This window comes from Ohtaekwangia koreensis (assembly GCF_900167975.1).
Classification (GTDB): domain Bacteria; phylum Bacteroidota; class Bacteroidia; order Cytophagales; family Cyclobacteriaceae; genus Ohtaekwangia; species Ohtaekwangia koreensis.
In genome coordinates this window covers 1506666-1563697 of record NZ_FUZU01000001.1, presented here as the reverse complement: position 1 = coordinate 1563697, position 57032 = coordinate 1506666, and the positions used below count along the sequence as shown (strand labels likewise).

General features: G+C 38.7%; 66 protein-coding genes and 1 tRNA gene (2 of these 67 cut by a window edge). 36 read left to right on the top strand and 31 right to left on the bottom strand.

Annotated elements, in window-relative coordinates:
• Both B5Y40_RS06720 and B5Y40_RS06715 read right to left on the bottom strand, forming a co-directional pair.
• Positions 1–193: the start of a hypothetical protein gene (locus tag B5Y40_RS06720; protein WP_079685910.1), read on the bottom strand. The gene continues 1109 nt to the left of window position 1, outside the view; 193 of the gene's 1302 nt are visible here — the first part of the coding sequence; the start codon lies at positions 191–193; its stop codon lies off the left edge, out of view.
• Positions 194–614: 421 nt separating this feature from the next.
• On the bottom strand, positions 615–902 hold the full coding sequence (locus B5Y40_RS06715; protein ID WP_079685909.1) for a hypothetical protein: 288 nt from the start codon (positions 900–902) through the stop codon (positions 615–617).
• A gap of 171 nt (positions 903–1073) precedes the next feature.
• Here B5Y40_RS06715 and B5Y40_RS06710 point away from each other — a divergent pair, with 171 nt between their 5' ends.
• The 5 genes from B5Y40_RS06710 (at position 1074) to B5Y40_RS06690 (ending at position 3329) form a co-directional block, all read left to right on the top strand.
• Complete coding sequence (locus B5Y40_RS06710; protein WP_079685908.1) at positions 1074–1412, top strand: hypothetical protein; 339 nt, start codon at positions 1074–1076, stop codon at positions 1410–1412.
• Positions 1413–1415: 3 nt separating this feature from the next.
• Positions 1416–1742 (top strand): hypothetical protein, encoded by a 327-nt coding sequence (locus tag B5Y40_RS06705; protein WP_079685907.1) that lies wholly within the window; start codon positions 1416–1418, stop codon positions 1740–1742.
• Between the two features lie 146 nt (positions 1743–1888).
• Positions 1889–2320 carry a hypothetical protein gene (locus tag B5Y40_RS06700; RefSeq protein WP_143785642.1) on the top strand — a complete coding sequence of 144 codons (432 nt, stop codon included), beginning with the start codon at positions 1889–1891 and terminating at the stop codon, positions 2318–2320.
• Positions 2321–2331: 11 nt separating this feature from the next.
• Positions 2332–2877: a hypothetical protein gene (locus B5Y40_RS06695; protein WP_079685905.1), complete on the top strand. Its 546-nt coding sequence runs from the start codon at positions 2332–2334 to the stop codon at positions 2875–2877.
• 104 nt (positions 2878–2981) lie between these two features.
• Entirely contained in the window at positions 2982–3329 is a 348-nt protein-coding gene (locus B5Y40_RS06690) for an HNH endonuclease signature motif containing protein (RefSeq protein WP_079685904.1), read from the top strand.
• A 5-nt stretch (positions 3330–3334) separates the two neighbouring features.
• Here B5Y40_RS06690 and B5Y40_RS06685 read toward each other — a convergent pair whose 3' ends face one another.
• Positions 3335–4138 carry a putative phage abortive infection protein gene (locus B5Y40_RS06685; protein ID WP_079685903.1) on the bottom strand — a complete coding sequence of 268 codons (804 nt, stop codon included), beginning with the start codon at positions 4136–4138 and terminating at the stop codon, positions 3335–3337.
• Positions 4139–4298: 160 nt separating this feature from the next.
• Between B5Y40_RS06685 and B5Y40_RS06680 the strand changes: the two genes are divergently transcribed.
• The 18 genes from B5Y40_RS06680 to B5Y40_RS06580 all read left to right on the top strand — a co-directional run bounded on the left by B5Y40_RS06680 (position 4299) and on the right by B5Y40_RS06580 (position 23627).
• The gene (locus B5Y40_RS06680) at positions 4299–4640 is read left to right on the top strand and encodes a hypothetical protein (RefSeq protein ID WP_079685902.1); all 342 of its coding nucleotides are present in this window, start codon (positions 4299–4301) and stop codon (positions 4638–4640) included.
• Between the two features lie 470 nt (positions 4641–5110).
• Positions 5111–6817 (top strand): terminase TerL endonuclease subunit, encoded by a 1707-nt coding sequence (locus tag B5Y40_RS06675; protein WP_079685901.1) that lies wholly within the window; start codon positions 5111–5113, stop codon positions 6815–6817.
• Positions 6818–6864: 47 nt separating this feature from the next.
• Positions 6865–8103, top strand: coding sequence for a phage portal protein (locus B5Y40_RS06670; RefSeq protein ID WP_079685900.1), 1239 nt, complete (start codon positions 6865–6867; stop codon positions 8101–8103).
• Positions 8084–8758 (top strand): HK97 family phage prohead protease, encoded by a 675-nt coding sequence (locus B5Y40_RS06665; protein ID WP_079685899.1) that lies wholly within the window; start codon positions 8084–8086, stop codon positions 8756–8758. Before B5Y40_RS06670 ends, B5Y40_RS06665 begins: the two co-directional genes overlap by 20 nt.
• A 69-nt stretch (positions 8759–8827) precedes the next feature.
• Complete coding sequence (locus tag B5Y40_RS06660) at positions 8828–9928, top strand: hypothetical protein (protein ID WP_143785640.1); 1101 nt, start codon at positions 8828–8830, stop codon at positions 9926–9928.
• A gap of 114 nt (positions 9929–10042) precedes the next feature.
• Positions 10043–10573, top strand: a complete 531-nt coding sequence (locus B5Y40_RS06655) for a hypothetical protein (protein ID WP_079685897.1) — start codon at positions 10043–10045, stop codon at positions 10571–10573.
• Between the two features lie 432 nt (positions 10574–11005).
• A complete protein-coding gene (locus tag B5Y40_RS06640) occupies positions 11006–11329 on the top strand; it encodes a head-tail adaptor protein (RefSeq protein ID WP_079685894.1) in 324 nt (107 codons plus the stop codon).
• Between the two features lie 2 nt (positions 11330–11331).
• Positions 11332–11823 carry an HK97-gp10 family putative phage morphogenesis protein gene (locus B5Y40_RS06635; protein ID WP_079685893.1) on the top strand — a complete coding sequence of 164 codons (492 nt, stop codon included), beginning with the start codon at positions 11332–11334 and terminating at the stop codon, positions 11821–11823.
• Between the two features lie 18 nt (positions 11824–11841).
• Complete coding sequence (locus B5Y40_RS06630; protein WP_079685892.1) at positions 11842–12201, top strand: hypothetical protein; 360 nt, start codon at positions 11842–11844, stop codon at positions 12199–12201.
• Between the two features lie 42 nt (positions 12202–12243).
• The gene (locus B5Y40_RS06625; RefSeq protein WP_079685891.1) at positions 12244–12705 is read left to right on the top strand and encodes a hypothetical protein; all 462 of its coding nucleotides are present in this window, start codon (positions 12244–12246) and stop codon (positions 12703–12705) included.
• Positions 12706–12828: 123 nt separating this feature from the next.
• A complete protein-coding gene (locus B5Y40_RS06620; protein ID WP_079685890.1) occupies positions 12829–13134 on the top strand; it encodes a hypothetical protein in 306 nt (101 codons plus the stop codon).
• A 402-nt stretch (positions 13135–13536) separates the two neighbouring features.
• Positions 13537–15600: a phage tail tape measure protein gene (locus B5Y40_RS06610; RefSeq protein ID WP_079685888.1), complete on the top strand. Its 2064-nt coding sequence runs from the start codon at positions 13537–13539 to the stop codon at positions 15598–15600.
• Positions 15601–15603: 3 nt separating this feature from the next.
• On the top strand, positions 15604–17907 hold the full coding sequence (locus B5Y40_RS06605; RefSeq protein ID WP_079685887.1) for a hypothetical protein: 2304 nt from the start codon (positions 15604–15606) through the stop codon (positions 17905–17907).
• Between the two features lie 30 nt (positions 17908–17937).
• Positions 17938–18234: a tail fiber domain-containing protein gene (locus B5Y40_RS06600; protein WP_143785638.1), complete on the top strand. Its 297-nt coding sequence runs from the start codon at positions 17938–17940 to the stop codon at positions 18232–18234.
• Positions 18221–18577 (top strand): hypothetical protein, encoded by a 357-nt coding sequence (locus B5Y40_RS06595; RefSeq protein WP_079685885.1) that lies wholly within the window; start codon positions 18221–18223, stop codon positions 18575–18577. The genes B5Y40_RS06600 and B5Y40_RS06595 overlap by 14 nt, the downstream gene beginning before the upstream one ends.
• Complete coding sequence (locus B5Y40_RS06590) at positions 18561–20678, top strand: beta strand repeat-containing protein (protein WP_079685884.1); 2118 nt, start codon at positions 18561–18563, stop codon at positions 20676–20678. Before B5Y40_RS06595 ends, B5Y40_RS06590 begins: the two co-directional genes overlap by 17 nt.
• A complete protein-coding gene (locus tag B5Y40_RS06585) occupies positions 20678–21670 on the top strand; it encodes a hypothetical protein (protein ID WP_079685883.1) in 993 nt (330 codons plus the stop codon). The genes B5Y40_RS06590 and B5Y40_RS06585 overlap by 1 nt, the downstream gene beginning before the upstream one ends.
• A gap of 28 nt (positions 21671–21698) precedes the next feature.
• Positions 21699–23627, top strand: coding sequence for a hypothetical protein (locus tag B5Y40_RS06580; RefSeq protein WP_079685882.1), 1929 nt, complete (start codon positions 21699–21701; stop codon positions 23625–23627).
• Between the two features lie 685 nt (positions 23628–24312).
• Here the strand turns inward: B5Y40_RS06580 and B5Y40_RS06575 are convergent.
• The 9 genes from B5Y40_RS06575 to B5Y40_RS06535 all read right to left on the bottom strand — a co-directional run bounded on the left by B5Y40_RS06575 (position 24313) and on the right by B5Y40_RS06535 (position 33371).
• On the bottom strand, positions 24313–24873 hold the full coding sequence (locus B5Y40_RS06575; RefSeq protein WP_143785637.1) for a hypothetical protein: 561 nt from the start codon (positions 24871–24873) through the stop codon (positions 24313–24315).
• Positions 24874–24899: 26 nt separating this feature from the next.
• A tRNA-Cys gene (locus B5Y40_RS06570) sits at positions 24900–24970 on the bottom strand.
• 137 nt (positions 24971–25107) lie between these two features.
• Positions 25108–27111 carry a 30S ribosomal protein S1 gene (rpsA, locus tag B5Y40_RS06565; RefSeq protein WP_079685880.1) on the bottom strand — a complete coding sequence of 668 codons (2004 nt, stop codon included), beginning with the start codon at positions 27109–27111 and terminating at the stop codon, positions 25108–25110.
• 224 nt (positions 27112–27335) lie between these two features.
• On the bottom strand, positions 27336–28676 hold the full coding sequence (locus B5Y40_RS06560; RefSeq protein ID WP_159453620.1) for a TolC family protein: 1341 nt from the start codon (positions 28674–28676) through the stop codon (positions 27336–27338).
• A 7-nt stretch (positions 28677–28683) separates the two neighbouring features.
• On the bottom strand, positions 28684–29370 hold the full coding sequence (locus B5Y40_RS06555; protein ID WP_079685878.1) for an ABC transporter ATP-binding protein: 687 nt from the start codon (positions 29368–29370) through the stop codon (positions 28684–28686).
• 195 nt (positions 29371–29565) lie between these two features.
• Positions 29566–29982, bottom strand: a complete 417-nt coding sequence (locus B5Y40_RS06550; protein WP_079685877.1) for an OmpA family protein — start codon at positions 29980–29982, stop codon at positions 29566–29568.
• A gap of 97 nt (positions 29983–30079) precedes the next feature.
• Positions 30080–31654, bottom strand: coding sequence for an ATP-dependent DNA ligase (locus B5Y40_RS06545; protein WP_079685876.1), 1575 nt, complete (start codon positions 31652–31654; stop codon positions 30080–30082).
• 19 nt (positions 31655–31673) lie between these two features.
• Positions 31674–32750, bottom strand: a complete 1077-nt coding sequence (locus B5Y40_RS06540) for a ligase-associated DNA damage response exonuclease (protein ID WP_079685875.1) — start codon at positions 32748–32750, stop codon at positions 31674–31676.
• Between the two features lie 123 nt (positions 32751–32873).
• On the bottom strand, positions 32874–33371 hold the full coding sequence (locus B5Y40_RS06535; protein WP_079685874.1) for a nuclear transport factor 2 family protein: 498 nt from the start codon (positions 33369–33371) through the stop codon (positions 32874–32876).
• A gap of 131 nt (positions 33372–33502) precedes the next feature.
• Here B5Y40_RS06535 and B5Y40_RS06530 point away from each other — a divergent pair, with 131 nt between their 5' ends.
• A complete protein-coding gene (locus tag B5Y40_RS06530; RefSeq protein ID WP_079685873.1) occupies positions 33503–34648 on the top strand; it encodes a tetratricopeptide repeat protein in 1146 nt (381 codons plus the stop codon).
• A 366-nt stretch (positions 34649–35014) separates the two neighbouring features.
• Here the strand turns inward: B5Y40_RS06530 and B5Y40_RS06525 are convergent, their stop codons facing one another.
• The gene (locus B5Y40_RS06525; protein WP_079685872.1) at positions 35015–35566 is read right to left on the bottom strand and encodes a thioredoxin family protein; all 552 of its coding nucleotides are present in this window, start codon (positions 35564–35566) and stop codon (positions 35015–35017) included.
• Between the two features lie 238 nt (positions 35567–35804).
• Between B5Y40_RS06525 and B5Y40_RS29325 the strand changes: the two genes are divergently transcribed.
• The gene (locus B5Y40_RS29325; RefSeq protein ID WP_143785635.1) at positions 35805–36002 is read left to right on the top strand and encodes a hypothetical protein; all 198 of its coding nucleotides are present in this window, start codon (positions 35805–35807) and stop codon (positions 36000–36002) included.
• Here the strand turns inward: B5Y40_RS29325 and B5Y40_RS06515 are convergent.
• From B5Y40_RS06515 to B5Y40_RS06485, 7 genes are all read right to left on the bottom strand, one after another.
• The gene (locus B5Y40_RS06515) at positions 35988–36575 is read right to left on the bottom strand and encodes a hypothetical protein (protein ID WP_079685870.1); all 588 of its coding nucleotides are present in this window, start codon (positions 36573–36575) and stop codon (positions 35988–35990) included. The two genes, B5Y40_RS29325 and B5Y40_RS06515, sit on opposite strands and share 15 nt — an antisense overlap.
• On the bottom strand, positions 36559–37131 hold the full coding sequence (locus B5Y40_RS06510) for a YkgJ family cysteine cluster protein (protein ID WP_079685869.1): 573 nt from the start codon (positions 37129–37131) through the stop codon (positions 36559–36561). Before B5Y40_RS06510 ends, B5Y40_RS06515 begins: the two co-directional genes overlap by 17 nt.
• Positions 37132–37186: 55 nt before the next feature.
• Complete coding sequence (locus tag B5Y40_RS06505; protein WP_079685868.1) at positions 37187–37654, bottom strand: nuclear transport factor 2 family protein; 468 nt, start codon at positions 37652–37654, stop codon at positions 37187–37189.
• Positions 37655–37729: 75 nt separating this feature from the next.
• On the bottom strand, positions 37730–38236 hold the full coding sequence (locus tag B5Y40_RS06500) for a dihydrofolate reductase family protein (RefSeq protein ID WP_079685867.1): 507 nt from the start codon (positions 38234–38236) through the stop codon (positions 37730–37732).
• Between the two features lie 81 nt (positions 38237–38317).
• Positions 38318–38794: a VOC family protein gene (locus tag B5Y40_RS06495; RefSeq protein WP_221408873.1), complete on the bottom strand. Its 477-nt coding sequence runs from the start codon at positions 38792–38794 to the stop codon at positions 38318–38320.
• Between the two features lie 58 nt (positions 38795–38852).
• Positions 38853–39305 (bottom strand): GyrI-like domain-containing protein, encoded by a 453-nt coding sequence (locus tag B5Y40_RS06490; RefSeq protein ID WP_079685866.1) that lies wholly within the window; start codon positions 39303–39305, stop codon positions 38853–38855.
• 86 nt (positions 39306–39391) lie between these two features.
• Positions 39392–39829, bottom strand: a complete 438-nt coding sequence (locus tag B5Y40_RS06485; RefSeq protein WP_159453619.1) for an SRPBCC family protein — start codon at positions 39827–39829, stop codon at positions 39392–39394.
• Between the two features lie 135 nt (positions 39830–39964).
• On the opposite strand from B5Y40_RS06485, the gene B5Y40_RS06480 reads away from it, so the two are divergent.
• The gene (locus B5Y40_RS06480) at positions 39965–40318 is read left to right on the top strand and encodes a DUF4260 domain-containing protein (protein WP_079685864.1); all 354 of its coding nucleotides are present in this window, start codon (positions 39965–39967) and stop codon (positions 40316–40318) included.
• A 98-nt stretch (positions 40319–40416) separates the two neighbouring features.
• Here the strand turns inward: B5Y40_RS06480 and B5Y40_RS06475 are convergent, their stop codons facing one another.
• The 4 genes from B5Y40_RS06475 to B5Y40_RS06460 form a co-directional block, all read right to left on the bottom strand.
• Positions 40417–40830: a hypothetical protein gene (locus tag B5Y40_RS06475; RefSeq protein ID WP_079685863.1), complete on the bottom strand. Its 414-nt coding sequence runs from the start codon at positions 40828–40830 to the stop codon at positions 40417–40419.
• Between the two features lie 29 nt (positions 40831–40859).
• Positions 40860–41963: an alkene reductase gene (locus B5Y40_RS06470; RefSeq protein ID WP_079685862.1), complete on the bottom strand. Its 1104-nt coding sequence runs from the start codon at positions 41961–41963 to the stop codon at positions 40860–40862.
• Positions 41964–42119: 156 nt separating this feature from the next.
• Positions 42120–42404, bottom strand: coding sequence for an ArsR/SmtB family transcription factor (locus tag B5Y40_RS06465; RefSeq protein ID WP_079685861.1), 285 nt, complete (start codon positions 42402–42404; stop codon positions 42120–42122).
• Positions 42405–42505: 101 nt separating this feature from the next.
• Entirely contained in the window at positions 42506–43885 is a 1380-nt protein-coding gene (locus B5Y40_RS06460) for an ATP-binding cassette domain-containing protein (RefSeq protein ID WP_079685860.1), read from the bottom strand.
• Positions 43886–43995: 110 nt separating this feature from the next.
• Here B5Y40_RS06460 and B5Y40_RS06455 point away from each other — a divergent pair, with 110 nt between their 5' ends.
• Both B5Y40_RS06455 and B5Y40_RS06450 read left to right on the top strand, forming a co-directional pair.
• Positions 43996–44208, top strand: coding sequence for a hypothetical protein (locus tag B5Y40_RS06455; protein WP_079685859.1), 213 nt, complete (start codon positions 43996–43998; stop codon positions 44206–44208).
• A gap of 90 nt (positions 44209–44298) precedes the next feature.
• On the top strand, positions 44299–44919 hold the full coding sequence (locus B5Y40_RS06450) for a GyrI-like domain-containing protein (RefSeq protein WP_079685858.1): 621 nt from the start codon (positions 44299–44301) through the stop codon (positions 44917–44919).
• 14 nt (positions 44920–44933) lie between these two features.
• Here the strand turns inward: B5Y40_RS06450 and B5Y40_RS06445 are convergent, their stop codons facing one another.
• Positions 44934–45845 carry an alpha/beta fold hydrolase gene (locus B5Y40_RS06445; protein WP_079685857.1) on the bottom strand — a complete coding sequence of 304 codons (912 nt, stop codon included), beginning with the start codon at positions 45843–45845 and terminating at the stop codon, positions 44934–44936.
• A gap of 2 nt (positions 45846–45847) precedes the next feature.
• Complete coding sequence (locus tag B5Y40_RS06440) at positions 45848–46228, bottom strand: hypothetical protein (protein ID WP_143785633.1); 381 nt, start codon at positions 46226–46228, stop codon at positions 45848–45850.
• Between the two features lie 171 nt (positions 46229–46399).
• On the opposite strand from B5Y40_RS06440, the gene B5Y40_RS06435 reads away from it, so the two are divergent.
• Positions 46400–46807, top strand: coding sequence for a MerR family transcriptional regulator (locus B5Y40_RS06435; RefSeq protein WP_079685855.1), 408 nt, complete (start codon positions 46400–46402; stop codon positions 46805–46807).
• A 55-nt stretch (positions 46808–46862) separates the two neighbouring features.
• On the opposite strand, the gene B5Y40_RS06430 is transcribed toward B5Y40_RS06435, so the two are convergent.
• The 3 genes from B5Y40_RS06430 to miaA form a co-directional block, all read right to left on the bottom strand.
• Positions 46863–47297, bottom strand: a complete 435-nt coding sequence (locus B5Y40_RS06430) for a tellurite resistance TerB family protein (protein WP_079685854.1) — start codon at positions 47295–47297, stop codon at positions 46863–46865.
• A gap of 200 nt (positions 47298–47497) precedes the next feature.
• Complete coding sequence (locus B5Y40_RS06425) at positions 47498–48793, bottom strand: glycosyltransferase family protein (protein WP_079685853.1); 1296 nt, start codon at positions 48791–48793, stop codon at positions 47498–47500.
• A gap of 53 nt (positions 48794–48846) precedes the next feature.
• Positions 48847–49740, bottom strand: coding sequence for a tRNA (adenosine(37)-N6)-dimethylallyltransferase MiaA (gene miaA, locus B5Y40_RS06420; RefSeq protein WP_079685852.1), 894 nt, complete (start codon positions 49738–49740; stop codon positions 48847–48849).
• Here miaA and B5Y40_RS29545 point away from each other — a divergent pair.
• From B5Y40_RS29545 to B5Y40_RS06405, 4 genes are all read left to right on the top strand, one after another.
• The gene (locus tag B5Y40_RS29545) at positions 49729–49902 is read left to right on the top strand and encodes a hypothetical protein (protein WP_159453618.1); all 174 of its coding nucleotides are present in this window, start codon (positions 49729–49731) and stop codon (positions 49900–49902) included. The genes miaA and B5Y40_RS29545 overlap by 12 nt on opposite strands.
• A 117-nt stretch (positions 49903–50019) precedes the next feature.
• Positions 50020–50298, top strand: coding sequence for a hypothetical protein (locus B5Y40_RS06415; RefSeq protein ID WP_079685851.1), 279 nt, complete (start codon positions 50020–50022; stop codon positions 50296–50298).
• Complete coding sequence (locus B5Y40_RS06410; RefSeq protein WP_079685850.1) at positions 50295–51056, top strand: MBL fold metallo-hydrolase; 762 nt, start codon at positions 50295–50297, stop codon at positions 51054–51056. Before B5Y40_RS06415 ends, B5Y40_RS06410 begins: the two co-directional genes overlap by 4 nt.
• 29 nt (positions 51057–51085) lie before the next feature.
• A complete protein-coding gene (locus tag B5Y40_RS06405) occupies positions 51086–52642 on the top strand; it encodes an NFACT RNA binding domain-containing protein (protein ID WP_079685849.1) in 1557 nt (518 codons plus the stop codon).
• Between the two features lie 24 nt (positions 52643–52666).
• On the opposite strand, the gene B5Y40_RS06400 is transcribed toward B5Y40_RS06405, so the two are convergent.
• Together B5Y40_RS06400 and B5Y40_RS06395 are read right to left on the bottom strand one after the other, a co-directional pair.
• A complete protein-coding gene (locus tag B5Y40_RS06400; protein WP_079685848.1) occupies positions 52667–53296 on the bottom strand; it encodes an NUDIX hydrolase in 630 nt (209 codons plus the stop codon).
• 2 nt (positions 53297–53298) lie between these two features.
• Positions 53299–54315 (bottom strand): tetratricopeptide repeat protein, encoded by a 1017-nt coding sequence (locus B5Y40_RS06395; protein ID WP_079685847.1) that lies wholly within the window; start codon positions 54313–54315, stop codon positions 53299–53301.
• 469 nt (positions 54316–54784) lie between these two features.
• Between B5Y40_RS06395 and hisG the strand changes: the two genes are divergently transcribed.
• The 3 genes in view from hisG to hisC are tightly spaced (at most 48 nt apart) and all read left to right on the top strand, a layout consistent with a single transcriptional unit that may run on beyond the window.
• Positions 54785–55645, top strand: a complete 861-nt coding sequence (gene hisG, locus B5Y40_RS06390) for an ATP phosphoribosyltransferase (RefSeq protein ID WP_079685846.1) — start codon at positions 54785–54787, stop codon at positions 55643–55645.
• Positions 55646–55693: 48 nt separating this feature from the next.
• Positions 55694–56983: a histidinol dehydrogenase gene (hisD, locus tag B5Y40_RS06385; RefSeq protein ID WP_079685845.1), complete on the top strand. Its 1290-nt coding sequence runs from the start codon at positions 55694–55696 to the stop codon at positions 56981–56983.
• A 39-nt stretch (positions 56984–57022) separates the two neighbouring features.
• Positions 57023–57032 carry the 5' end (the start) of a histidinol-phosphate transaminase gene (gene hisC, locus B5Y40_RS06380; protein ID WP_079685844.1) on the top strand. The gene runs 1040 nt beyond the window's last position, so only the first 10 of its 1050 coding nucleotides appear in the window; it begins with the start codon at positions 57023–57025; the stop codon falls past the right edge of the window.

The window sequence follows — 57032 nt, the reverse complement described above, 5'->3', positions numbered from 1 at the left end:
TATCAAGTTTTCTCAGAAAATTAGACTTCGATTCTTTGTTACTATCAGCTATACGCTGTACTTCTTTCCTAGTAATAAATCCATGCTTTCTTGTTAAGGACGAACGAGACTTAATCAGTTGAAAAACTTGATACATCCCTTTATCTGAGGAATCAAGATATAGTGACTGATATGGTAGCTTTATTTCGTTCAAATTCTTCTTATGTCAACTCATTTGGGGTCAAAAATACACTATTTAAATTAGATAACCAAAATCAACATTACTAATTTAGTTAGTTTCAAGATCTAACCAGTTTAAAAACAAAAAACCAGAAATGTGATGGTATTTCTGGTTTTTGCTTCAAATGCCTTACAGGGCATTCTATATCCTTCACTTTTGATCTGACCATCACTCACTATATCAAAAGGTTTCTTTATTCTTGTTGTGTATATAAATACGTATGTATTCTAAAAAAAATGAATATAGGAGCAAAAATATTCCAATACATATACACCTATATCACAACACACTCTACTAAGATAAGGCAGAATTGACCACTTGTCAAACTTACCATTCAAGAAAAAAACGGTTTATTTTATAGTCAAAATTTGACAAGTGGAAATCTCATACATGTCTACTTCTCTCCAACGGAACTGATGTGAGCTAATATCTTATATAGCTCCTTCTTACTTGCTTCAAACAGCTCATTTATTTTCGCGTTATATTTAGCATCTACCTCACCATCGTCGACTTTTCCAACCTTAATTAGCTCTTCCAACTCATATTGCCTTCTTATGATTGAATGCAACAGGATATTATTCTCGACAGAATATTTTAACAAATAGGTTTGGGTCAATCCCGGATCAAGCTTATATACTTGATTTGAAAAATCACCCTTTAGAACATCATCTATACTAGTCATAAGTTTATTGGTTTCTATAAAAATGGGTAAAAAAGTTGCCTGTTATCGCAACTTTTTCCATTTAATTACGTATATCACAGCATAACGACAAGAGACGCTCATTTCTATATATAGATATAGGGGTGAGCGTTTCGGCTGAAATGGAGTATATAAAACTTTAATTAAGATTTTATGACAAATAAAAACGAAACCGTGAATGCCGCTGAAAGGAATTCGGCCGCTTCACAAAACGAAAATTCAAATCTTTCAAGTAAACGAAAACAAGAAATTGAAGTAACATTCAAAACAAACAATCAACTTGAAATATCAAAATACCTAAAAGATGGAATTAGAGAACTTAGAATTACTATATCAACCCCACAAGGATCACATATAAACTTACCTCCAACATTCACTATACCTGAAAATATAGTCAGAGAATACGAACAAAATCAAGCCGTAGCTTATTACCTAAACGTTGACTATAAAAAAGACGAATGGAAAATAGCAACTAAACATAACTCAATATAAATTATGATAGAAATAAGATTAGAGTTTCAAAGAGTGTTAATTGATAATAATAATACCATGTTTATGGTAGGCACCAACCCAAATGGAACCCCAGACGAAATATTTTTTCTTGATATGACCAGTCCTTTGGTTAGAATATTCATCAGTAGCGGAAGATCAATACAAGATGTTGTCGGTATATTTCTTAACAACAGAAGTATATCCCGAATGGTATTTGTAGACATGCAAGAACAAGACTCAATTACGTTTTGGCAATCGGTCCAAGACCAAATTATTGATAGAGTATTTGTTACTGGTCATGATGACATTCTTTCAGTAAATATCTCATAGGTTCTCAAAATACAGAAACACGCGACCTACATAGGCTCCGTGTTTTTTCGTTAGCAGTAATTTTTAATTAAAAAAATCTCTAATTAAAATCTCTAGTAAATATACTTTTCAAGAATCATTAAGTATTTATATAAAATAAAATACTTATGACTAGAGAAAACATCATGGCTACGCGTATACGCAAGCAAGCAATCACAGACGATCTAATTACCTTCGAGTGTACAATTGAAGATTACACTCATTTCACTTTATATGTTTCCCAAGATTTACAAAATATCTTTGGAAAGATCGATAAAACACAACATACTCCAGATATATACTTCTCGGTTAGTATTGCACAATTGACAAGACTATCGCGAAAGAATTTCTCCAAAGAAGACAAAGAACGCTATAACATATTGCACAAAGAATATGTAAGAAACCAAAGGAATACCTATTATAGAGAATATTATAAGATAAATTCAGAAAAAAGAACTGAATATAATCGAAAATGGTATCAAGAAAATATTGAGCGTATGCGAGACTACAATCGACAATACCAAAATAATTATTATCATTCAACCACAAAGAATAAATAATTATACAGTATATGATGAGCAACACACACAACGAAAGCAGGGAAGAATACTTTCTTCGCATACAGCAAGAAGAAAGAATGTTAATCAAAAATTTATTTAATCAATATAATTTCAATCATTCGCTATTGGTAACGACCGATCCTGCTACTAATGCTGCTTTTGACCTATACTTTATAAGTGCAGATACAAAAAATGTGATTGGAGAATTTAAAAGGAGAAATATACTTTCAAGTAGATATAACAACACTTTCTTAGAACGAATAAAGTTCGAAACTTTATACAAAGCTTACAAAGCAGGTAACTATACACTATTTGTAATAGAATATGACGACTACTATTTCATATTTGATTTACAGTATCAATTTTTCCTGTATGATAATATGCCGGAAGGACTATTCTTCTCTATTCTTAACGCAACAGCTGATATGTATAACTATTCCAAATCAAATAAAGAAAAAGAGATACGTTCATTAGAGCTATACGAGGCTGTTTTCATAATAGACAAAAATAATTTCAACAGGGTAACATACAAAGACTACTTAGATGCAACAAGATAAATCAAGGCTACTTAAACAAATCGAGCAAACGAAAGAACGTGTTAACAAACGAAAGGCCGTAACACTATACCGAATCAATAACATTATGTTCAGGCTTGATCCAAATGAAAAACCCGTGGTGGATAAAACGAGAAAATAAACCGATCGATCCTTTTAGTCAAAGGGCAAAATTCCAGCAATTTTATCAGTCAACTAAATGGCAACGAACAAGGCTGATAAAATTGCTGGAATCACCGTTGTGTGAATTGTGTCTGGCTTCCGGCATCACATCCCCTGCATACCACGTTGACCATAAAGTACCTCTTGCAGAAGACTATAGCAAAAGACTGGATTTTGATAACCTTCAATCTCTTGACCATAGTTGTCACTCGAAGAAAACTAAACAAGAAGGTCACAACAAAAAGATGAGAGAGATTGAAGGGTATATGAGCTGGTTAAGTGACTTTAATTGAAAAGTTTATCCTTCTGACCTTCTGAAATCATTAATAAAATGCCTATGGCTACTTATTCCATCTGCATACTCATCTAAAAGCTTAAAATATTCAGCGTTGCGATACATTTGTTTCAATTCTCTATCATCAGAAAGTGAAGCCTGATAGTACAATACAAGTCTTTCGGTATCGGTAAACTGATTGTATAATAACCAATAGTAAAATTCTCTATCTTTGATTTCGCCTTTCTCAATAAATTTTAAAATTCCTCTTATGCTTCTGAAATATGGTTCTAAAAATGATTTATGAAAATCCCTGTAGTTCTCTCCAAATAGTATAGCGCACTTAACCTTATCAGTCATTCCACCTAAAGTATTTCGAATACTATTCAAGTAATCAACCAAATATGATCTACCAGCATGTCCCATTCCTAAAGCTATATTTGATATAATAACCTCGTGTAACTCAATTAATGCAAAGAATGTATTTTCAAATTGATCTTTGATGAATGTATCCGATTGCCTAGAAAACTCCTGTCTGGTTAATTGCAACTCCTCCCTGTTTAATTTAAGTTCCTCTCTTTGTGCTTTGAGTTCTTCACGTTGTAATAAGATAGTATATATAATACCCGCAAAGGCAAGACCGCTAAATAAAGCGTTGACCGCACCGAACATATCACCGAATTGTCCACGTTCCGTCCAATTCTCCTTGTATAGCAAAACGCATATCCAACACACTAACCAAAGAGCAACAACAATCTTGACAAGTATTATTGGAGTTCTCTTGTCATTTATATCTAGTCCAAGAAACTTAGTATTCTTTTCATTCATCGCTTATACAATTTTCAGGAAGATAAATATTTTTCGTCAACGGGGGGAAATATATTTTAAAATATAGTTTCCTAGCCAAATCACAGCCCCAATCTTTTCGGTAGATACGGCAAGTTTTCAATTACCTGGTACTCCCCTACTATTCACAGTATTTATATACATGGATGACAAGCAAGTAAAAAACATCAAATCAGGAGTTATAAAGCTCCTAAAAAAAAAGAAGCAGTACGACAAAGAAACCGATGACATGCTGATTGATAGTTTAATCTTCAACCTGAAATTAATTGAAGATTCAAAAGCAGATATACTCACTCGTGGAACTATGGTGAATATTGGCAAAGAAGTACCATACTATCAAGTTAACTTCTCAGTAGGAGTATTTCATAATGCTGTAAAATCAATCAATCAAATTTTGAAACAATTAGGAATTGAAAAAGCACGGGCATCAAATGAATTGGAGCAAGACCCCATGCAAGCATTCAACGAGTTTATGAACAATTAAATTGAGGCTCTGTATAAAGAAGGTTAAGCCTAAAAGAACTTCAACTAATTTACAAATCGGTTCGAGGGCATAGGATACGGCTGATGCATATCGCTTGATTTTTTTTAATGTTTTTCGTTTCAAGATGCATAATCTTGTAAATCCGCACCTAACGAAATTGTTGGTGCTGTATTATTAATGTACAAAAAATAATCGAAATTCCAAAATATTCCCCTAAATATGATTTCTCCCAATCAAATATGAAGCTAACAGCAGCGCAGCTTGTATAAGATGATATAGTACCTTGACAAACTTCCGTAGTGTCTTGTCTTTAAACTTTATATAGGCCATTAGCTTTTTTTTACAAATCTCTGTGTTTTCAATATTCCACCTATGCAAAGTTATTCACAAAGTACCAACAATTTAATTGTGAATATATCTATCGGGTTTCTACCTCATTTTTATTTCAATAGAGAAAGTATTTATCTGTAATGGCAGACGAATACATTAACAATCACATACAGAAACTCCAATACTATATTGATAGCGTTACAGGAGGTACTGCTATAACAGGTCATTTCGAACGTAAAGCGGTAGAACGATTTAATAGATTCAAATACAAATATGACTATAGGGAGAATGAATTAAAACGAATACTAAAGTTCTTCAGCCTCATCAATATACCTTTCAAAAACGAAACAAAGCAAATACAACTAGCACCATGGCAAGTCTTTCTTATTGCGTCATGTTATTGCTTATACTATAAAGACACAGACGAGAGAGTGACTAAAGAAGCTGTTATAAGTAGTGCAGGTAAGCAAGGTAAAAGCACTTTAATTGTTACTCTTGCCTTGCTCGAAGTACTAGCAGATCAGGAGCTAAACGCTACCGTTGCAATCATCAGTCCAACGACTAAGCAGAGTAAACTTATACTGGATTATTCAAAGCAAATTATTGAAAGCAGTCCTGCGATTACAAAACTTTTTAACATCACACACTCAACAGTATACAACAAGCAACCAAAGAGCACCAATAGTATTTTGGTATTGACGAACGAGACTGAAAAAATTCAAGGGACTAACTTATCTGCTTCCATTTTGGATGAAATATTTCTCTATAATGATCTTGATATTAGATATGTAGCAAAGAGAAAATCAGGTGCTAGAAAGAATCCGATTCAATATAGTATCGGAACGGTTAGTTCAAAAGACACAAAAGGATTTTCAGACTTGTACCAACCATGTATTAAGATATTGGATGGGGATGTCGAAGACGACGAAATGTTCATCTATATATTTCAACAGGATGACGAAAAAGAATTATCACAACCTGAATTGTGGAGAAAGTCAAATCCCTCAATAGAACTAATGGGTAACATAGAAGACCTGAAGAAAGAATATAATAAAACAAAAGTATACCCTTCCAACCTTGCGACCTTCAAAACAGAAACGCTCAACTACTGGAAAGAAGTAGGACTTGAATGCCCATTCATCGACAACGAAGTACTTAACAATAGTATACGAGATAATCACCTTGTCCCTCTAGGTTCTAAATGTTGGATTGGTGTTGACCTTTCAAGCAACGTTGACTTGACATCCATAGCATTACTTGCCGAAGTTGATGACAAATTTTACTGTAAGACAATCAATATAATGCCAAATGCTGAGAGGAATTTCATCAAAGGAAATGAAATTGACCTAAGTAGGTTATTCGTAACAGACCTCCAAGACTTTATTATGTATGACTATAATTATAGTGCATCAACTGAATGTGTGATCAGGTGTCAAACTCCTGTATTGGATGAATTACTAGTTGAAGAAATTTTGATTGACCTTTCGAATAAGTACAAAGTACAGGGCATATACTATGATAGGTATAACAGTAAACAGATTATGCATCGTCTTTCGAATAAGGGTCTGAATGTTATTCCCATAGCTCAAAATATCGGAACGCTTTCGCAACCGTTAAAATATCTCGAACGAAAGATAATATCGGGTGAATACTTTATTGAAAAGAACTTATGTACCAAATGGCAAGCAGGGAATATCAATCTGTACACATCTTTCAAAAATGATATACAGTTGCAGAAGAACAAGAAAGGACATTCGATTGACGCATGGATTGCGCAAAATATAGCGATGGCTGGCTATTGGCTGGATAACTTTGATAAAATGAATGCTCTTTTAGACAATTGGTAACCGATAAGTATTTATTAGCACGGGAGAGAATTAGCACCCGTTTGTTAATGAATATATTTCAAAGATTATTTCCAGTTGCTAAAGATATAAAGAGTATAGTCGTACCAGATCGCAACGAGTTTCTAAAAAACAAACAACTCCAAGCGTTCAATATTGGTACTGGTAATTTCGACTTAAACAAGGCTGAATTGATCAGCACCGTCTATACGTGTATAAGTATTCTTGCCTCCAACATGAGTCGATTGCCTGTGGTTATCTATAACGAAAACGGCAACAACAAGACAATTAACAAACAGCATTATTATTATAGTTCGTTAAGATACCAACCTCAATCTATATACAGTTACCAAAATTGGATGTCTCTGGTTGTCGCACAACTATTCTTTATGGGAAATTCCTATGGAATAATCAACGGGAAAGAATTACTATTAGTTAATCCTGATGACGTGAGTATATCAATTGTCGGTGGGAATATGTGGTATTTGATTGAAGGATTTGAAAAGCCTTTTAGACATAGTGAAATTTTACACTTCAAGTTATTGTCTAAAGATGGTGTATATGGATTGAATCCTATTCAAAGTTTAAAAAGTGAAATCAACCTGCAGTATAAATCTGAAAAGACAACAGATACATTATTTACTAACAATACTTTCTCAACAAAATACTTTGAGGTTGATTTTGAAACAGCGCTAAGCACTACGAAAGCTAAGAAAGATGAATACTTAGAAAAAATTCAAGGTGAATTAGCGGGATATTCGAATGCTGGACAAATGTTAGTTGTTCCTCCGATGTATAGATTAAAGGAGTTGAAAATAAATCCAAGTGATCTAAACTTCTTGGAAATTGCAGGATATACCGAGAGTTCAATCGCTGCGCTATTTGGTATACCTATATTTTTATTAGGTAAGAGTAATTCAAATTATACCAACTTCGAACAACAGACTTTGAATTTCAAAAATCAAGTACTTGGCAGTATATGCAATATTATACGTTGCGAGTTGGAAGCAAAGTTACTTTCAATCCAAGAAAGAATAAACGGAGCCACAATTGAATTTGACTTCAAACCGCTAATGGATACAGACATGACCACACGTGCGAACGTAGCAAAGACATTAAACAACATGGGCGCTCTGTCTCCAAATGAAGTAAGAAAGGAATTTAATTTAGAAAGAATCGACAACCCCGAAATGGATAAGTATTATGCGCAAGTACAGTATCAGCCATTAGGTACACCAGCAAATAATTTTAATACAACAACTAATAATAATGAAACTCAAAGCAATTAAAGAAAAAAGATATATAGTCTCTAAAGACAAAAACATTCGTGCGGAACAAAACGAAGACGGCAAGAGATATATTGAAGGATATGCTGCTACTTTCAACAACGAGTCAAAATTACTTTATGAATATCATAACGGTCGAATGATCGAATTCACAGAGATCATTTTACCTGGTGCCTTCGATGACGTACTGGCCTCTCCTAACCTGAATGTAATACATACTATCGACCATGACAGAAGTAAGATGTTAGCGCGTACAACAAGCGGCACTTTACAGTTATCGGTTGATGATACAGGACTAAAGTATAGATTCGAAGTACCTAACACTACATTAGGTAATGATCTGTATGAAATGGTTAGTCGAGGTGATTACTACGAGTCTTCATTTGTATTTACTGTTGATGATGAAGGCGAAATATGGGAGAAAAAAGGCGACCAGATTCTGCGAACTATATCTAAAGTTAGTGGTCTGTATGATACTTCAACTGTAGTAGACGGTGCTTACGCCAACACCCCGGTAACTATTGCTCGAAATCTTTCCGATCTAATTGATTCAGAAGAATTGAAATCAGAAGTAAAAGAAGAAACTAGAGACGCTGAAAAAGAAAAGATTGATAACGAAATTTTCTTTTTAGAGAATGAAATTTCGTTCATCGAATAGTATTTATAATAAATAATTTTAGCCGGTTACGCACTTCCGGCAAAACAAAAAAGTAGCAATCAAAATGAAGTGATTAAAAATTTAATAGAAAAACGTGCTAAGGCTCTTAACGATTTAAAAGAGTTGAACGCAAAAGAAACAATCGATGCTCAAGAAAGAGCAAAGATAGATACCTTAAAAAAAGAAGTCGCTGACTTCAACACAAGAATTGCAGATTTGCAATTTCAGGATGAGCAAGAAAGACAGGAAGCAAAACAAGCTTTCAATAAAAATGATAAGAAAGATACAAACCTCGTAACTGAATTCCGTTCTTTCCTTTCAGGTGAAAGAGGCGGTGAAAAATTTGTACTCCCTTTTGAAGAATTGGAAAAGCGTGCGACTGTAACAACTAGCACAAATTCACAATTCAAATTTACTGATTCCCATGCTGGTCTATCTATTAACGATAGCGATCTTGTATTACCTGCACTTGGAGTAAAGACATGGTACTTTGATTCAGGTGTAATTGATTTTCCTTCAATCTCTCAGATCGTTGGTACATTCGGAACTGAAGACAATTCAGTATCTGACCAGACTTTAACAAGTGCTAAAAAGACTTTGACACCTACTTTCGTAAGTGCTTCAATTGAAGTATCAAAAGTATTCTTGAATTCTTCTAAGCCTGAGAATATTCAAAACTTAATGGACGAATTAAAGTACGCTGTTGACAAGGCTCTTGAAAAAAGAACTATCGACACTTTCAGCACTTTGTCTCCTATCGTATCTGGTGCAACTGGCGTGTCTACAACATTCCACAACGCATCTATTCAAATGGAAGCTGCCCTTGTTGGTGCTCCATCAGGGTATATATTCTCAACTAGCGGAACTGCAAGAGCTAAGAATAGCAAAAAAGATTCTGGTTCTGGTGAATTTGTTTGGAAAGATGGAATCGTAAACGGCTATGCTGCTAAGAGATCAACACTTCAAACTAACGCTAACCATGGCTACTTGATTACTGCCGGTGCAGTTGCTCAAGCATATTGGGGTGAAGGTGTTGCAATTGAAATGATTACCGATGCTACCCTTGCAAGAAAAGGAAACGTATTGCTCATCGCTTCAGCGATGGCTGACGGTAGCTACCTAGATGCAAACAAGATCGCAGTAATCAAAAATGTTAACTTATTGTCTTAATACTTCGGTCATATTTTTTATTTATTTAAGTTAGTTTTATTTTCTAAAGGCTCGGCAACTACCGAGCCTTTTTATTTGTCTTTGAAAAGTATTTATAGGTAAACATAGATACTGATGTATATCTCGAAGACTAAAACATATAGCAATCTCATTTCACTAACAGAAGTCAAGCAAGATTTAAAGATTCACGAAAGTGACGATTCTTCAAATGCAGAACTCCAAAGACTAATAAAAGTAGCTTTGACAGAAGCAGAAAAATTCACTTCAATAGATATAGTTCCAACGGTTAACACTCTTGAAGACTATTGTATATATGGCTGTTGGTACGAATTACCAGAACCAAGCATAAATATAATTGGCATAAGTGCATTCACAGAGAGCAATATAATGACAGTTTTGACTGGATATAGTCTATATAAATTCAACAATTTTACGCACTTAAAATTCAACAATTCTTTGAACGCTCATAAGTTAATGATTGAATATAGTGCTGGATATTCAACGTTACCTGATGATATTAAACATGCCATCAAGTTGAAAATCGGAGAATACTTTGACGTTGAAAAAAATGGATATATACCGACCAACTTGCAAAAGTCAAAATCTTTTGAACGCTTACTATCACCTTATATACTAATTGCTTAATGAATGAGAAAGATTATAAAAAATTATAAAAGTAGTATTCTAGGCTTAGCATTTGTACTCGTTGGTATTTACCTATTAGTCCTATCAATCACGTTTGACTATTGGATAATTGGTAGTTTAATAATTGGTGGTCTAATGCTATTATATAGTGGTGATAAATTTATAGAGAGGCTTGAAAAAATACTTTTTGGCAAAATCTTATTTAAGAATAAGGAGGAACAACAGTAATGAAGAGTATCACATCTATCCTCCTAATGACATTCGAAAAGGAATTTACGAAACTTCATAATGCAATCGGATGGCTAATTACTTCAACGATTTGGCTAACAACAAATATTGAAAAGATAAATAACCTATTGACTGCATTACTTACGCTTTGCTCAATCATTTGGGTTGTTGTCAAAATCATCTTAGCAATAAAAAATAAAAGAAATGATTCAGACCAATAAGCTAACCGAATTATTAAAGGTAAAAGAACTTTATACTGTAAGTGCCACTACTTACGGTGAGCCAATTGAAAGTTACAAAACGGTTGCAACTATATATGCAACTATAACCAATCAACGTGGTAATATTTCTTTCAACAGTCTACCGGGAAATGTATATTCTGATTCAATTTCCTTCTACATGAGGTATTTCCCTGCATGTAAAAAAGGAACAAGAATTGAATACAATTGCCAAGACTATGAAGTGATAAATTTCACTCATGTACAACGCAATCAAGCAACAATAATAGAATGTATAGGGATTAAATAACTATGGGAAATCAAATCAAATTCGAGATACTTGGCATTAAAGAAGTACAAAAAATGCTTGCCGACATTCCTAAAGAATTCACGGACAAAATTCAATTCGATTTGAATAAAGCCGCTGGTAAAATAGTGCAAAAAGAACTACAGCAAAGTGTACCAGTTGGCAATAACGATAAGTCAAGTAAAAACAAAGCAGAAAACAATACTATAGTTACTAAGTCAGAAAGTAAATCGGGGGTATATGTCGGCTTAAATAAACGTGCTTGGTATATCAAATTGATTGAGCGTGGCACAAAAGTACGTCAAACAAAAGGGCGTGGAAAGTATAGAAAGAAAGCAAATAGAGGTACTATAAATAGAAAACCATTCATCGAATCTGCTTATGATCGTGCAGCACCAAAGGCAGTAAAATACCTATCAGATAACTATCTGAAATTATTAAACAAGGCAATCAGAAAGCAAGTGAGAAAGGTCATAAACGCAACTAAGAAAAAGTAAAGAGTATTTATAAAGTAAATGAATAAAACACTTCAAAATTTAATATACGGTGCTTTAAAAAATGCCTTGTCCGGGACGACAATTGACGTATACTTTCTATATCTGCCAAATGAAGACTTATTGAAGAAAGTCACCTGTGTATATGAGATTAACAACACGGACAATCTGAATACTTTTGAAAGTAAAGAGGCGATTAAAACATACACGTTAAGAATCAAAATTAACGCTCCAACCACTACTGGTTTTTCCAATTATTCCGATAGGATAAAGTCACAGATATATTCTATTGGAAATATGGTAACGCTTATAGATGAAGAAACATTCTTTGACAACGAGTTGAATATTTTCACAGAGTATCTACAATTTGAAGTAAAGTAAGTATTTATAAGTAAATAATATTATTCAAAACATAAAAACAGATTGACTAGCACAGACGTAAGATATTTCGAATCAGGATTTCTTGTAATTACTACAGGAACAACTGGTTCAGCACTTTTAGGTTTAACAGATATAAGCCTAAACTATACTGTTGAGACCGAAGAACTTTTGGTTTTTGACAATAACTTTTCAAAATTAATCGCCCCTACCTTTAAAAGTTGGACTGCTTCTGCAGGTGGTGTATTCACAAGATTAAGTGGTGATACTACTCACCCACAATCTGGCGAAACTAAAGTTACTGGTGGTTACGGAGCTGACCAAATTTTGGAACTTGTGAAGACTAGACGTACCGACTTGAAAATGATAATGAAGTTAGCAACCGGTATATATCAAACTGGTAATTGCTTATTGACTTCATTTGAAGTTACTTCAAGTGCGGGGCAACCGTTGACTTTTACCTTAGAAATTACAGGTACTTCCGACTTAACAAAATCAACCACTTAATATATATAGTGATTGGTTATTAAAATGGCAAAATAACTTTTAAAGATTTTTAGAATTGGGGGCGACAACGTGAGTTTACTTGCCATTTAACACGTATCGCATTCCAATTCTATTTTTATTTTTATGCACTACATTAAATTTAAAGAACAAGAATTACCTATAGCAATTGACTTTGCAGTAATAAAAAATACTTCAGCTAAATTAAAAATAACTCTGCAAGAATTTGAAACAGCTATTAACGACATGGAAAAAACAGAAGTTATAGCGTTCGAAGCTCTTAAAAGAGGTCATAAACTTGAGAATATACCATTCAATATCAAAGAAACAGACGTTGAAGATATACTTTCAGAGGAGCAAAATTATGCTAATTTCCTTCACATCTTCACACAATCAGTTTTGAAAATGTTCACACCTTCAAAAAAAAATTAAACAGTAATCAGCCTGTACTTTCTCAAGAAGAAAAGGAGATAATTTATAGTTATGATTATCTCCTTTCCTTGTTTGTTAATTTCTTCAATTATAGTGTTGAGCAATTCGACTTGCTTACTCCCGTTCAAGCGAGTTTAATACTTGATCAACGAGAGAGTATACAACACGATCATTACCGTTTTTTACAAAATGAATTTAGGTTGAATAACTATTTTACTGTTGTCACTACTCAAGGGAGTAAGCAGATAAAAAGACCTAGTGACTTATATAGGTTTCCAGAAGAAGAAGAAATAAAGAGAAAAGTTGAAATAAAATCTATTATAGATAATAAAGCTGATGACAAGTTCTTGCGTGCATTATTGAACATCAACTAAGTATTTATAGTCAAAGTACTATAGATACATGGCTAAAGGTGGACAAATTTTACAAACATTACTTTTCAATATTGAGAGCAACACAGCCGATTTAAAGAAAGGGTTAAGCGAAGCACAAAATCAGATTTCAACTTTCGGAAAAGGCATTTCCAAAATCGGTGATTATCTAAAAGGAGCATTTGCGGCAACTGCAATTATAGGTGCTGCAAAAGAAGTATTTGCTTTCTCTCAAGAAATTGGAAAGGCAACAGAAGCCGTCAAATCACTTACTGGTTATATAGGTAAAGATTTGGTTGACGCAACTGCGAAAGCAAAAAGTATATCAGATACATTCGATATACCTTTCGAAAAATTACTGGGAAGTGCTAGAGCCGTTTCAAAAGAATTTGGTATATCTATACCTGATGCTTTGGATAAAATCCGTGATGGTTATGCACTCACAGGATCAGAAGAATTCCTTGATATACTTAAAGAATATCCGGCACAATTTGCAAGCATGGGTAGTACTGCTGATGACTTCTTCAAAATCGCAACTCAATCAATTAATGAAGGTATATATTCTGATAAAGGTGTTGATGCTGTTAAAGAATTTGGTTTGCGTATTCGTGAATTGACACCGGCAACAGATAATGCCCTGGCTGCAATTGGACTTTCAGGTACACAGATACAAAAGGAAATTGCAAACGGTACGTTAACCACATTTGAAGCACTTCAAAAAGTAAGTAAACGCTTATCGCAATTTAGTGATGATAGTCAGGAAGTAGGTATGGTACTCGCTGACGTGTTCGGTGGTGCCGGTGAAGATGCAGGGGTAAAATTTGTAAAATCTCTTGGTGATGCTTCAATTAAATTTCAAGATTTAGTCGCTGGTGCGAACGATAGTCAACAAGCACAAATCAGATTAGCACAAGCAAACGAAGAATTAAATAAAACATGGGTTGAAATGTTTGGAGAGTCTTCAACGACTTTCAATAACATTAAAGCGAATGCATTAGAGATCGCAAGTAAATCTATAGTTGCAATTAAAAAAGCAGTAGTCGATACAATAAATTTTTTTATTGAACTATATAATGAATCATTATTATTCAGGGCAATAATTCAAAATTTAGTCTTCCAATTCAAAACATTATGGGAAGTAATTAAATTAGTTGGATCATTACTATTGAACACTTTTAGTAATGCAGGAGCGATCATAAAAGCAATCTTTACTGGTAACTTCGCTGCTATACCAGAACTATATGCAAATGCAATCAAACAAGTTGTTGAAGACACAAAGCTATTTGCAAGCAATATAGGTGAGAATTTAAAAGATGGTGTACAGGCAGTACTTACGAAAGATAAAATCAAACTTATCACGGAAGACGAAGCAACTACACAAGGTCAAGCCGTTGGTAAAGCATTTCAGAAAGGTATATCTAATGTCACACAAACTTTTACACCTGATGAGAATAAACTATCAATTCAAAAGGGACAAAATAAAGGACTTCAAGCGATCAAAATTCCTATCAGTCTTGATACTACACAAATCAGTAAGGATGTTGAAAAACTTGATGAACAATCGAAGAATTTAAAAATAACATGGCAAACGCTTGGTGACCAAATTGACGAAACACTAAACGATGTCTTTGTAAGTGCTATTGGCAACGCTGCTGACAGTTTAGGCAATTTAATAACCGGTCAAGAAACCGATTTTAAATCTTTAGTTACATCTGTTTTACAGGGCTTAAACAAAATCGTACAAGGTCTCTTTGCGCAAGCTATAGCAGGTATGATCGCGGGTGAGTCAACCAAAGGTATAATCGGGTTGGCAACTGCTGCAATCGGTCTTGGTGCCTTAACTGCTATGTGGCAATCTAACGTCCCAAAATTCGCTAACGGTGGTATATCAGGTGGTGGTATAGCTATGGTTGGTGAAAGAGGACGTGAATTAATTAATCTACCAAGTGGTAGTAGAGTATCAAGCAATTTTCAAACAGAAAAAATGTTAGGTGGTAACACGCCTCAAGCTATACAAGTATATGGCATGGTGCGCGGTGAGGATATATATTTTTCAAATCAAGAAGTCGAAAGACGCAGAGGTAAATCAATATAAAATATGGCATACGGTTTAAAATATTTTTCAAAAATAAGAGACTTAGACGACAAGATATTTACCATCAATCTTAAACAAGACAGCTATTCAGGGCAAGTATATGAGATTGAAAAATATCCTATCAATCCTTTATCTCTTACATATAGAGCAAGTAGTAAAGAAGACGACCTTAGCGTACACGGAAGTGAAGTTAATTTTACATTCTATAGTGACGGTACTAATTATGACGATTTATTCACATCTGAAATAAGAGACTGGAAAGTCGAAGTAACACAACAACAACAAACAGTAATTTCAGAGTCTATAGACTTAACAACTTTCGATCTTAACGGTAGTGGTCAAGATTGGGTTGATGATGCACCCTATATAAAGAGTGATATAACCGTTTTCTTAGGGTCTCCTACTCCAACTAAACGCGCTTACTATCCATTAGTATTATCATCTGGTAGTACTGTTGACGTTGACGTAAAATTTACTTACGACCAAACATCATTTTCAAATACTTGGAGTGTAACATATACTGTTGGTTTGATGAATGCTGCCTTGAATACTATAATTAATAGTAAGAGTATAGTTGCCTCATATCCGACAACTGCGAGCACGGCTACGGTTACTTTAACAGCGACAACACAAAATGCAGCGTATATATATGTCCATGCTCTTGTTGATTACGTAAGTACTTCAACTAATACTGGTACAGTAAGGTGCGAATTATTGGTGCCTTCAACCCAAGAATTTGAAGAAATACTTTATTGGAGTGGCTGGCTACAACCGGATAACCTAACAAGAAAATTTGTCAATCCCGCATACTATATTAATCTGAATGCTACTGACGGGTTAGCGGAATTGAAAGATATTCCCTACCCTGTTGAAGCTATTACCGGCACAACAGGCGAAACAACAGTTCCACAAATTGAAATTTTAAAGACTATATTATCGCAAACAGGACTTGAACTAGATATACTTTCGCAAGTTAATTACCGAACAAATACAGTAAGTGGAAGTGATAGCCTATTTTCAAATGTATATGCAAATCAAAACAGATATGTTAAAAATGAACGAAACGGGAAACGTACCTATTTGAATTGTTACGATGCACTATCCTATATTTTAGAAGCGTACAACGCGCGTATATCGCAAGTAGAAAATAAGTGGTCTATAATTCAAAAATTTGAAATATTTACTCCATTAACTACATTCAATTGGAATGATTTGTCCTATACACGTGAAAATAGAGATAGGACAATAAATATTGATAGTTATAGAAGTAAATTCGATAGTGATGAGTTATCAAAAATTCGTCCGATCAAGCAAATAAATCTAACATTCTTTAATAAAAACGTTGGAGAAAGCGTTGTTCCAAATGGGAATTTCCTTGCTGGTATATCTGGATGGAATAATACACCTTTCGGTACAGGCGAATACGAATTGTTTGAATGGTCATCAGGTAATACTTCCTTATATACTAAGGTCGATACGAGTTATAGTTACGATCCTTCATACGGTCGATTTATTGTTGAAAGCGATCCAATAACTTTGGAAGCCCTTTCAACAGGAAGTACATTAAATGTATCATTTGATTTCAATCTATTTAATTATAGTCATGATTTACCCTCATGGCAGGGTCAACGATATGTATATGCATGGTTGAAATCAGGATCAACAGTAATTGCAAGCAGTACGGCAACTGCAAATCCATATTACTATAGTTCAGAGAGTCAATTTACCTTCACAACAAGTCTCCCGTTTAGTGTTACAGGCGATTACACATTAGCGTTGCTTATTACCTTAGAAAATAATGGCTGGAATAGTGCTGAAATCTATTGGGATAATATAACGGCAGTCCAAGAATATCCGCAGACCATCACGTATGATAAATATTATAACGCTATTGCAGCGGGTCAACAATTTGGAATCCAAGAAGTTGACAAAGAGCTATATTTTTCACAAGGTATTCAACAAAATGACGTGGGTAATTTGAAATATAATCCAACTGGACTAACCACAACATGGAGTAACAACGACAGTAGTGTCCTGAATGAATCACATCAACATCTATACGCATACGAAAAATTGAAGTTCTCAAGGTTCTTTAAAAACTATTTGAAAATAACTTTAAAGGCGGGTACTGAAATCAATTTCAATAGTGTAATTGAATTCGATGGTAAAAACTATATGATTTCTGGATATACTTATAATATCCAAATGAAAGACTTGTCGATTCAACTAATCGAATTACTTACCGATGATTTCACGTTGAATTTTACACAAAAAACTTTACTCTCGGTTGATGGTGAGGTTGGCTAATAATTGAAACTTAAAAAAGTATTTATAGGCATGGATAACAGACTAATTGAAAAAATACAAAATTATAAAATCGATAGAATAAATAAATTGATACCTCTTGTTTATAGTTTAAAAAACGCAAACAAAAGAGAGATAGGACTAATTGCACAAGAAGTTCAAAAAGTTGAACCGCTATTGGTTAGTACTGGAAGCAACGGCATTCTCGTAATTGATTACGAACAATTAACCGTTGTCTTACTGTCATATATTCAGCAAATGGATGACCGACTAACAGCAATTGAAAATAACTTGAAGCAAGAAAAAGCAAAGAAGAATGCAAAACTATAACATATCAAAATGTGCTGACTTGCCTTTGTCGATCAAGAGAGGCGATACTTTCTATTTAAATTTTATCGTTAAGTATAATGATGAAGCAGTTGACTTATCATCATACACAATTGCAAAAATGCAAGCAAGAGAAAACGAGTATAGCAGTCCGGTACTGACATACAGTTCAAGCGGTGGCACTATAGATATATCTTATCTTAATGCTGGACAAATAATAATCAACGGCATTACTGATGATGTGCCGACAGGACAATACTATTACGATATAGAATTGTCAAACGATAACTTTATTGAGACCGTTGTAAGCGGCAAATTGATAATAGACGATGATTATACAAGATAATGGATGCTATGAAAGATATTCAATTGAAATAATAAATTCAGGAGACACAGCAACAGCAAGTGCTGGTCAAAGCATTTGGAATATTCAAAATATAGGGAGTGGTGTTGGTATATACTCGGGCAAAACCGGACACACAGCACTTTTCAAAACATTAGTAGCAGGTAGCAATATAGATATAACTAGTACTGACAACACTATCGTGATTTCTTCAAGCGGTGGTACTTCAAGTAACATTAATGCAGCCAACGGACTTACGAAAGTCGGTGATAATATAGTACTAGGTGGTACATTAACTGGCAATACAACTATTGACGGTGATGGTAATCAGTTTGTCATGTTTGGACTTAATATTTTTGATATTGCAGCGGATCAACTTTCAATAGCTGGTGGAACAACGCAAGAAAGTGTTATTACTACAACAGATAATTCGTTAAGTGTACAGGCAAAAGAAAGTATAACTTTAGGTACTACTGATTTTCCATCAAGTTTTATTGTTGATGCGAACACGGAATTAAATGCAGATACTAGTTTTAATATCAACACGCCTTTAGTAAATATTAACGCGCTAAATACAAATGTATCAGGCAACTCGCTGAATATTTATACTACTGGTAATACTATCATTAGTGGTGGTGCTGGATTTCAAGGTGCAAAATACAATCAAAATTATGCTTCAAATTTTGTCCCAAGATCAATACCTGATGTTGGCTTCGTTACTGGTTTCACAAACTATATTATCACAAATAGTAATCAATTCACAATAAGTAATCAACACAAGAATACCAGTATATATTTTACTAATACAGGTACTACATCAGTATATATTCCAGATACTGTTGATAGTGGATTAACATTTACATCTATTCGTACCGCTGGTGCTGGTATTGTAACACATATAGCTACTGGTACATCTAGCTTAAATTCAATTGGAAATAATTATTCAATTGAAGTTGAAAATTGTGCATCTACTTGGCAATATATAGGTGATTCTGAATGGTATGGGTTTGGTGCCCTTGGTGCTCAATCAACAGGAGGTACTTCGTCTTTAACTGCCAATAATGGATTAACAAAAGTTGGTTCTAATGTTAGATTAGGTGGAACATTAACAGGTAATACTTTAATTGATTGTAATAGCAATTATGATTTTTCACTTAATAATGGGCGCTTTATCAATATTAATGCATACAGTGGCATCAGTATATCAGACGGTTATAGTAATAGTATTGTAATTGATGTTAGTGGTATAAATATTGGCAACTTTAATTTACCTGCTACTATATACAGTATGAATGGAGGATCACTTCAAATGACTGATGCATCAGTTTCATTAACATCGAACACAGGCATAACTATAGTTGGGGATACTGTCCAAATCACAGGAGCATCAAATACTTTTCTACAAGCTGGAAATCAAATAAAAACAAATAGCAATTCGGTTGAATTTAATATTGTTACAGACTTTAATATTTATAACTCAACAACTAATAACTTCTTATCTCAATCTGCTGCTGGTACTTCAATCAATTTAGATGAACCTAACGGAGGTGTATTCAGCGTAAATAATTCAGGTACAATATTTTCAATTGACCAATCAGGTAATACACAATTGAATTTAGGTAGTGATGCCACTAACGATATATATAGTAGAAATTCTTTAGGTCTTTTACAACGAATAGCTGCTGGTACTGGTGATACAGTATTAATGATGAATAGTGGTGCAACTACACATATATATTCAAAAATCACAAGTAATAATATCGCAGCTAATGCAGTAACAACAACAGCGATAAATAATAGTGCAGTTACAATTGCAAAACTTGCAAACTCTGCTGGCGGTACACGTATAATTGGTAGATCAGCAAACTCTGCAGGTGTATTGGGTGAAATCGCAGCAACTACAGATGGACAATCATTACGTAGAGTTGGTGGAGTGTTGGGATTTGGAAATGCAAGTACTGTATCATTTACTGTTGGTACATTACCAAGTGCAGCAACAGCCGGACAGATGATATATGTATCTGATGAATCAGGAGGTGCAGTAATTGCCTTCAGCGATGGAAGTAATTGGAGACGTGTAACAGATAGAGCAATAGTATCATAATGAATATAGGTGTAATTCAATCATCAAGAAATTTTCTAAACGCTACCAATTTAAACAAAAAGCCAGTAGCGAATAATATAGTATTGTCAAGTAGTGGCAATACATATTCAGTTAGTTGGGATTATTATGATTTCGATGGCGACCTCGAAGATGCACCTTTACCTATTTCAATTCCTTCATATAGCGGTGTTTTGGCAGTTGATCAAATATTAATTGGTTCCCATACATATAGTCAAATAAATGGTGCTGCTGAAGGCAATTCTTTACATAAATGGTATTCTGCTGATGATATTGATGGTACTAATGAAACGTTAATCGGAACTAGTGCTAATATTACTTTAACTGAAGATGAAGAAAATAAACATATTAAGTATGAAGTAATACCGGTAACAATTGGTGGGACAAGCGGGCTTACTTCAAGTACTAATTATAGTGAAAGCACAGTAACAGTATCGTTAGTTGAAAGAAAGATGTATATATCATTTGGTAGTTCAACATCACCTTTAGTTACTGGCTTTACTGATACTTGGAATCACGCCTATACAGATAATCCTGATCAGACTTATAAATTATTATCATTAAAGCGTAGTGATAATGTAACAACTTCAATTGGACTTGTGATTGATCTAGCTATGAGTGATAATACTTTGGGAGTAACTACAAATAACAATACTGGTATATTTCCTGATGCTGCTATGCGTCAACTTTGGTTTAGTACTGGTACACGTGGCTTCTCTCTTACTGGCTTAACTGATAACACACAATACAATAGTCGTATCCACGCTGGTACAACTAATTCTGGTGTTAATCACGCAATTATGACTTTTGATGGTGAGCAAAAAGAAATTGCTGACTGTAGAAATAATACTTCAACTGCTTTGGAATGGTCGGCAAAATATCCAACTAACGGTAATCTTACTGTACGTATAATTGATGGTACTGGTTTATCACCAATAAATTGCATGGAATTAACGTGGCTTGAACTTCCTTAAAATAACCTTATAATAATTTAATTATGATTTGGCAACAACATATCTATATAACAAAGGGTTCACAATCGATGGTGAAAATAAGATAACTTATGAAGCAGGTAATAATATACAGTTCCGTCTTAATTACTTATTAACAAAATACCGTGCTGTTAGTTGGGAGTTTATAAACTCTGAAACTAAAGAGGTCATTACTACTAGTACAGATAAAGACCCTTTAGTATCATTCTCATTTGCACATGGCACTAAGGGTATAGATGTAAAATTAACTATTGATTTTGGTATACACCGTACTGTCTTTTACAAGAGAAGAAGGGTGGTTATAGTACCAAATACTTCAACTGCTGTTTGGACATTAAGTGATTTATCAAGTGCACCGCAATACAACGGTCATACTATAGTAACAGCAGCAGCCCTTGAACATAGGATTGATGGACAATATTTTGCACCCGGTGACATTATACATATTGCGGGTAATATATCTTCTGAACGTATCAGATGGAATAATTTCAACGGTGCTGCTGGTAATCCTATTATTATAACCACAAATAACACTACACAGAGAACAATCACTAAGAGTAATACAACCGAAGACGATGTAATGCAGATTGGTGATAATTGTAATCACGTTTGGTTTTATGGTAAGAAAGATTCTAACGGAGTTAGAAGTATAAAATTAATCAACGGTGGATTTAGTGCACAACAATTTAATGGTGCTGCAAATGCTTGTAACGATGTAAGAATTTTTGGTATTGAAGTATATCACGCTAAGAGTACCGGTATTAAAATGAAACTTGATACTGTCAATCGTATCACAGGTGGATTTGATGATTGTTGGGTATATGATTGCTTAGTACAGAAGTCCGGTAACGAAGGTTTTTACGAAGGTTATTTCAAATATGATTGGGATTCAACTTTTAATGGTGGTGATTATCATCATGTGATGAAACGTTTGAAAGTTTTTGCTAACGAGGCAAGAGAATGTAAATGGGATGGTATACAGGTATCATCTTGTGATGAGGACACGGAAGTATACTATAATGTTTCAATTAATAATGCTACTGGCAACACCTCAAGCCAAAATTTTGAAATGGTAATGAATGGTGGTTTTGCTGGTCATTTTTTCGGGAATGTAATTATCAACACGGTAACAAAAGGTGGTGTACAATTGCTTGCCAATAAGGACAGTTATGTATATAACAACTTTGTGTATTGTCCATTAGCACAAAATGCTTTATTCATAAGAAGAACAGATAATCCAGATTACAGTTCACCATCAGGAGTTTATTTACATAATGATCCTTATGCATTTGTATATGTATTCAACAATACATTTGTTAGTGCTCAAGACTCGGTTTATATTTTAGATGCTAATGATGAAACTACAGGTATAGTTCCGTTATCTGGATTAACTTATATCAATAACGCTGTTTATTATGGAGGTGCTGCAATTGAAGGTCAACTTCGATATAACGAACCTGCTGGTGCAAGTCAAACAATAATTATTAATAACTATGTGAGTAGTACTGTTGCTGGTTTAGGCGTATCATATAGTACAGGTTCAAGTACCTGTGATTTTAATAATGATTCAATAGTACCAGCAACAGAAGGTGTTGACCTAAGTGCCTATATTGATGTGAATAATTTATTATCTCAGATGTTTACTGACATTAACGATCAATACATACCAATAAGAGGTAAATGGCATCCCGGCCATAGTTCAAGAATTGGAGGCCACGAAAGTATAAACGAGCCTGATGTGACTAAGACACAAATCCAATGGTATCAAACTGATGACGTTACAAGAGTTAAAATTCCTGAAGCATACGGTTCTGAATTTAAAAGTTATGCTTTGATTGATGAAAGTAATTTAAATAAGAAAATTGCAAGTGTTAAGCCAATAGCGAAAACAGGGAATAAAATAGGAATAGAAGCATTTGGTACGGAATCTATCAACTAGCGAAATTTCTAAACTTAGTATTCTTACTGTCAAAAATATTTTCGTACCTTTGCTACCCCGAAACAAAAAATAACCAATGGTTATTAATGTATAAAAAAAGAAAAGGGGGAGACGCCCCCCTTTCCAGATCAGAAGTACTTACTTCTTCGGCTTTTTGTCACTCTCCTTCACCGTAGTGGCAGGATGAGTTTTTGCATAACCGGGCTTAACATACTCTCCGGTTTTTGCGGAACGATATTTAGACATAGTTCTAAATTGTTTAAACGTCATGGCTGCGGGAAATTTTAAAGGATATGCTTCGAACATATCCACCCTTTTTCAGTATTCCCGTCCATAGACATTTAAGGGTCAAGAGTAACAACGAATCTTGTATTTAAAAAGTTCATTTAAAAAGCCGGTTTTTACTGGCTTTTTTTGCTATAAAAAATGGGTAGCCTTTCGACCACCCATGGGCTTTACATTCAACTAAGCGAATCGACACAACGGTTTTTCTCCTCTATATCCAAAGATATATCATCGTTTTAGATATATCATCCCTCACGCAATCATCAGGATGATATATAAGGATTAGCCACGACCAACAGGTAAATAATATATCCTAGTGATATAATTATACCTAGAGCACCAATAACTACAGTTGCTCTCTGTTCATATTCCATGTTTTTCCACCACTTTTTCATAAGTCTTACTTGTTAAAGGGTTGATACTGGTATACTTTAACATCGTACACGGTGGCTTTTCCATGTGCTTGAAAACCTATACTGTTTACTGAATCAGTAAGGAAAAACTCATAGGCTATATTCGAGGAGTCTTGAAAGACATATCTATCCAACTCTATTAGTTGTCGCTTGCCCTTTTTAAGATAAAGAACTATAGCAGTACTATCAGCCTTTGCATTCACTCCTATTCTATAGTAACCAGAAGGGAAATTAGACTGCATCAGCAAAGGGGATACATCGGTACTTTGGACACTTCCGTTATCAACTACGAAAGGTGAAGTTGGATAACCTAAGTCAGTAAATTCGATCCATGGCTGAATAGTATTACCCTCAAAGCTTGAATTTTCGAATTGAGGTACAGCAACAGAGCTATTTCTTCTTTCTTCAGCACTAACTTTAATAGGTAAATTTTCTTCTTGAGGGATTATTTTTTCTTCGGAACAAGAAAAAATCAGGAGTGAGAGCAGAAGACAACATCGCACTTTGTCATACAACGTTGTCATACAATAAAACCCTAAGTAACTCATATACAGAGCCTTAGGGTTTAAAAAAGAGGTCTCGAGCGGATTCGAACCGCTGTAGGAGCTTTTGCAGAGCTCAGCCTAGCCACTCGGCCACGAGACCTTTCAAATGTGTGAAATAGTGTGAGTGTGTTATTTGTTACAAAGCACAAAACTATAAAAATCAATTGTGTTTGCAACGTAGTAAAAAAGAAAAGGTGGCCAATTAAGCCACCTTTCTTCTTCTTATTTCAGAAAAGGTTATTCACCCTTACCTTCACCACCCTGCATTTTTTCTTTCAGCGCGCTTAACGCTTCCAGATCTCCGAGGGTAGACTTCTCGTTCTGTTGATTTATAGATTGGATAGAAGCTCCTTTAGCAGGGGCTTTCTTACCACCTTTAGCGGCTCCAGCAGCAGCTGCAGGTTTCTCTTCGTCAGCTGACCAGATTGATTTGTGTGAAAGCACAATTCTTCTGTCTTCTTTAGAGAACTCAAGCACTTTGAAGTCTAGTGATTCACCAACTTCTGCTTTTGAGTTATCTTCTTTCGCAAGATTCTTAGCTGCAACAAATCCTTCTATACCGTATGGCAATTCAAGTACTGCGCCTTTATCATTTTTGTTGATGATAGTAGCTTTGTGTACTGAACCAATTGTAAATACAGTTTCGAAAGTATCCCAAGGATTTTCTTCCATGTGCTTATGGCTGAGAGCCAATCTGCGGTTCGCTGCATCCAATTCAAGTACTTGTACTTCCATAGATTCGCCAACTTTCACAAACTCAGAAGGATGTTTAATCTTCTTCGTCCAGCTCAAGTCTGATACGTGCACAAGACCATCGATACCTTCTTCAAGCTCGATGAAGAGACCGAAGTTTGTAAGGTTACGAACGATGCCTTTATGTTTTGTACCAACAGCGTATTTAGAAAGAACATCCTGACGTGTCCAAGGATCTTCAGTAAGTTGTTTGATGCCGAGTGACATCTTGCGCTCATCGCGATCAAGCGTCAATACAACAGCTTCAACTTCGTCACCAACTTTCATGAAGTCTTGTGGATTGCGTAAGTGTTGTGACCAGCTCATTTCACTTACGTGGATCAAGCCTTCAACACCAGGTTGCAGTTCAAGGAACGCTCCGTAGTCAGCTACGTTTACGATCTTACCTTTCACTTTAGAACCAACCTGGATTTCAGCAGCAAGCGCATCCCAAGGATGAGCTGTAAGTTGCTTCATACCCAGAGAAATTCTCTTCTTGTCTTCATCGAAGTCAAGTACAACAACCTTAACCGTCTGATCAAGCTTAAGAACTTCTTCCGGATGGTTGATACGTCCCCAGCTGATATCAGTGATGTGAAGTAATCCGTCAACACCACCAAGATCGATGAACACACCGAAGTTGGTCATGTTCTTGATAACGCCTTCCAATACCTGACCTTTTTCAAGGTTCGTAAGGATAGCGGCTTTCTGTTGCTCAAGATCTTTCTCGATCAGTACTTTATGCGATACAACTACGTTATCGTTCGTGTAGTTGATTTTCACAACTTTCACTTCGATGTTTTTATTTACATAGATATCGAAATCGCGGATCGGCTTAACGTCGATCTGTGAACCTGGCAAGAATGCCTCGATCCCAAATACATCCACGATAAGACCACCTTTTGTTCTGCGTTTAACAAAACCTTCGATAACCTCATCTTTATCCAATGCAGTCTGCACATATTCCCAACCTTTAACAAGCTTCGCTTTTCTGCGGCTTAGTACAAGTTGTCCCATAGCGTCTTCACGCTCTTCAATGAACAAGTCAACTACATCTCCGATCTTCAAATTCGTCATCTCCTTGAATTCAGCCAATGGTACAAGACCATCAGACTTGAAGCCAATGTTCAAAATAACGTCACGATCGTTGATACCTACTACGGTACCTTTCACTACTTCACCACTGTTAACAGAAGTAACGGTACCAGAGTACATTTGCTCCATCTCAGCACGTTTCTCTTTTGAGTATCCTTCTCCAAAACCTTTAGAGTCGAATGCTTCAAAGTCAAACTGACCTGGGATCTGCTTTTCGTACTTAGCTTTCTTTAATTCTGAAACCGGAATGGCTTCTGTTGTGATTTCCTCTTTCTGGAGGGATTTGATTTCTGCTAACGGATCATCTTCGTCAACATCGATCTTTACTGATTTTGTCTTAGAAGCACCTTTCAAAGGTTCCTTCGGTTCAACAGGTTTTCTGGGTCTTTCACCAGGTTTCTGTGATTTTGCCATGTATTAGCCCTTTAAGTACATGCAGCAGCCGGGCGGACTACTACAAATTTGTTTTGAATTCCCTTGAAGTAATGACAAGGGCCTGTTCACCCGAACAGGGGTGCAAAGGTACTAAATTTGTAATGAAGTATAAATGTGTTGCCGTGCGAATGTTTCATACAAAGTAAAAAGCCCTCATGAATAAATCAGAAAGGGCTTTTCGGGGTTTGGTTAAAAAGTCTTTGCTATGGAATATCCTCAAACTTCAATGTACCGATAGCATAATTGATCAGCAACCTTTGGAACATCAGTGTGAATTTCGAATTCTGAAAATCACCTTGCGCTTTGATATAGGCCTGGTTTATGATCGTGAGTTGTGTAATATCGGAGATTCCGAGATCATAACGTTCCTTTTCCATCTTATAAGCCAGTTCGGCCGATCGCAGTTGTGATTCCGAAGCTGCATAAGCAGTTTTCGCATCGCTGAAATTCTGGAATGCGCGAAGCACATCACTCTTCACGGTAACCTCCACATTCTTATGCTGAATCTTCGCATTCTCGTACGTTACTTTTGTTTGCGCTGCCTGTGCACGGTATAATAATCCGTTATAGATGGGGATGGTTATACTGAGTCCATAGCTTAATTGCGTATTATCTTTGGTGAACTGATCATTAAACGATCTGTTTTCATCACCATAGATATAGTTATAGCGCGATCCATAGGATGCTCCCGCATATATACTTGGCATATACCTTCCTTTCATAGATGAATATCCAAAGTGTGTTGCTTTCTCGTTGTAGTGTGCTTGCTTCAGATCGCTTCTTCGATCCATCGCTACAGTATACATTTCGTCCAGCGAAAGACTATCGATCAATACGGAATTCATATCCCAATCCACCAATGAAACTTCAAAGGCCAGCGGGTCGATTTGCAACGTAATGGCTAGAGTCGCTTTATCGTTTTTATAAGTATTGCGTGCGCGTAGCAGTGTAAGCTCAGCATTTTTTAACTGGTACTCCTGGTTGTAAAGATCAGCTTCGGCTTTACTGCCTAACTCCACTTGCTCTTTGATTTGATCATACTGTACTTTTTGCGTATTAACATTCTCTTCATTGATCTTGATCAATTGCTGATCCAACATGCATAACAAAAACTGATTGGATACATCGCGAATTACATCCTGGCTTGAGCGGTTTACCTGATGAAGTTGTGCTTCATTAGCGCTGTTCGCTTGCCTATAGGAATTAACCTGGCGTAAGCCATTGAAGATCGGCATGTTTGCATCAACCGATCCGTTAACAAAGTCGATAACACCATTGACAACCTCACCGCGGTTTTGGTTAAAGGAGTTACCATCGTTTCGATATGCGCTTCCGTTTGCCTGCACACTCGGACCGAGCTGAAGCAGTGAGGAAGTTTTATTGATCTGCGTATACTCCAGTTGATTTTTCTGTTGATTCAGCGTTACATTATTTTCAAGGCCAATCTTAACAGCGTCCTTAAACGTTAATATAGCAGGAGCCTGTTGTTGTGCATACGCTGAAAGGCTCCACCCGAATACTAAAAGTGTAAATAGTCTTTTCATTTTTACTTTATGCATTAACCAATACTCTTTCATCTGCTACGATTGTACCATCGCCTACTCTTACAATACGTTTACCGTATCGTGCATTTTCTTCAGAGTGCGTTACCTGTATAATCGTGATACCTTCATCATTAAGCTTGCGGAATATTTCCATGATCTGTTTACCCTGATCAGAATGCAGGTTACCCGTTGGTTCATCGGCCAGCAATAATTTTGGTTGTCCAACAATGGCACGTGCTATACCTACTAGTTGTTGTTGTCCACCGCTGAGTTGCTCGGGGAAAAGATCTTTCTTCGCGACCATGTTAAAACGATCGAGCATTTCTGCCACCATGCTTTTACGCTGACTACCGCTTACGCCTTTATATAGCAGAGGTGTTTCAATGTTTTCATATACCGTCAGTTCGTCAATAAGGTGATATGCCTGAAAGATGAAGCCTATATAATTCTTGTGCATATCAGACTTCTGTTTTTCTTTCATCTTGTGCACAGGCTCATCGAAGAAAAAATATTCACCTTCTGTAGGTTCATCCAACATACCAATGATGTTCATCAGTGTAGATTTACCGGCACCGCTTGGGCCCATGATGGTTAGAAACTCTCCTTGTTGAACATCGAGGTTTACACCTTTCAGAATAAAAGTGCGCTGGAAACGGGAGTCCACGTACTTATCGATATCGCGTAGTTTGATCATATTTTTTTTAAAACATTAAAACCGGAGATGAATGTGAATTTGATCTCTTCACACTCCCTTTGCCAACAATGTGCCAATGACTTTTTGCGCTCAGGATGCCTGAAAACGAGATTTCAGGTCATATCGCTTCGTCCGGTTGTGCAAAACGGTGTCCTAAATCGGACAGATCGCTACAGATCTTTTGATCGCTTGAATTTAGAAAACGATGGGATAAAGGATCACATCAACCCTGCGGTTCATTTGCATACCTGAAAAAGTCTGGTTGCTATATACCGGGTTTTCAAGTCCCCAATCCTTAATCGTGATTTTATGCTCGGGGATTTCCTTTTCGAGCAAGAGATGTTGAACGGACTCGCTACGCATTTTGGAAAGCCATTCGTTAAATTGCTTCCCTCCTATAGGATCGGTATGACTGATTAAATGAATCTGATATTTTTCGAGGAGATTGGGAAAAGAATCCAGCCAATGATATAGTTCTAAGGCTTGAAATTCATCTATATCATAACTGCCTCCTCCGAAATATATACTTTTCCGGATTTCATCAGACGGTTGCTCCTGTGCCTGTATAGCTATAGGCAACAGCAAAAACAGTATGATGTATAGACGAACCATATTTTGAAGATAGCGAGTTTATACCGTTAAGCGTAATACTTTATTATACTCCTTCTCTAAAATCGACAGAAAACAATTGCAGTATCACATACAACGTTTATACAAGAAGTTTACGAAGATTTTCAATGTTATCGGCTTCGATGGCAGGTTTATCTTTTCGCCAGCGTTTTATGCGGGGAAAGCGCAATGCTATACCGGATTTATGCCGCGAAGATTTTGCTATACCTTCGAAGGCAATCTCAAAGACAAGCTCGGGTTTAACACTCCGTACCGGACCAAAGCGTTCAATCGTATTTTGTTTCACCCAACGATCTACTTCGCGAATTTCTTCATCGGTTAACCCGCTATAGGCTTTTGTAAAAGGAACAAGTTGCTCACCATCCCACGCCGCAAATGTATAGTCTGTATATAGATTCGCTCTGCGCCCGGCACCATGCATCGCGTAGATCATCACTGCATCTACCGTGAATGGATCTATTTTCCATTTCCACCAATCTCCTCTCCTTCTTCCATTGCGATACGTGGATTCCTTTCTCTTCAACATGATCCCTTCACTAAAAAGATCGCGGGCACGCGAACGCTCTTCTGCAAGTTGCTGCCAGGTATCAAATTGCACCAGCGCAGAGATTCGTAACACAGCATTATTTACAGAACAGATCTCTTCTACTTTTTTTCTTCGCACATCCATAGTCCAGTGCCGAACATCCTCGCCTTGCCATTCCAACAGGTCATACGTAACAAAAGATACCGGGACTTCCTTCAATAATTTTGCGCTTAATGTTTTCCTGCCGATGCGTGTTTGCAAATGATTAAATGATAGTGGTTGATCGTCTTTGAAAGGAAGAATTTCACCATCGAGTACAGTGCCATCCGGAAGCAAATCCAGCATGATGTTAAACTCCGGATATTTATCCGTCACCAATTCTTCTCCACGTGACCATACAAACAATTGCCGGTCGCGTACAATCACTTGTCCACGAATGCCATCCCATTTATGTTCAGCAAACCATTCATGCGGATTTCCTAGTGAACTGACTTCCCCTTCCAACGCATAGGCCAGGTAAAACGGGTATGGCTTTGATATATCTTTCTGATCCTCCGATAACATCAATTGTGTAAAAGTATCGGCTTCGGGCGACCAGTTTCCCATGAGCTTATGAGCCACTATATTTTCACGAGCTCCGGTATGTTTTGCAAGCGCTTTCACCATAAGTTGCTGTGATACACCCATTCGGAATCCACCGGTTATTAACTTGTTGAAGACAAAGCGCTCCGTGCCGGTGAGGCGATTCCAGGCCCATAAAATTTTTTCTTTTTTCTCTTCGATTGTCAATGGCTCGAGCGAACGAATAAAATCGATCCAGTACGTAAGTGATTCATCTGATTCTTCTGCCGGCTCTGGAAGTAAAAGCGTAATGGTTTCAGCAAGATCGCCTACAACATGATAGGATTCTGCAAACAACCACGATGGAAAGCCTGATAATTCGGAAGCCCATGTAGCCAGCAACGTTGTATTAATCGTTCGCTTTGGTCTTCGATGAGACAGCAATGCTATAGACCAAAGTTTATCCTGGTCGGAAACTTTCTGAAAGTATTCCATCAACGCCTTGATCTTGCCAAGCGTTTTGGTGGTGCGATCTAAATCTGTAAATAGTTGCGCGAAGTTTTTCATAGCAGGGAATTAGGCTGCATCAACTCTCTGAGGTTTGAACATTAGCATCGACATCGGAAGATATACCTATATTTTCTTCCATACTTGTCTTATCAGTGCCTTCAATAATTTCGCTCAATTCACCTTCGTATTCTGTTTTCACAGGGTATGCTTCTATACCTTTCTCATTAAGCCATTGTGAAAATATTTCAGCGTAGCCATGGGTAACAAAGACTTTCTCTGCACCGGTTTCCTTTACCGCTATATTCAGACTTTTCCAATCGACATGATCCGATAATGGAAACCCTCTGTCGGCACCGCGTCTTCTTCTTGCTCCTCGAAGCGTCATCCAACCCGAAGCTATACCCAATGAGTACGGCAGAAATCTGCGAATCCACGGAGAGCCTACTGCCGAGGGGGGACAGATCACCAGTGCGCCTTCAAAATCCTGTTTCTTACTCTCTTTCGTAACGCGATGTGTTTCCGGTAAATCTATACCTTGTTGTCGCATCACTTCATTGATTGAGTCTACTGCACCATGCACAATGATCTTTCCGATGGACGTATCTATATTCTTTAAGAGTCGCTGGCTTTTACCCAATGTATACCCGGCTATAACCGATACTTTTCCTTCTGTTTGATTTTTGCGCCACCATGCGTTCATCTCGTTAAAGATCTCCTGCTGTGGTTTCCAGCTATAGACGGGTAGCCCAAACGTTGATTCGGTAATGAAGCTATTACACTTCACCAATTCAAAAGGCTCTGATAGTCCGTCTGGTTCAAGTTTATAGTCACCGGTAAAAACCCAGACCTCACCTTTATACTCTGCTCTGATTTGCGCGGATCCCGGAATATGTCCGGCAGGATGAAAAGAGAACTGAACACCGTTGATATATACCGGGTTCCCATAATCTGCCGTCTCGATCGTATCCATCCGCAGACGATGTTTGATGACAGGAGCTGCAGACGATGAACATAAATAACGCTTATGCCCCCAACTGGCATGATCGGAATGGCCATGAGAGATCAGGGCGCGGTCAACCGGCTTCCAGGGGTCCAGGTAGACATCGGCTTTGGGGCAATAAATTCCGCGTTCGTTAAATTCAAGTAGACTCATCGTTGCAGCATTAAGTGCATAACAAGTAACCTGCTAAAAAGATATACCCACTCGAGAAAAAAGAGTCGCTGCAACAAACAAAAAATCATCATCCGGATTTAACAGACGATGATTTTCATGGTATCATTTATGTTTGTCCTGAATTTTCTTCGGCACATCACATCCGGTTTTTCTACGTGTGTCAGCGAGGTGAAAAATCTTCCAGCCATCTTTCCCTTTGTGCATATGAAATGCATCAACACCACAATGACTAAACGTTTTGCCTATATAAAATCCGTAGTCACACCAAGCTTGAGCGAAGTCGCCATCGATTTGAATCTTCAAATTCCAGATCTCTTCGTACCAAACTTCCGGATGTGGAGTTCCTACAGCTTTGAGGAATCCATCCAATGATGACTCATGATGTATCACCGGGCTGCCTGCCTTATCGCGTGCTATCGTAGCCATTGTTATTTCACGACCAAAAGTTGAATGTACCAAAGCACTATCCCCCTTCTCCATGCCTTTGAACAGATCCGTAATTACCTGCCGAACAGCGGCTTCGTCTGTATTATTTTTTTGTGACCAGGCACAGGTGTATATTCCGGATAACACGAGTAACAGGCAGTAATAACGTTTCATAGGGGGTATAGTTATGTTTAAGAAAGATGTATAAAGCATGGCTATGACTGAATAACATTTACGTTAACGGTGATAATGCACTCTCACTGTCCAAATATTTATTACTTTTATCGCTGCTATTATACCTATTTATGATTCAGAAAAAAATCCCTCTGATACTACTCTGTTCGGTTATTACGCTTTCGGCATGGGCAAATGCGGATAGCCTTCAAACTGCACTTGACACAGCCAAGAACCAATATAGGGTAAAAACGCTCAATGAGTTCTTCCGTAAATATCACGAAAGTGATCCGGCTAAAGCTGTGGGCTATGCCCGTGAAGCACTCAATCTTGCCACAGAGATCAATGATAAAAAAGGTCTTGCTGCTGCCTATAATAACCTTGGCATTGCCTACAAAACACAAGGCGCTCTTGATAAAGCGCTTGAATATTATCTGACCTCCCTACGGACGTACGAGTCATTGAATAACAAGGAAGGCATCGCTACAACAAAAAGTAACATCGCCACCATCTATTCGATGAAGAAGGATTACGGACAAGCCATGAAGTATATGGAAGAATCGTATACTTTGTTTGTCGAGATGAAGGATGAAGATAAAATTATCCGCTCGATGAATAACCTGGGAAACCTGCATAGCGAAATACAGCTATATGAAAAAGCGATGAGCTATTTCTCTCAGGCATACCAGTTGAGTGAGAAAAAGGGAACTGTATATGCTGACCCGTTAACAAACATGGGGAATCTATACTTTCGCCAGAATAATTATCAACGTGCCGTTGAACATTATGAGAAGGCTCTTGAGCTAGAGCGTGAAAGCAATAACAAGTTGGCTGCGCTCAACATCATTGTTAATCTCGGCATCACCTACACAAAAGCCAAACAACCAAAGCCCGCTCAGGTTTACCTTGACGAGTCGCTTCTGTTATGCAACGAGCTGCAGGCATTCTCTTTTCATCCTACGATTTACAAAACCATCGCAGAAAATTATTCGACCCAGGGAAAATGGAAGGAAGCGTATGATGCCCAGTTAAAATACGATGAAACACGTGAGAAGATCTATGGCGAAGAAAGTAGCAGGAACATCGCACAGATGGAAATGATCATGGAGTTTCAGCAGAAGGATAAAGAGTACGATTTATTGAAACAACAGGATGAAATCACCAAGCTAGAGCTCCGGAACAGCCGGTTATTTATAGTGCTTTTTATTTTAGGAGGTTTAATCATACTGGGAGGTCTGAATTTTTTCTATCGGAAAAAACGAGTAAGGCGTATGTAGCAGCCGTTGGTACCGTTTGCGTGCTGCGTTATTTAAACTTAATCTTTGATACACAGCCGTATATAGCTCCAACATCATTTCGTCATAATTTTTAACATAAATCCTTTTACGGTTAGGGCTCAACATATACCTTTGCTCCCGTTAAACAATTACAATCATGTTTCAACAGTTTATTGGAGACGGAGCTAATATTTTCATTGCAATTGTAGCGGTAATCGTGGGTTTTGCTACCTCACTTGGCTACATTGACTTCCTTAAGACAAAAAAGGAACAGAAGAAAGATTAATCGCAGATCAATGCTATACAAATAAAAAAGCCTTGACGCTGCTGCATCAAGGCTTTTTTTATTGAGATGACTTGTCGCCCTTAAAAAGGCGATTTGTATGTTGTTTGCCACTCTTCCCACTTCACACTTTTATAGTGTCCTTCGCCGATGAACTGGGCGATCATATGAAACTCATTCGGTTTGCGATATCCTGGTACAGGCTGGATCATTCTGAACTCTTCGTCTAAGAATACTACGGTCGGATAACTTAACTGGTTATTCAACAACGCTGCTGCTAATTCGTGGTAACCTTTTCCTCCGCTCGGAACGAACTTGAAAGTCTTCCCATTAAAAACTACATCCTCTTTCTGTTCGCCATTAAACTTTACAGCATAGAATTTCTCATTCAACAACTGGGCAACTTTAGGATCGCTAAATGTATTCTTGTCCATAACTTTACACCAGCCACACCAATCGGTATAGACATCAATAAAGATCGGGCGTTTACTTGTCTTTGATTTCTGTATTGCCTCCTCGAAGGTTATCCATTTTACAGGGCCCTCAACTGTCTCTCCGGGGCGATCGATCAACGTCATTGAAGTGATTACCATCACAAAAAGCAAAGCCGCTGCCACACTCAATATTCTTTTCATAGCTGTATTTCTTTCCTGGAATTGCAAAACAAATTTAAGCATTAAAGAGATCACTCTTTTGTCTTTAATCTATTCTGGCCGTTTGGTAGTAACCTTTTACGATGAAGCAGGTAATACACCTGTACGAAAATATAAACACTGTATGTTCGCAACTGAACAGCCTATCGCATCAAATGTCAAGAATCAGACCAAAAACCAGCTTTTAAGTACTGGCACAAGGTTGGTAAAGAGACATTCTGTGAAAAAACGTTTTACATATCGCGAACTTACACTCCTGGTCGGCATCTTAGTAGCCGCCATCGTGCTCTTTACTTTTCTGTCGCGACAATCTTCTGCATTATCCGATTTAACTTCAGATTTCCTGCCCAAGTTCGTAAGTCCTATACAGACTGGTTTAATAAAAGAAGTAATCGTAGATATACTATTTACGAACTGATCGCTTTCGCGGAGCTTCCTTCAGATTAAAGTAATCGCGATTCAGATTAAACACGAGCGAGAATCGGTTTCTATATATAGTGGTGATCTCCTGATCGGAAATAGGAATCTGATATCCATAAAAGAAATCAGCGAAGCCAAGAATGGTAAGACCTATTTTAGGTGTAACCACCAACGACTTTCTATTATCGCCTTCAACATTATAATTATGATCAATGAAGTAAGTCATGTCTAAGGCAGCACCTAATATACCCGCGGTGAATTCATAACCGATCTTCGGGCCCAGCAGCAAATTGCTGTCATCGATAAAAACATCTACCGTACAGTATGGTCCCTTGGAAGCAAGACTTAATGGATGTTTATAGATATCCTGCCAATATATACCTGCTTCAAAAAAAGCTCGATCCTGTACACCCACCCCTACCTTGGGAACGAAGCGTGGTTTTGTCCAATAATATTGAAAAGGCTTCGTGCTTGAAGAGTCACTCCGTTGGGCAAACAGAGTTGCAGTGCAAGAAAGTAAAAGCACTAAAAAAAATCCTACTCTGAAAAGTATGCTACGATCTGTATGCATAGTAATGCAATATAACTTCTATTGCCCGTTTAATAGCCTCGTTGATTGGGAAAAAATCTCGTGCCAACTCAAAATCGATGGCGTGAAGCTGCATATAGTAATTACTCATGACGGGAAGCTTCGCGCCTTCTTCAATCTTGAGAGCCGTTTGTTGATAATTGTCAGCTTGTTCGGTTTTAATGATCTGGCATGTAACAAGCTCGGAGTTGCCATACTTGTTGGTCCGCGCAGAGTAACCGAACAATCTGCAGATCAATCCTCGATACTTATATTCCGAACATAACCCTGCCCCTGCTTGTGTTGGGTTCAGGATAACACAAAGTGATGCATCATTTGCCTGTAGCTTTTCAAACCAGGTATAAGCCAGGTCTTGCTGATAAAGATAATGTGCGAATGGAAGGAATTCGAGAATGGTAGCCTCGATGTCTGCTTTGTAACAACATTTACCACACCCCCAGGCACAGTGAAGTCCTGACCAGGATTGAAATGAAGCGATCTCCTGATCTAATTTTTCAAAGACCTCCTCTATAGCCCTCACTTTTTCTCCAAGCTCCATTGTGCAAAGGTAAGAAAGAAAGATCGCTTATGAAGAAGAGAAGTTATTCCAGTGGTTAGGAAGCCGACATGAATTTGGCAAGACTATGCTTTGCTGTAGCGCGGATTTTGTTTTGTACCATCGGGCTCCAACCAAGGAGTAATCCGGAAAGACCGAGGGCCTGCTTCGACCAACGCCACAAATCGAATGAATCGTGATGCTGGAATATTTTACCGTCTTTAAATTGAAACGATGCGTTGATAACATTATGAACAGGCTTGCCTGTTTTCGAGAAAGTATACCACGCTTCCCACGTACATGTACCTGTATCACCTGCTATATGTATATCCGAGAACGAAACTTTCAGGTCCTTCGAAGAAGTCAGGAGCATCTGCCACATAGCACGTACTTGTTTGGCATTTAGATCCTGAAAAACCGGATCATGAAAGGACGCATCTGCATGGTAGCATTCTTGCATGGCTGCATAATCACGTTTTTGAAATGCCGTATAAAATTGTCGAATCAATAATTCGTGTTGCTCCATTGTATTTGTTTACACCAAAGTAACAAAATACATTCGGCTATAACGCAGTATGCAAGAATACTTTCCATTTGGTAATTATACCTGATCTTTAGTATACGATAATGATATAAGTCCTGTTTCGTAGTGCTTTGTTTTTTGGAGTTTGAAGTATTTACGTTCACGAATCCCCTGGAACAAAAGCTTACCGCTTCCCAATAGTATCGGGTGAACTGAAAGCCACAACTCATCGATCAGGTTGGCATTGATAAATACTGTCGTAAGGCTTGCCCCTCCAAACAACCATATATCCTTACCCTCTTGTTGTTGCAATTCCTTGACAAATTTTATAGCATCACCTTGCACTAACTCCGTTCCCTCTGGCGCCTTGTCGAGCGTATTTGAAAACACGTATGCTTTTTTACCGGCATATATATTTCCGCCTGCTACCTCAAAACTTTTTCTGCCATAAAAAACTGTGTCAATACTTTGCAAAAAACTTTCCATACCATAATCCTGGTCAGTATAGCACCAGTCGTATTCACCGTTAGGTCCTTCTATATACCCATCCAGGCTAACTGCCAATCCTAAAATTATTCTCCGCATTACTATAGTTTGGTTAAATCAATACTCATTCTTTTTAATTCCAGTGTCGTTTTTCTTAATCAGGGAATGGCTGCTCAGGTTTCATTTCTGAGGTGCGGTATAGGTTACTATATCAATACCGATTCCATTCGGATCAACAATAGCAAAGTGTCTGTCGCCCCAAGGCTCATCGCGCAACGGAATCTCTATGGGCACGTTCAGTGCTTTGATCCTTTTATATTCTTCATCCACATTTGCTACCTCTATAGTAAGAAACATTCCTTTTCCCGGAAACGCTTTTTGAAAAAGTGGCTGCTGCGTGGGATGATCGGGTAACAAAAATGCAATTTCTGCCTGATGGCCAGGCGTGTGCATGAGTATATAAAACTCATTCTCGAAGGTTACACCAAAGTTCAGCACCTTGCTGTAAAAATCCTTTGATGCGGTAAGCTTGGAAGTTACAATGCCTGCGTTAAGTTTCATCGTTGGTTTTATTTGTGATTGTGATTGTGCCGAATAAGCTATGAACAAACCTATGAGGCCGACCAGTATGCCGATCATAACAATTATCTTTTTCATGGTTTGATTGTTCAAGTGTGATTTGATATAGTATTCATATATAGTATAGGATGTTCAACTATTGAACCCCCATTTGTATTTCAACTGCGTTGGCTTCAGCATGCTGAAAATCTACATTTACATAGATCTCACGGTTTGCTGCATTGGGAGTAAGCTTGTGCTCAGCGGCGAACTGCATGAGCTTACCGTAGCTTTGTGGAATCTGGTCCCACGGACCATCGTGATCGATCACTGCACATTTGAAAGATTCAGTTCGCTTGAAATGAAATTCACCATCATAATCACGCGGAACGTCCGTTACCGGTAAAGCAATTTCAAGCGTGAAGGGTTTGCTTTCATCACCTGTGAAACCAAAGTAATGCCAGTGGATCGGGCCGGTAATACCTACCTTCTGTTCAACGGCTTCTTTATATAGCTTTTGTCCGACAGACAAGAATGAACCAAGCTCACTTACGCGCGTCTCTGTTCTGAAGAACATAAAATTGATGGGTTTGACTTCCTTGATTTTCATGTGGATGTTTTTTTAATTAAGAATATATAAGCGAATCAACGATCGGTATATGACAACCCTGTGTCATCAGCAAAAAGAAAATTTTATTAATCTTCGAGTTCGAGCATTTCTTTGAGGCGGAAAATATCGCGCGCCTGCGCCTGTAAAAATCGGTTCGCGGCAAAAGGTTCGATTAACTTATATAGTCCACGTGCACGAACCTCGAGTGTAACCTTCATCACCGTGCTTTCATTCGCGGGTTCAAACTCATATGTATAGGTAGAATGAAAAGATTTGTTCTGCGTCACTACGGACCGTTTTTGATAGGGCACGAACTCATCAATCTGACACAACGCATACGAATCACGATCGGCATTTTTATGAACCTCCCTGAACCTGGCTCCTGATGTATTCCGTTCGTCATTCAACCACTCTGTTTTTTCTACATGCTCCTGCCAGGAAGCATTGTTACTGATGTCTGACACGTAATTGAACAAAGCCCTTACCGGCCAGTTAATTTTGACTTGTTGATGAATTGATCGCATACACATTGATTTTTGTACAAACCAACAACCTGCTTATGACAACGGTATGTCAACAAGATTTTAAAAGATTAAAATTTTTATCTGCTCAATAAAAATCCAGTACTTTTCAGAGGTGCAAACCCATACACTCCATTCATGAAAAAACTTACTCAACTCGAAGAATTCGTAATGTTTATAACAACACTGCTCTTATTTTATTGGCTGGGATTGAGCTGGTGGTGGTTTATAGGTTGCATCTTGTTGCCTGACCTGGGCATGATCGGCTATTTACACAACGCCCGCACTGGAGCATGGATGTATAATTTCTTTCACCATCGGGCGATTGCCATTGTGATCGGACTTATCGGATATTTTCTGGGCAATACCGTGCTGGAATTTGCAGGATTGATCCTCTTTTCACATTCCGCCATGGATAGGATGCTTGGCTATGGATTGAAATATGAATCAGGTTTCAAATTTACACACCTGGGAGAAATCGGTCAGAAGTAAAATAAAACTTCATATATCAACTTTAAAAAAAGAAAGGTATCAAAGAGTGAATATACTCTCTGATACCTTTGCACTATATATACTAATTCTCGCTGCGACTACAATGTTGCCGGAGCTTTCGCAACAAACAAGGATTTATACGAGTCGCGATATGCCCAGGCCAGAAAAAGATGTACTACTATAATAACTACACTCATAATTATATTGTCGGGGGCGAGAGCCGCATGAAACAATAAAATATTGATACTCACCGGCATTAAAATAACAAGCGACACGGGTACAAACAGGCCCACTAACAAAAGTGCTCCGAATATAACTTCAACACTTTTCAGAAACGGAAAGAAAAAACCTGATTGAAATAATCCTGACGTAAACGCTTCTGCCTGCGCACTCATGGCCGCTTGTGGCGTTGGAATAAAATGCAGGAAGAAATTGAGACCAAAAACAAAATAGATCAATCCCAATACAACGCGTGCCGCAATCACGGCCACCGATTTAATTTTAACAGACATAAATTATATAGTTTAAAGTATATTAAGCATTAAGCGTTTACCATCTCCTCTTCGAATACCGGATAATCGATATATCCTTTCGCGGTAGAAGTATAGAGTGTGCTGGCATCCAGTTTAATATTCAACGGGAAGCCTTTGCGCAGACGATCTGCAAAATCAGGATTACTGATAAACGGTTTACCAAAAGCCACAAGGTCTGCGAACCCTGACGCGAGATCTTCTTCTGCCCTGTAGAAAGTATATCCACCGGATAAGATCAACGTATTGGTAAACTCTTCACGAATAGATCGCTTGATTGACACAGGAACTTCAGGACCACCGCTGGCACTATGATCAACAAGGTGCATATAGGCTATACCCAAATCATTGAGTTTATTAGCCAGGTATGTATAGGTAGCATCGATCTCTGCATAATGAGGCATATCTCCTAACACACCATAAGGTGATACACGAATGCCAACCCGATCTTTGCCGATCGCATCACTTACTGCTTCCGCTATAGCCAACACCAGGCGGATACGGTTTTCAATACTACCGCCATATTCATCGGTGCGTTTGTTTGAATGTGGTGATAAAAACTGCTCAAGTAAATAACCATTTGCTGCATGCAATTCTATACCATCGAAGCCAGCCTCTATAGCGTTCAAAGCTGCAGTCACAAATTCAATTGTTACTTCCTCTATCTGGCCTTTGCTCATGGCCTGTGGTACAGGAAGTTTTTTCTTTCCCTCCTGGTCTGTCCATATTTCACCCTGTGCTGCTATAGCAGATGGCGCCAATATTCTTGCTCCTTGTGGTATATTAAGACCATGTCCCATGCGACCGGCATGCATAAGCTGCATGAAAATTTTTCCTCCTCTGCTGTGAACACCCTCCGTTACTTGTTTCCAGGCATCTACCTGTGCCTCAGAAAATATACCTGGCATGCGCGCATAGCCCAGTCCGTTGGGTGAAGGAGAAACACCTTCTGTAATGATAAGCCCGGCAGAAGCACGTTGTGTATAATAGGTGGCCATCAGTTTGTTCGGGAGATTGTGAAGCGCACGGTTGCGCGTCATGGGAGCCATTACCAGGCGATTGTTAAGCGTAACATCTCCTAATTGATAAGCAGAAAAAGCGGTTGTCGTATTCATAGTCGATGATTTAATAATACATTCAAATATTTCGATATATCAGTTTAAAAAAAAGAGCCTTATGAAAGGCTTGCTTGAGTCTATAAATGCAAAAGCTGTTTTTTTAGTTCATCGATCCATTTAAATTTTTCGATATATTTTCATAAAAAAATAGTTTTAAACGAATTTCAGTTGATTAATGCTCAACGTATACTCTTTCAGAATCTTCTCGTTCAAAATGTATTTATGATTTCTGCCCTCTTTTTCAGGCTCAATAAGTCCTGCCTCTATTAAAACTTTGAGGTGGTGGCTCACGGATGGCTGTGCCAGATCACTTTCTTCCTGTATTTGGGAACAATGACCACAACCACCTTTTTTGGAAATATGTTGAAGGATCTTTAAACGGTTGGCATCGCCTAACGCTTTGGAGATCTTTTCGATTTGTTTTGTACTCAGTGCCATTCTATTGAAGGATGCAAATATATTAATCCTCCTGTAAACTACATAAAGACATCGAAAAAGGTTCAAACGTTTATTCGCCCTGCGCTACGCCGCAATTCGTTTTACAGGTGTAGTCGTTGCTTCGTCCAGCGTGCAATGTCTTGCTCATAATGTGTAATCAATACGAGTGTGGTTGACGCTTGCAGGTGCTCTTGCAGATACCGATTTACGCGCTCTTTATTTACTGTATCCAAAAACTGAAACGGCTCGTCCAGCAGCAAAAGTTCTTTATCGGAAAGCAGACCGATCATGATCAGCATTAATTGCAACTGACCGGATGAAAGATTTTTGACGGGCTTCGAAAGAAACGAATGTGCTTCGAAATATAGCGCTATATCTTCCAACGCTTTGCGATCGGTATTCTGCTTCTGACTGACTATATACTCCTGTGCAGACATGGTGATGTGCTGCGGATTCAAATAACTAATCAATTCAGGGCCGAGGTAGTTTATCCGGTTTTTAATATCCCAGATGGATTCACCGCTCCCCCTTCGTTTTCCGAATAAATATACATGCTGGCTGTAGGCCATGGGATGATCGGCAAAGATCAAACTAAATAGAGTAGTTTTACCCGACCCGTTTCTGCCGGTGAGTGCCCAACGTTCACCAGGGTATATCTTCCAGTTCAGGTTTCGGATTATATCCCGTTCGCCATACCGGATCGTTACGTCTCGCATCTCAACTACTGGCGTGCCGCTCTTCTCGTTATCACTATATAGTTCTTGTTTGATTGCAGGCATGGAAGTATATACCACATCCTGAACAGCGTCAATTTTAAAATTATCCAGAACCAGCTTTCGGTTTATAGCAGCGGGTAGGTGATGCTCATGGTCTACCAGGATCAGTTGAATACTATAGGCCTTTGTCAGGTGGTCCATAAAAGCAATCAGGTCCGCACGACTGGCATGGTCCAATCCTTCAAAAGGATAATCGAACAATAAGACCTTGGGTAATTCACGCACCAGGTTTTTCAGGATCAATACTTTCTTTAACTGTCCGTTGGAAAGGCGCGTCACCTCTATATTAAGTAATGCATCGATGTTAAAGCTTTCGGGGAAGTCAAGCACATGCAATCGTTCAATATCTTCACCAAAAAGATCACGAACCAACGGAATCCGCTCATCCCCTATAGAATAATAACGCTGTTGATAAAACAATTCGTGCTGCTGGAGGAACGCCTGTATAGCATGAGCCGGGATGTAGTGTATATTTTGCTTTCGTTGCGCGAATCGCTCGTCCCATGTTGCTCCGGTAACAAAATCATACGCAACCTCTCCTTGTGTTGCATGCGAGTGGCCTGCAAGCAATTCCAATAGCAGCGTCTTGCCACTACCGTTGGCACCTGTGATAACCCAGTGTTCATTTGCTTTTATACTCCAGGTGAAGTTCTCGAACAACTTCTTCCCAACCTTTACAACGTTAACATTCCGCAGTTCAATCATGTCGTAAAACTAATTGTTGTTATAACAGATTAATAAGTATAGCATTGAAATCACAACGATATAATAAAATATTAAATTTACTGCCGATTACCGTTACCCGACCCCTCCTCATGGAAAACGAAAAACTGGAGTTCTTCAAGCTCGATGAGATTGATCGCAAAGTTTTGCTTTGGCTGCTCGCCCATGTTTCTCAAAAATCAGTTGTTGCCTGGATCGATTATATCGCTACGGAATATAGGCATGGAAAATCTGTGACCATCGATTCCGACAGGCTGTTCGCTGAAATGCAAGATGAAATTTTACACAAGTCTGGCGAGATATAGCGGCTTCGTATTTTAAAAATCGCACAGCACGATCATCAACTGACATACTGTTGTCATTCCGGCTATTCTCTTTTGCGTAAAGAGATAGCCATGGAAAAATTAACCCTTACAAAAAAATACAAAGCGTATTACTCGGCCAGGAACAAACCGGAAGTGGTGGAGCTCCCTCCTGTATCCTATTTATCAATCGAAGGTATAGGTGATCCCTCTTCAAAGTCCTTTGCTGATAAAATTCAGGCGCTATATTCAGTTGCCTACATAGTCAAATTCTCATCGAAAGCGCAGCAACGTGATTTCATTGTCCCGAAGCTGGAAGGACTTTGGTGGTTCGATGATCGCTTCGGAAAATTAACGATGCATGAAGCGCCCTTACTTATACCGCGTAGCGAATGGTATTGGCGTTTGTTAATCCGCATGCCGGAATTTATTACCGAAGACATGATCCAGGAAGCTAAATCTACTGTGATCACCAAAAAAAATATAGTCCTTGCAGAAGAGACAACCTTCTTTACGTTGAATGAAGGTAAAGTAGTGCAGATGATGCATGTTGGTCCTTTCGATCGCGAGCCTGAGACATTGCAGGTGATGCAAAGCTTTATCGAGAAGAATAAGTTTGGCAAAGCGGGACATCATCATGAAATATACTTATCTGACTTCAGGAAGACTGCCCCTGAAAAATTGAGAACGATTTTACGAGAGCCGGTTAACTAATATAGAGTTTGGTTTCAGGTCAAGGATTTACTCCTGATAAAATCTAAACAAGCCTGTACCACCTCCTGGTCGCGAAGGATACGAACGTGCCCTAGCCCTGACGTTACTTTTAGGGTGGCTTTGGGATATGCCTGCTGTAGCATCCATGCATTTTTTAGCGATGCTTCTTTATCGTGTTCGTCATGAACAATGAGCCAGTCAATCGTTGTTTTTAGTTGCTGCGCGAAATGAGCCGCGGTGAGTTCATCGAACGAACGTTTAAAAGATTGCTGAATAAATGCTTTCAGTTTTTGTTCTGCCTGACGCGATCCATTGAGACGTGCAGCAAATTCATGGATGATCTCATCACCTATTGAAGGCGTTGCAATGGTTACGACCATGGTGGTTTGAAGTCCTTCCGTAAGCGCAAACATGGTGGCAGTTCCTCCAATAGAATGCGCCAGTATAGCATGCACATTGCCAACTTTTCTCTCCAAAGCAAGTATAGTATTTCTGAATTCGAAGATGTTAGTCTTTTTACCGGAAGATCGCCCATGAGCAGGTGCATCAAACGCGATAACCTGGTATCCATTGTTACTGAAGCCTTCAATAATACTTTTGAACTGCGAAGCGCGGCCAGCCCAGCCATGTACCAATACAATTGCAGGGCCTCTGCCCCAGGTATATACTTGTATCGTATGGGTATCGACATCCAATAAAAATGTTTCTGCTCGCTGGAGGATCTCCTTTTCCGCTGCGGGTATAGGATATCGGGGTGGTGCAAAAAACATTTTTATGAAAAGTGAATGAGCATACCCAGGCGCTATAGATTCAAGCTTGGGAAAAATCCAGCGTATAAAACGTATAGCCATCGGGATGCGTGGCTTCTTTTTCTTCACGGCCGCAATAGGTTTCACGATCGTAACTTCTTCCCCTATACTTTCCATCCCTATATAATTTTAAGTTTTATAATGACACCTTTTGTTTTGTTATTGATCGTACAATTCAAAATAACCTGGTATGTACCCGGTGCAGTCTGACTGGTAGTTGTGATCACAGCCGCATACGCGTTATCATTTCCTTCCAGCGCATCGCAGCGAATGGTTACACCTTGTGGGAGTATACTGGCAACATTGAACGTTGCTTCCGATCGCTGGTAACTTTTAGAGCGCAGCAATTGCACATCAACTTTCCCCGAGTTCCCTGCCGGAACCTCTACAGCAACAGGGGCAGCGCGGACAATGAATTCTTTATTCGGTGCTTCATTATTTTGCGCCTTCGACATAAAAAATACTGTACAGAGTAAAATGACCAATGACAAATGTTTCATACCATTTTGTTGTTTGATAATTAGGGGTGTGTTTTCAAATCTGTAATGAAGGTATAGCGTAGAGTATAGTCGACTGTCAAGAGAAAAAAGTGATTTTTTTCGGAGGAAGTATTAATTTTAATAATCGTCACAACCATAGAGTATACTCTACACTCGTTAAACAACTTGCTTATGTTGATTGGAGAACTCGCTCAAAAAACAAATCTTTCCAGGCACACCATCCGGTTTTATGAAAAACTCGGACTCATCCAGGTGCCTGCCAAATCGAGGCGTAAAAACAATTACAAAGAATATCCGGAAGAAACACTGAATCGCATTACGGCTATTAAGGAAATCACCGCCAAGGGTTTTACGCTGAAAGAAGCTAGGGGTATAATCACGCTGGTGAACAATGGTACACTCGATGCTGAACGTGGCAGGAAATACCTTTCCAAAAAACTCAACCTCGTTCAAAAACAAATTGATGACCTCACGCGCACCAAAAATAATTTACTGATGATGATCGAGCAGTGTGGCACAGAAGCCTGTGAGGTAGCGCAGATACTTCACGGAAAAAAAATTGAAGCCGAGACAGCATAAAAAAACCGGCTGCTTTCAAGCAGGCCGGTCTTAACAACTTCTGGATATTGGGCTCCTAGCGATTGTCTTTCACACGTTCATAAACAAACTCCACAAACTCTTTCCACTCTGCAGGTGAAGGAACATTTTCCCGAAACAGCTGCATCAGCTGTTCAAAGATTTCGGGGTGAAGCTTAAAGGCTCCGATGATGCTAACCATAAATTCAATTTCGCGATCACTCACCTGGCTATCAACATGAATGATTTGCATCAGATCATACAACAAGTTCATTCTGTTGTTGATCGATTCCGGCAAAAATATTTCGCAGTTGCCCGGGTCATCAATCAATTGGTTAACCTGCCATTCTTTCAAGCCTCGCTTAATACCTATTTTTTGAATCAGTACTTTTTCTTCATCGTCAAGGTTGCCGTCTGAAGATGCCATACAGATCAGGTTACGCAGGTAATTTCGCTTATAGCTTGCGCGCTGATGTTCAAAAAAGGTAGTCATGGGTTTGAGTCTTTCCCAATGGTTTGCAAATGCAGTTCCAACTATAGCGACCGATCTATATACTTGCTCAAGTATATATGAAATCGTTGTTTTTGCTTCTCAAATGAAGTTTATGCATCTGCACAGATTTGCATTTCATAGCAGGTTTGTACCAATAAGAGGCCTATGGTATATCAAAATGGGAATTTATATAACAAGGATTATAGTAACTCAGTCAGGGTTTTGGTTATTCTTCTGCGCGAATATTCCTGAAAGCCCGTTGGACGGGATGGAGCTTCTGTTTTACTCCAGGCTTCGAACGCATTTACCAAATATGTTTTGATTGCAGATTTTTGCTCACCATCGATCATTGCTCCGGCTCCTGTGCTTTTTAGCAGGCTTGCAGCATCGCCTTGCTCCGGACCAACACCAAGTATAGGAAGTCCTGTTGCGAGGTATTCAAATAATTTTCCCGGAAGAAATCCTTCTCCGTCTTTGTATCCTGTTAACACCAGCAAGAGTATAGCGGCTTCACCATATAGCTTCATCAGTTGTTTATGCGGAATGGTGGATGTAAATGTAGTAATCGCATTCAGCGCATTATCTTTTACCACAAACGATTTGAAATCAGGATGTACTTCGCCTACGAAATCGATTTGTACAACAGCTTTAAATGCATCGTGTTCACTTAGCAATTCCTTTACTGCCAGCATGAAGGGTCGCGGATCACACTTTTCATTTACTATACCAGCATGTCTGATTATGAACCTGGAACTTTTCTGAACGACCAGGTTCTTAAAATCATCTTCATCAAAACCATTGGTAAGCAACCGTACATTTCTACCAGAAAGTTTCTCAAACTTGCGCACATAGAACGGTGTGATGGTAATGACTTCATCAGCCGTTTTCATAACCTGTGCTTCAAGCTTACGATGAAGCTTGCGCGCGATTCCTCCTACCATCAAACTATCAAGCAACCCCCAGTCGCTCCATGGATCTCGAAAATCTGCAAACCATTTTAACGCAGGATTTTTCTTCTTGAGTCTCAGTCCTATCAGATGTATACTGTGCGGTGGGCCGGTCGTGATAATCGTATGGATGTTATTATCATGAATATACTTTTGAAGAAATTTTACCGAAGGCTTTACCCAAAACACACGTGGATCTGGAATGAAAAAATTTCCGCGAATCCACGTACTTACATTTTGAAAGAGTGATTTCTTCTTGCCGGATACCAGGTCCGTTGGCTTGGCCGACTTTTTACTTCCCAGTAAACCTGATAATTTAAAAAACGCCTCGTAGGGTTCCCATATCGGAAAGTGAATTACTTCAGCTTCCGCAGGTACATCTTTCAAGAGTGATTCATCACGAATAGCAAAGGCAGGATTCTCCGGAGTAAATACATAAGGTTTCCATCCGAATGACGGCAGATATTTTATAAACTTTAACCAGCGCTGTACACCACTGCCTCCACTCGGAGGCCAGTAATACGTTATGATCAATACTTTTTTTTCCATCTAGAAAGTTCAGCCTTTCATTTATATATACCGGTTATATACCAAACACGAAGCTATACAATCAAATTTAGTATAGCGTTGATATCCTGTGGATTCATCCAAATCGTTTCTTCATCCTTTTTAAACCACGTAAGCTGTCGCTTTGCATACCTTCGTGAATTTCTTTTCAATAAACGAATAGCTTCCTCACGGTCATACTTCCCATCTATATAGTCAAAGATCTCCTGGTAGCCAACAGTTTGCAATGCGTTGTGGTCTTTATATATATATAGTTCCCTGGCCTCTTCAAATAATCCTTCAGCAATCATCTTATCCATACGATCATCGATTCTGCGATAAAGCTCCTCGCGCGGCAATTCTAATCCGATCTTTATTACCTGGAAGGCATGTTGTAATTTATTTTGCTTCCGATAGCTCGCTATCGAATTCCCGGTACCAATCTTTACCTCCAGCGCACGCATCAGGCGATGTGGATTTTGCTGATCAACCGTTGCATAATGTTCGGGATCAAGCTGCTTCATCTGCTCTTGCAACCAGGTGACTCCAAACTTCTCAAAATTTTCGGTGAGTTTCTCACGAATTTCTTCCGGTACATCCGGTATATCATCAAATCCTTCGAGCACCGCTTTCACATAAAGACCTGAGCCTCCGCAGAGCACAAGGTGCTGGTGCTTTTCAAAAAGATTATGAATTAAAACCAGAGTCTCTCTTCCATAAGAAGCAGCATCATATTCCTGTTGTATGGAATGGCTATTGATAAAATGATGCGGCACCGTATTCAATTCCACTGCATCGGGCTTCGCCGTACCGATGGTTAGCTCCTTGAATATCTGACGTGAGTCTGCTGAAATTACTTCCGTTTGAAAATGCTTTGCTACCTGAATAGCAACAGACGTCTTCCCCACGGCAGTAGGCCCTACAATAACAATGAGTTTGTGATCCTTCATGTTCAGCGTGCAAGTAAATGGAAAAGTTGGGAAGTAGGAAAGTTGGGAGGGACAGAAAGACGGGAAGTTGAAAAGACCGAAAGTCGGGAAGACGGAAAGGCCGAAAGACAGAGAGACCGGAAGTCGGGAAGTCTGAAAGTAAAAGCGCTGGGATCGCTCTAAAAAACTTTCGATCTTTTCGGACTTCCGGTCTTTTCTGTCTTCCCGTCTTCCACACTTCCTCCCCCACTTCCGTCTTCCCTACCTATTGTTTATCTTGCACCCAGAATACAACCACTTATGATCAAGTATACAACTCAATTCCTGTTAAAGCTCGAGGAGATGATTGCGGAATCGGATTATACCCTTCGTTACGAGAAGGGCAATTTTAAATCCGGGTATTGTGTGTTGAAGGATCAAAAAATCATGATCGTAAATAAGTTTTTTACTACGGAAGGAAAAATCAACGCTTTGCTGGATATAGTAAAAGGAATCACGCTGGAAAATGTCAAGTTTTCTGAGAAAAGTCAGAAGCTTTATGATGAACTCACCCAACCTCAACAACAAACTCCAGCTTGAAAGTAACATTTCTCGGTACCGGTACTTCACAAGGTGTTCCTGTGATCGCCTGCACATGCGAAGTCTGCAGCTCGCTTGACTTTCGTGACAAGCGTCTTCGTACTGCTATACATATACAAATTCAGGAGCAAAGCTGGGTTGTTGATACAGGACCGGATTTCCGTCAGCAGATGCTGCGTGAATATATACAGCGTCTCGATGCCGTAATCTTTACGCATGCTCACCGCGACCATACGGCTGGTCTGGACGATGTTCGTGCCTATAACTTTCTCCAGCAAATGGACATGCCTATATATGGCACACAGCCTACGCTGGATCAGTTAAAAGTAGAATATGCCTATGCTTTCGAAAAGAATGCTCCTTTAGGGCTTCCCCGTCTCGATCTTCGTATTATTGATGATAAACCTTTTTCTATTCAAGGCATTGAAATTATACCTCTGCCGGTAATGCATTTACGCATGCCGGTATATGGATATCGTTTTGGTAATTTCAGCTATATCACGGATGCTAATTTTATTCCGGATGAAACGTTTGAGCGATTGAAAGGCACGGAAGTACTGGTGTTGAATGCGCTTCAGCATGAACGCCATGTATCTCATTTTAATCTCACTGAAGCGTTGGCCATGGCAGAGAAGATCAATCCTAAAAAAACGTATCTGCTACACATGAGTCATAAGCTGGGACTACACGCAGCAATTGAAAAAGAATTACCTGCCAATGTCCGTCTAGCGTACGATGGACTGCAACTGGACTTGTGAAAACGAAGCCTAAAAATGATTTCTGATCTGTGCATAACAACTACTATTTTCTTCGTCAGCTCAGTAAATCGTTAGAGAAATCTTTAACCGGTACGGTTATATCAGAATGCTTCAGTCAGAATAAGGACGAGTTAATCATCCGGTTCGAAACGCATACTGAGCCCTTCTTTATTAAAGCAAGCCTGGAGCCTGCATTCTCGTGTCTCTCATTCCCGGATAACTTTAGTCGTGCCCGCAAAAACAGTGTAGATCTTTTTGAGAAGATGATTGGATCGCGTGTATCCGGCATTCGGCAATTTAACAATGAACGGAGCTTTGCTATACTTCTTACAGACGACCTGACGTTGCTTTTCAAAATGCATGGCAACCGTTCAAACATTATACTCTTCGAAAAAGATATTCCGATAACGCTCTTCCGAAATAATATACCTGCCGATGTAAACCTTCAACTCGATTCGCTTGATCGCACCATCGACTGGAGTTATGAGAGTTTTCTACAGCATCGCGCTAAATTACCTTCGCTATATTTTACTTTTGGAAAAATTGTTTGGAAGTATCTCGATGATCGAAATTTTGAGATGCTTTCACCTGAGCAGCAATGGAACGAGATCCAAAACATAAAGCGGCTTCTGGAAGATCCGGTATACTATATTACTCAAACCGACACGACACTTGCGCTTTCTTTGCTTGGCTATGGAAAAACGATAAAGGAATTCACTGATCCCGCGAAAGCGGTTAATGACTTCTTTTATACCTATACGCAGCACGCTGCATTCTTTCGCGAGAAGGCTTCTGCTATATCTTCCATCCGGCATAAACTGCAAGGCAGCGAAAGTTACTACCAGAAAACATTCGAAAAGCTGGCAGAAGTTGAAGGAGATAATCACTACAAGGTGTGGGCTGACCTGATCATGGCGCATATGCACACGATCAAAATGGGAACAGAAAAAGTTACTCTGCCTGATTTCTATCATGAAAATAATCCTATAGAGATCAAGCTCAAGAAAGATATATCGCCTCAAAAGAACGCTGAAAACTTTTATCGGAAGGCCAAGAATCAACACATCGAGATTGAGCGGCTACAGCAAGCATTGGAAGGAAAAGAAAAAGAGATCGAAAACCTTAAGCAACAGCTGCTGGAAATTGAAACGATCGGCGAATTAAAGTCGCTACGCAAAACAATTTCTGCTACAGGATTTACAAGCGAAAAGGAAAAGCAAACAGCTCCGTTACCTTTCCACGAATTTGATCACAACGGTTTCAGAATCTGGGTTGGCAGAAATGCGCAGGCGAACGATATACTTACTTTTAAATATGGATTTAAGGAAGATCTCTGGCTTCATGCGAAAGATGTACCGGGCTCTCATGTTTTAATCAAATATCAATCTGGTAAGAATTTTCCAAAAGATGTAATTGAACGCGCTGCACAACTCGCAGCCTACAACTCCAAACGAAAAACCGAGACGCTATGCCCGGTAGTAGTGACTCCAAAAAAATTCGTTCGCAAGCGAAAAGGCGATCCCGCAGGTGCCGTTGTTGTGGAGAGAGAAGAAGTAATTATGGTTGAGCCGTTAAAGGAAGTTTAAATACTTTCTTCGCGGAGTATATATTTACTCTAAACCACGCACAACCAATCGAAGTTCATTCAGCATCATGGCGGTTGCACCCCACACAATCTCTCCCTCTATATCAAAGTACGGAGCCATCATTTTATATTGACCGGCAGCTATAATTTCTTTTTTAAGAATAGCTTCTTCCAATAACAAATCAAATAAATTACAAGAGAGTATTCGTGCTACTTCGCGTGTATCAGGTGTAAATGAAGGAGCTTCTATAACACCTACCACAGGCGTCACTAGAAAATTACTCGGTATCACAAAGAAATCCGTAAGCCTGCCGAGCACCTCGACCTTACTCCCATCTACACCGATCTCCTCTTCACCTTCGCGCAAAGCTGTTTGAATTGAGTTTTCCCCTGCCTCAGCTTTTCCTCCGGGCAAACTGATTTGTCCGCTGTGGGCGCCTAAATATTCAGGGCGTTTTATCAATGGAAATTTTACAATTCCATCCTGCTCATATAGCAATATTAAAACGCTTCCCGGTTTAGGGGGAAGCTTATGTTCAAAATTAGGTATGGTCATTCCAACAGGCACTGCGCGCATAGGTTCATGTGCTGTAGCTCCCGGCAGCTCCTGCAGTAACCTTTCAGAAAGTTTTTGCTTTAGCTCTTCAAAAGACATATTTACTTACAAGGTTTCATGCTCGTACTTCCCTCTTCATGGTTCTCCACGGACTTCTTGTACGCTTTACATGCATTCTCAAAATCCTTTGTTTGCAAATATGCCTCCGACAAGTATATATATACTTTATCGATAAAAGGGTCCATCGCTTCAGCTTGCTTCAACACGCGAACAGCATCGTCATACTGTTTCGTCATCAGGTAATAAATTCCTTTGTTGCGATACGCCCATCCATTATAGGGATCCTGACTGATGCTCTGATCGATATCGTTCCGTGCTTTTTCAAGCTCGTTGGTCATGAGGTAAATATATCCGCGATTGTTCAGAAAGAAAGGATCATTCGGCTGGATTGCTAATGCTTTCGCTAACCATACCTGTGCTTCACTATAACTTTTCTTTTCCACTTCAATCATCGCCAATGCATTCAGCGCATTTGCTTGTGCCGAGTTTACTTTCAACGCACGTTTCAATTCAGAAGCTGCGAGATCAAAATCCTTCTTATAAAAATGCAACGTGCCAATATTTACCACGATCTCCGAATTCTGCGGTTCAATGGTTTGTGCTTTATTGAATGCAGCCAGCGCTTCGTCATACTTTCTAAGTTTGGTATATACAAGGCCTTGCGTGAAGTAAACAATCGAGGTATCAGGCTTGCTCCGCATGACTCGCTCAAGATCCTGCAAGGCACTATAATATTCCTTTAGTTCATAATTTGCATTCGCACGATTTAACAAGGCGGCTATAAAGGCAGGCCTGCAAGTCAGTGCGCGATTATATTGCTCAACTGCTTCTGTATATTTCTTCTGCGTAAAGTAAATTGTGCCCAGGTTATTCAATGCATCTGCAAAGCATGAATCGAGGCGAAGCGCTTCTTTAAAAAAACGTTCAGCACCATCCGCATTACGAAGAGCAACCTGTTCATTTCCCTGCAGCAGATATCGCTGCAGACGTGTCTCCTTCGTGTCGCTGCACGCCACTGCCATTCCCAAAAACAATATCGAATAAAGTATCTTTCTCATGCGCACATGTTCAATTTCACACCAATGATAATGCTATTTATGTAATTCATTCTCAAAATTACAAACATCAAACAGCCTCTTTGGTTCATGTGTTTGAAAGTACAGACGGATATAAATTGCTGCTTGCCGAACGCTGGTTAGCCCTTGTAATCGTGAGTGGTATAGCATCTTCATGATATTTTTTGAAATCATTTTCTTTTTTAAGTGCTATAGATTTTGACTTTTCATAACTATTTAATTTATTCGCATCGCTTTAGAACAATGAACAACAACATCACATCAGGCTTACACCACCACCATCATGGAAATGACACGATGCGTGGCACCGCCTTTTAGTGATTTTTGAATAAGAAAATTTACGGGCTTGTCACGATGTGGCAAGCCCTTTTTGTTTACTGACATTTTCAGTTGAACACACTTCACACAAAACGAAACACTGTGCGCAAAGCCCACAGTAAAAATTATAACTATGAGCAACTTGTTACGAATCGCCATTCAAAAATCAGGACGCCTGCAGGAAGGCTCCCTGGATCTACTCAAAGAGAGCGGACTATCCTTTAGCAACGGCAAGGATCAGCTCAAAACACAAGCGCGAAATTTTCCCGTTGAAGTTTTATTTCTGCGTGATGATGATATACCTCAGTATGTAGAGGATAAAGTAGCAGATGTAGGCATAGTAGGTGAAAATGTTTTCTTTGAAAAACAAAAGAAGAATGAACTCGTAAAGCGTCTCGATTTTGCCAAGTGTCGTTTATCCATGGCAGTGCCGCGCTCCGAAAATTATACCGATGTCCAATGGCTTAATGGAAAAAATATAGCCACCTCCTACCCCAACATCGTAAAAGACTTCCTCCAAAAAAATAATATCAAAGCTGGCATTCATGAAATCAGCGGGTCTGTTGAGATTGCACCCGGCATAGGACTTGCCGATGCTATATGTGACCTCGTGAGCACCGGCAGCACATTGCTCAGCAATGGACTTAAAGAAGTAGAAGTGGTGATGCAATCTGAAGCCGTAATTATTGCAAGCCCCGACCTGGACATTGAGAAACAGAAAATACTCGATAAACTTCTCTTTAGAATTGAGGCTGTTCGCAAGGCAAAAAATACAAAATATATATTGATGAACTGCCCGAATGAATCCATCGAAAAAATAACCACGGTTATACCGGGCATGAAAAGCCCTACCATTATACCGTTGGCACGTGCGGGCTGGAGTTCATTACATTCTGTTGTAGATGAAAATGATTTCTGGGAACGGATCGATCAACTGCGCGAGTTTGGTGCGGAAGGAATTCTAGTAGTACCGATTGAAAAAATGATTGTATAAGGAGTGATCGTATATAGATCAAAACATCATCTCTAATCAAAATACAGTATGAAGATATATATCAATCCATCACAGGAAACCTGGACCGAGCTTTCAAAGCGTCCACAGCTTGAACTCGAATTCCTTGACAGCTCCGTTCGAAATGTATTGAATCGCGTTAAGAAATCCGGGGATGATGCGTTGCGTGAGTTGACGCTTCAATATGATAAAGTATCGATTCAGGCACTTCGTGTTTCGGAAGAAGAACTTGCCGATGCAGAGAAAACACTCTCACCATCCCTGAAAGAAGCTATCCGCACAGCGGCTGCTAACATCGAAAAATTCCACGCAGCACAAAAACGTGATGTATTGAAAGTAGAAACAACTCCAGGAGTAATCTGCTGGCGCAAAGGTGTAGCGATTGATAAAGTAGGTATATATATACCAGGAGGTTCAGCACCTTTATTTTCTACGGTGTTAATGCTTGGTGTGCCTGCTAAACTTGCAGGCTGTAAAGAAGTAATTCTATGCTCTCCTCCTGATCAATCCGGGAAGATCAATGCCGCTATATTGTTTGCAGCAAAACTGGTTGGCGTTACCAAAATATTTAAAGCAGGCGGAGCACAAGCTATAGCCGCTATGGCGTTTGGCACTCAAAGTATACCGAAGGTTCACAAGATCTTTGGTCCGGGTAATCAATATGTAACCAAAGCCAAGCAACTCGTTATGGAAGAAGGTCTCGCGATTGATATGCCCGCGGGTCCATCGGAAGTATTGGTGATGGCAGATGAAACGGCGGAAGCATCTTTCATTGCAGCAGATCTGCTTTCACAGGCGGAGCATGGTGAAGATAGCCAGGTGATGTTGGTGCTCAACAATGAAACACTGGTGTCCTCTGTGCAAAACGAAATCGCGAAACAACTTGAAGTATTGCCACGAAAGGCAATCGCGGAGAAATCCCTTGCTAACAGTCGCGTTGTAATTCTGAACGATCAAAAGACAGCACTCGATTTTATAAATGAATACGCGCCCGAACATTTAATTCTGAATATAAAAAATGCAGATGCTGTTGCGGCAGAGGTGATCAATGCCGGATCTGTATTCATTGGTAATTATTCTCCCGAGGCTATTGGTGATTATGCTTCCGGCACAAATCATACTTTGCCTACCAACGGCTTTGCCAAAGCCTTCGCAGGTGTATCACTGGAAAGCTTTCTGAAATATATAACCTTTCAGCAACTCAGTGAAGAAGGTATAAAGAAGCTCGGACCTGTCGTTGAGGAGATGGCGGAAGCTGAACAACTCATTGGCCACAAGCGTGCCGTGAGTGTGCGCCTCGAAAAACTGAAGCAGCCTTAAAGTATATACTTACATTGACTATAAATACTGAACACGTACATGAGTAAGA

What these genes read in the sequence shown, in the direction of transcription:
- B5Y40_RS06445 (WP_079685857.1), bottom strand. Translation starts at nt 45,845, where the DNA reads ATGGAAAGTATAGGGGAAGAAGTTACGATCGTGAAACCTATTGCGGCC.
- hisD (WP_079685845.1), top strand. Translation starts at nt 55,694, where the DNA reads ATGAAGATATATATCAATCCATCACAGGAAACCTGGACCGAGCTTTCA.
- B5Y40_RS06705 (WP_079685907.1), top strand. Translation starts at nt 1,416, where the DNA reads ATGATAGAAATAAGATTAGAGTTTCAAAGAGTGTTAATTGATAATAAT.
- B5Y40_RS06715 (WP_079685909.1), bottom strand. Translation starts at nt 902, where the DNA reads ATGACTAGTATAGATGATGTTCTAAAGGGTGATTTTTCAAATCAAGTA.
- B5Y40_RS06485 (WP_159453619.1), bottom strand. Translation starts at nt 39,829, where the DNA reads ATGCGATCAATTCATCAACAAGTCAAAATTAACTGGCCGGTAAGGGCT.
- B5Y40_RS06515 (WP_079685870.1), bottom strand. Translation starts at nt 36,575, where the DNA reads ATGCATACAGATCGTAGCATACTTTTCAGAGTAGGATTTTTTTTAGTG.
- B5Y40_RS06400 (WP_079685848.1), bottom strand. Translation starts at nt 53,296, where the DNA reads ATGTCTTTTGAAGAGCTAAAGCAAAAACTTTCTGAAAGGTTACTGCAG.
- B5Y40_RS06440 (WP_143785633.1), bottom strand. Translation starts at nt 46,228, where the DNA reads ATGAAACATTTGTCATTGGTCATTTTACTCTGTACAGTATTTTTTATG.
- B5Y40_RS06700 (WP_143785642.1), top strand. Translation starts at nt 1,889, where the DNA reads ATGACTAGAGAAAACATCATGGCTACGCGTATACGCAAGCAAGCAATC.
- B5Y40_RS06510 (WP_079685869.1), bottom strand. Translation starts at nt 37,131, where the DNA reads ATGGAGCTTGGAGAAAAAGTGAGGGCTATAGAGGAGGTCTTTGAAAAA.
- miaA (WP_079685852.1), bottom strand. Translation starts at nt 49,740, where the DNA reads ATGAAGGATCACAAACTCATTGTTATTGTAGGGCCTACTGCCGTGGGG.
- B5Y40_RS06690 (WP_079685904.1), top strand. Translation starts at nt 2,982, where the DNA reads ATGAAAAACCCGTGGTGGATAAAACGAGAAAATAAACCGATCGATCCT.
- B5Y40_RS06620 (WP_079685890.1), top strand. Translation starts at nt 12,829, where the DNA reads ATGCACTACATTAAATTTAAAGAACAAGAATTACCTATAGCAATTGAC.
- B5Y40_RS06535 (WP_079685874.1), bottom strand. Translation starts at nt 33,371, where the DNA reads ATGAAACGTTATTACTGCCTGTTACTCGTGTTATCCGGAATATACACC.
- B5Y40_RS06455 (WP_079685859.1), top strand. Translation starts at nt 43,996, where the DNA reads ATGGAAAACGAAAAACTGGAGTTCTTCAAGCTCGATGAGATTGATCGC.
- B5Y40_RS06425 (WP_079685853.1), bottom strand. Translation starts at nt 48,793, where the DNA reads ATGGAAAAAAAAGTATTGATCATAACGTATTACTGGCCTCCGAGTGGA.
- B5Y40_RS06610 (WP_079685888.1), top strand. Translation starts at nt 13,537, where the DNA reads ATGGCTAAAGGTGGACAAATTTTACAAACATTACTTTTCAATATTGAG.
- B5Y40_RS06560 (WP_159453620.1), bottom strand. Translation starts at nt 28,676, where the DNA reads ATGAAAAGACTATTTACACTTTTAGTATTCGGGTGGAGCCTTTCAGCG.
- B5Y40_RS06710 (WP_079685908.1), top strand. Translation starts at nt 1,074, where the DNA reads ATGACAAATAAAAACGAAACCGTGAATGCCGCTGAAAGGAATTCGGCC.
- B5Y40_RS06525 (WP_079685872.1), bottom strand. Translation starts at nt 35,566, where the DNA reads ATGAAAAGAATATTGAGTGTGGCAGCGGCTTTGCTTTTTGTGATGGTA.
- B5Y40_RS06665 (WP_079685899.1), top strand. Translation starts at nt 8,084, where the DNA reads ATGAAACTCAAAGCAATTAAAGAAAAAAGATATATAGTCTCTAAAGAC.
- B5Y40_RS06470 (WP_079685862.1), bottom strand. Translation starts at nt 41,963, where the DNA reads ATGAATACGACAACCGCTTTTTCTGCTTATCAATTAGGAGATGTTACG.
- hisG (WP_079685846.1), top strand. Translation starts at nt 54,785, where the DNA reads ATGAGCAACTTGTTACGAATCGCCATTCAAAAATCAGGACGCCTGCAG.
- rpsA (WP_079685880.1), bottom strand. Translation starts at nt 27,111, where the DNA reads ATGGCAAAATCACAGAAACCTGGTGAAAGACCCAGAAAACCTGTTGAA.
- B5Y40_RS06630 (WP_079685892.1), top strand. Translation starts at nt 11,842, where the DNA reads ATGAATAAAACACTTCAAAATTTAATATACGGTGCTTTAAAAAATGCC.
- B5Y40_RS06675 (WP_079685901.1), top strand. Translation starts at nt 5,111, where the DNA reads ATGGCAGACGAATACATTAACAATCACATACAGAAACTCCAATACTAT.
- B5Y40_RS06500 (WP_079685867.1), bottom strand. Translation starts at nt 38,236, where the DNA reads ATGCGGAGAATAATTTTAGGATTGGCAGTTAGCCTGGATGGGTATATA.
- B5Y40_RS06450 (WP_079685858.1), top strand. Translation starts at nt 44,299, where the DNA reads ATGGAAAAATTAACCCTTACAAAAAAATACAAAGCGTATTACTCGGCC.
- B5Y40_RS06595 (WP_079685885.1), top strand. Translation starts at nt 18,221, where the DNA reads ATGCAAAACTATAACATATCAAAATGTGCTGACTTGCCTTTGTCGATC.
- B5Y40_RS06590 (WP_079685884.1), top strand. Translation starts at nt 18,561, where the DNA reads ATGATTATACAAGATAATGGATGCTATGAAAGATATTCAATTGAAATA.
- B5Y40_RS06680 (WP_079685902.1), top strand. Translation starts at nt 4,299, where the DNA reads ATGGATGACAAGCAAGTAAAAAACATCAAATCAGGAGTTATAAAGCTC.
- B5Y40_RS06640 (WP_079685894.1), top strand. Translation starts at nt 11,006, where the DNA reads ATGATTCAGACCAATAAGCTAACCGAATTATTAAAGGTAAAAGAACTT.
- B5Y40_RS06635 (WP_079685893.1), top strand. Translation starts at nt 11,332, where the DNA reads ATGGGAAATCAAATCAAATTCGAGATACTTGGCATTAAAGAAGTACAA.
- B5Y40_RS06465 (WP_079685861.1), bottom strand. Translation starts at nt 42,404, where the DNA reads ATGGCACTGAGTACAAAACAAATCGAAAAGATCTCCAAAGCGTTAGGC.
- B5Y40_RS06545 (WP_079685876.1), bottom strand. Translation starts at nt 31,654, where the DNA reads ATGAAAAACTTCGCGCAACTATTTACAGATTTAGATCGCACCACCAAA.
- B5Y40_RS06575 (WP_143785637.1), bottom strand. Translation starts at nt 24,873, where the DNA reads ATGAGTTACTTAGGGTTTTATTGTATGACAACGTTGTATGACAAAGTG.
- B5Y40_RS06695 (WP_079685905.1), top strand. Translation starts at nt 2,332, where the DNA reads ATGATGAGCAACACACACAACGAAAGCAGGGAAGAATACTTTCTTCGC.
- B5Y40_RS06505 (WP_079685868.1), bottom strand. Translation starts at nt 37,654, where the DNA reads ATGGAGCAACACGAATTATTGATTCGACAATTTTATACGGCATTTCAA.
- B5Y40_RS06460 (WP_079685860.1), bottom strand. Translation starts at nt 43,885, where the DNA reads ATGATTGAACTGCGGAATGTTAACGTTGTAAAGGTTGGGAAGAAGTTG.
- B5Y40_RS06600 (WP_143785638.1), top strand. Translation starts at nt 17,938, where the DNA reads ATGGATAACAGACTAATTGAAAAAATACAAAATTATAAAATCGATAGA.
- B5Y40_RS06655 (WP_079685897.1), top strand. Translation starts at nt 10,043, where the DNA reads ATGTATATCTCGAAGACTAAAACATATAGCAATCTCATTTCACTAACA.
- B5Y40_RS06475 (WP_079685863.1), bottom strand. Translation starts at nt 40,830, where the DNA reads ATGTCTGTTAAAATTAAATCGGTGGCCGTGATTGCGGCACGCGTTGTA.
- B5Y40_RS06415 (WP_079685851.1), top strand. Translation starts at nt 50,020, where the DNA reads ATGATCAAGTATACAACTCAATTCCTGTTAAAGCTCGAGGAGATGATT.
- B5Y40_RS06540 (WP_079685875.1), bottom strand. Translation starts at nt 32,750, where the DNA reads ATGAGTCTACTTGAATTTAACGAACGCGGAATTTATTGCCCCAAAGCC.
- B5Y40_RS06480 (WP_079685864.1), top strand. Translation starts at nt 39,965, where the DNA reads ATGAAAAAACTTACTCAACTCGAAGAATTCGTAATGTTTATAACAACA.
- B5Y40_RS06530 (WP_079685873.1), top strand. Translation starts at nt 33,503, where the DNA reads ATGATTCAGAAAAAAATCCCTCTGATACTACTCTGTTCGGTTATTACG.
- B5Y40_RS06555 (WP_079685878.1), bottom strand. Translation starts at nt 29,370, where the DNA reads ATGATCAAACTACGCGATATCGATAAGTACGTGGACTCCCGTTTCCAG.
- B5Y40_RS06670 (WP_079685900.1), top strand. Translation starts at nt 6,865, where the DNA reads ATGAATATATTTCAAAGATTATTTCCAGTTGCTAAAGATATAAAGAGT.
- B5Y40_RS06585 (WP_079685883.1), top strand. Translation starts at nt 20,678, where the DNA reads ATGAATATAGGTGTAATTCAATCATCAAGAAATTTTCTAAACGCTACC.
- B5Y40_RS06550 (WP_079685877.1), bottom strand. Translation starts at nt 29,982, where the DNA reads ATGGTTCGTCTATACATCATACTGTTTTTGCTGTTGCCTATAGCTATA.
- B5Y40_RS06395 (WP_079685847.1), bottom strand. Translation starts at nt 54,315, where the DNA reads ATGAGAAAGATACTTTATTCGATATTGTTTTTGGGAATGGCAGTGGCG.
- B5Y40_RS06430 (WP_079685854.1), bottom strand. Translation starts at nt 47,297, where the DNA reads ATGACTACCTTTTTTGAACATCAGCGCGCAAGCTATAAGCGAAATTAC.
- B5Y40_RS06490 (WP_079685866.1), bottom strand. Translation starts at nt 39,305, where the DNA reads ATGAAAATCAAGGAAGTCAAACCCATCAATTTTATGTTCTTCAGAACA.
- B5Y40_RS06435 (WP_079685855.1), top strand. Translation starts at nt 46,400, where the DNA reads ATGTTGATTGGAGAACTCGCTCAAAAAACAAATCTTTCCAGGCACACC.
- B5Y40_RS06495 (WP_221408873.1), bottom strand. Translation starts at nt 38,794, where the DNA reads ATGAAAAAGATAATTGTTATGATCGGCATACTGGTCGGCCTCATAGGT.
- B5Y40_RS06605 (WP_079685887.1), top strand. Translation starts at nt 15,604, where the DNA reads ATGGCATACGGTTTAAAATATTTTTCAAAAATAAGAGACTTAGACGAC.
- B5Y40_RS06685 (WP_079685903.1), bottom strand. Translation starts at nt 4,138, where the DNA reads ATGAATGAAAAGAATACTAAGTTTCTTGGACTAGATATAAATGACAAG.